The organism is Streptomyces sp. NPDC048211, from assembly GCF_043202315.1.
Taxonomy (GTDB): domain Bacteria; phylum Actinomycetota; class Actinomycetes; order Streptomycetales; family Streptomycetaceae; genus Streptomyces.
In genome coordinates this window covers 91,673-147,952 of the sequence record NZ_JBIDAD010000001.1, presented here as the reverse complement: position 1 = coordinate 147,952, position 56,280 = coordinate 91,673, and the positions used below count along the sequence as shown (strand labels likewise).

52 protein-coding genes and 1 pseudogene (2 of these 53 only partly in view) are annotated in these 56,280 nt (G+C 70.9%); 25 read left to right on the top strand and 28 right to left on the bottom strand.

Annotated elements, in window-relative coordinates:
- The 3 genes in view from ACGFZA_RS00680 to ACGFZA_RS00670 are tightly spaced (at most 17 nt apart) and all read right to left on the bottom strand, a layout consistent with a single transcriptional unit that may run on beyond the window.
- A protein-coding gene (locus ACGFZA_RS00680) for an NADH-quinone oxidoreductase subunit C (protein WP_385274955.1) crosses the window boundary here: on the bottom strand, positions 1-631 show its 5' portion. The gene continues 86 nt to the left of window position 1, outside the view; 631 of the gene's 717 nt are visible here — the first part of the coding sequence; it begins with the start codon at positions 629-631; the stop codon falls past the left edge of the window.
- On the bottom strand, positions 628-1,182 hold the full coding sequence (locus ACGFZA_RS00675; protein ID WP_030926341.1) for an NADH-quinone oxidoreductase subunit B family protein: 555 nt from the start codon (positions 1,180-1,182) through the stop codon (positions 628-630). Before ACGFZA_RS00675 ends, ACGFZA_RS00680 begins: the two co-directional genes overlap by 4 nt.
- Positions 1,183-1,199: 17 nt before the next feature.
- Positions 1,200-1,559: an NADH-quinone oxidoreductase subunit A gene (locus ACGFZA_RS00670; protein ID WP_123460983.1), complete on the bottom strand. Its 360-nt coding sequence runs from the start codon at positions 1,557-1,559 to the stop codon at positions 1,200-1,202.
- 781 nt (positions 1,560-2,340) lie between these two features.
- Between ACGFZA_RS00670 and ACGFZA_RS00665 the strand changes: the two genes are divergently transcribed.
- Complete coding sequence (locus ACGFZA_RS00665; RefSeq protein WP_385274959.1) at positions 2,341-3,189, top strand: C40 family peptidase; 849 nt, start codon at positions 2,341-2,343, stop codon at positions 3,187-3,189.
- Positions 3,190-3,396: 207 nt separating this feature from the next.
- Positions 3,397-4,644: an MFS transporter gene (locus tag ACGFZA_RS00660; RefSeq protein ID WP_393676248.1), complete on the top strand. Its 1,248-nt coding sequence runs from the start codon at positions 3,397-3,399 to the stop codon at positions 4,642-4,644.
- Here the strand turns inward: ACGFZA_RS00660 and ACGFZA_RS00655 are convergent.
- Positions 4,593-4,943 (bottom strand): MerR family transcriptional regulator, encoded by a 351-nt coding sequence (locus ACGFZA_RS00655; RefSeq protein WP_393676246.1) that lies wholly within the window; start codon positions 4,941-4,943, stop codon positions 4,593-4,595. The genes ACGFZA_RS00660 and ACGFZA_RS00655 overlap by 52 nt on opposite strands.
- A gap of 622 nt (positions 4,944-5,565) precedes the next feature.
- Between ACGFZA_RS00655 and ACGFZA_RS00650 the strand changes: the two genes are divergently transcribed.
- Positions 5,566-6,096: an ATP-binding protein gene (locus ACGFZA_RS00650; RefSeq protein WP_393676244.1), complete on the top strand. Its 531-nt coding sequence runs from the start codon at positions 5,566-5,568 to the stop codon at positions 6,094-6,096.
- A gap of 238 nt (positions 6,097-6,334) precedes the next feature.
- Here ACGFZA_RS00650 and ACGFZA_RS00645 read toward each other — a convergent pair whose 3' ends face one another.
- Positions 6,335-7,618 (bottom strand): geranylgeranyl reductase family protein, encoded by a 1,284-nt coding sequence (locus tag ACGFZA_RS00645; protein ID WP_385274967.1) that lies wholly within the window; start codon positions 7,616-7,618, stop codon positions 6,335-6,337.
- 96 nt (positions 7,619-7,714) lie between these two features.
- Between ACGFZA_RS00645 and ACGFZA_RS00640 the strand changes: the two genes are divergently transcribed.
- Positions 7,715-8,239 (top strand): GNAT family N-acetyltransferase, encoded by a 525-nt coding sequence (locus ACGFZA_RS00640; protein WP_385274970.1) that lies wholly within the window; start codon positions 7,715-7,717, stop codon positions 8,237-8,239.
- Between the two features lie 159 nt (positions 8,240-8,398).
- Here ACGFZA_RS00640 and ACGFZA_RS00635 read toward each other — a convergent pair whose 3' ends face one another.
- From ACGFZA_RS00635 to ACGFZA_RS00625, 3 genes and pseudogenes are all read right to left on the bottom strand, one after another.
- Positions 8,399-9,817 carry a hypothetical protein gene (locus tag ACGFZA_RS00635; RefSeq protein WP_393677665.1) on the bottom strand — a complete coding sequence of 473 codons (1,419 nt, stop codon included), beginning with the start codon at positions 9,815-9,817 and terminating at the stop codon, positions 8,399-8,401.
- An 84-nt stretch (positions 9,818-9,901) separates the two neighbouring features.
- Positions 9,902-9,970, bottom strand: a pseudogene (locus ACGFZA_RS00630) (zinc-ribbon domain-containing protein); the annotation flags it as partial.
- Positions 9,971-10,145: 175 nt separating this feature from the next.
- A complete protein-coding gene (locus ACGFZA_RS00625) occupies positions 10,146-10,838 on the bottom strand; it encodes a demethylmenaquinone methyltransferase (RefSeq protein WP_385274973.1) in 693 nt (230 codons plus the stop codon).
- Positions 10,839-11,195: 357 nt separating this feature from the next.
- On the opposite strand from ACGFZA_RS00625, the gene ACGFZA_RS00620 reads away from it, so the two are divergent.
- From ACGFZA_RS00620 to ACGFZA_RS00605, 4 genes are all read left to right on the top strand, one after another.
- Positions 11,196-11,705 carry a SigE family RNA polymerase sigma factor gene (locus ACGFZA_RS00620; protein ID WP_385274976.1) on the top strand — a complete coding sequence of 170 codons (510 nt, stop codon included), beginning with the start codon at positions 11,196-11,198 and terminating at the stop codon, positions 11,703-11,705.
- A 16-nt stretch (positions 11,706-11,721) separates the two neighbouring features.
- Complete coding sequence (locus tag ACGFZA_RS00615; RefSeq protein ID WP_385275236.1) at positions 11,722-12,621, top strand: hypothetical protein; 900 nt, start codon at positions 11,722-11,724, stop codon at positions 12,619-12,621.
- 280 nt (positions 12,622-12,901) lie between these two features.
- On the top strand, positions 12,902-13,489 hold the full coding sequence (locus ACGFZA_RS00610) for a DUF3152 domain-containing protein (protein ID WP_393676241.1): 588 nt from the start codon (positions 12,902-12,904) through the stop codon (positions 13,487-13,489).
- 114 nt (positions 13,490-13,603) lie between these two features.
- On the top strand, positions 13,604-14,299 hold the full coding sequence (locus tag ACGFZA_RS00605) for a DUF3152 domain-containing protein (RefSeq protein WP_385274979.1): 696 nt from the start codon (positions 13,604-13,606) through the stop codon (positions 14,297-14,299).
- Positions 14,300-14,308: 9 nt separating this feature from the next.
- On the opposite strand, the gene ACGFZA_RS00600 is transcribed toward ACGFZA_RS00605, so the two are convergent.
- The 12 genes from ACGFZA_RS00600 to ACGFZA_RS00545 form a co-directional block, all read right to left on the bottom strand.
- The gene (locus ACGFZA_RS00600) at positions 14,309-14,956 is read right to left on the bottom strand and encodes a hypothetical protein (RefSeq protein ID WP_385274982.1); all 648 of its coding nucleotides are present in this window, start codon (positions 14,954-14,956) and stop codon (positions 14,309-14,311) included.
- Positions 14,957-14,966: 10 nt separating this feature from the next.
- On the bottom strand, positions 14,967-16,166 hold the full coding sequence (gene mqnC / locus ACGFZA_RS00595; RefSeq protein WP_148020145.1) for a cyclic dehypoxanthinyl futalosine synthase: 1,200 nt from the start codon (positions 16,164-16,166) through the stop codon (positions 14,967-14,969).
- A gap of 238 nt (positions 16,167-16,404) precedes the next feature.
- Positions 16,405-19,317 (bottom strand): BTAD domain-containing putative transcriptional regulator, encoded by a 2,913-nt coding sequence (locus ACGFZA_RS00590; protein WP_393676238.1) that lies wholly within the window; start codon positions 19,315-19,317, stop codon positions 16,405-16,407.
- A gap of 90 nt (positions 19,318-19,407) precedes the next feature.
- A complete protein-coding gene (locus ACGFZA_RS00585; RefSeq protein ID WP_385274988.1) occupies positions 19,408-19,878 on the bottom strand; it encodes a Tad domain-containing protein in 471 nt (156 codons plus the stop codon).
- Positions 19,875-20,354, bottom strand: coding sequence for a TadE/TadG family type IV pilus assembly protein (locus ACGFZA_RS00580; protein ID WP_393676235.1), 480 nt, complete (start codon positions 20,352-20,354; stop codon positions 19,875-19,877). The genes ACGFZA_RS00585 and ACGFZA_RS00580 overlap by 4 nt, the downstream gene beginning before the upstream one ends.
- A 5-nt stretch (positions 20,355-20,359) precedes the next feature.
- The gene (locus ACGFZA_RS00575) at positions 20,360-20,848 is read right to left on the bottom strand and encodes a TadE family protein (RefSeq protein ID WP_385274993.1); all 489 of its coding nucleotides are present in this window, start codon (positions 20,846-20,848) and stop codon (positions 20,360-20,362) included.
- 8 nt (positions 20,849-20,856) lie between these two features.
- Complete coding sequence (locus ACGFZA_RS00570) at positions 20,857-21,102, bottom strand: hypothetical protein (RefSeq protein WP_385274996.1); 246 nt, start codon at positions 21,100-21,102, stop codon at positions 20,857-20,859.
- 43 nt (positions 21,103-21,145) lie between these two features.
- Positions 21,146-22,078 (bottom strand): type II secretion system F family protein, encoded by a 933-nt coding sequence (locus tag ACGFZA_RS00565; protein WP_385274999.1) that lies wholly within the window; start codon positions 22,076-22,078, stop codon positions 21,146-21,148.
- Entirely contained in the window at positions 22,075-23,076 is a 1,002-nt protein-coding gene (locus ACGFZA_RS00560) for a type II secretion system F family protein (protein WP_385275002.1), read from the bottom strand. Before ACGFZA_RS00560 ends, ACGFZA_RS00565 begins: the two co-directional genes overlap by 4 nt.
- Before the next feature lie 10 nt (positions 23,077-23,086).
- Positions 23,087-24,394: a CpaF family protein gene (locus tag ACGFZA_RS00555; protein ID WP_385275005.1), complete on the bottom strand. Its 1,308-nt coding sequence runs from the start codon at positions 24,392-24,394 to the stop codon at positions 23,087-23,089.
- Positions 24,391-25,326 carry a hypothetical protein gene (locus tag ACGFZA_RS00550; RefSeq protein WP_393676231.1) on the bottom strand — a complete coding sequence of 312 codons (936 nt, stop codon included), beginning with the start codon at positions 25,324-25,326 and terminating at the stop codon, positions 24,391-24,393. Before ACGFZA_RS00550 ends, ACGFZA_RS00555 begins: the two co-directional genes overlap by 4 nt.
- A 27-nt stretch (positions 25,327-25,353) precedes the next feature.
- On the bottom strand, positions 25,354-26,049 hold the full coding sequence (locus ACGFZA_RS00545) for a hypothetical protein (RefSeq protein WP_385275011.1): 696 nt from the start codon (positions 26,047-26,049) through the stop codon (positions 25,354-25,356).
- A 527-nt stretch (positions 26,050-26,576) separates the two neighbouring features.
- On the opposite strand from ACGFZA_RS00545, the gene ACGFZA_RS00540 reads away from it, so the two are divergent.
- From ACGFZA_RS00540 to ACGFZA_RS00500, 9 genes are all read left to right on the top strand, one after another.
- A complete protein-coding gene (locus ACGFZA_RS00540; RefSeq protein ID WP_393676229.1) occupies positions 26,577-27,227 on the top strand; it encodes a hypothetical protein in 651 nt (216 codons plus the stop codon).
- Positions 27,215-28,258 carry a hypothetical protein gene (locus ACGFZA_RS00535; protein ID WP_393676227.1) on the top strand — a complete coding sequence of 348 codons (1,044 nt, stop codon included), beginning with the start codon at positions 27,215-27,217 and terminating at the stop codon, positions 28,256-28,258. The genes ACGFZA_RS00540 and ACGFZA_RS00535 overlap by 13 nt, the downstream gene beginning before the upstream one ends.
- A gap of 196 nt (positions 28,259-28,454) precedes the next feature.
- On the top strand, positions 28,455-29,063 hold the full coding sequence (locus tag ACGFZA_RS00530; RefSeq protein ID WP_393676225.1) for a hypothetical protein: 609 nt from the start codon (positions 28,455-28,457) through the stop codon (positions 29,061-29,063).
- Between the two features lie 102 nt (positions 29,064-29,165).
- Positions 29,166-29,705: a hypothetical protein gene (locus tag ACGFZA_RS00525; RefSeq protein ID WP_385275019.1), complete on the top strand. Its 540-nt coding sequence runs from the start codon at positions 29,166-29,168 to the stop codon at positions 29,703-29,705.
- Positions 29,706-29,711: 6 nt separating this feature from the next.
- Positions 29,712-30,557 (top strand): hypothetical protein, encoded by an 846-nt coding sequence (locus tag ACGFZA_RS00520; RefSeq protein WP_393676223.1) that lies wholly within the window; start codon positions 29,712-29,714, stop codon positions 30,555-30,557.
- Positions 30,558-30,725: 168 nt separating this feature from the next.
- Positions 30,726-31,874: a PE-PGRS family protein gene (locus ACGFZA_RS00515; RefSeq protein ID WP_393676221.1), complete on the top strand. Its 1,149-nt coding sequence runs from the start codon at positions 30,726-30,728 to the stop codon at positions 31,872-31,874.
- A 187-nt stretch (positions 31,875-32,061) separates the two neighbouring features.
- Entirely contained in the window at positions 32,062-32,478 is a 417-nt protein-coding gene (locus ACGFZA_RS00510) for a hypothetical protein (protein ID WP_393676219.1), read from the top strand.
- 46 nt (positions 32,479-32,524) lie between these two features.
- Entirely contained in the window at positions 32,525-32,788 is a 264-nt protein-coding gene (locus ACGFZA_RS00505) for a WXG100 family type VII secretion target (protein ID WP_393676217.1), read from the top strand.
- 166 nt (positions 32,789-32,954) lie between these two features.
- Complete coding sequence (locus ACGFZA_RS00500) at positions 32,955-37,421, top strand: FtsK/SpoIIIE domain-containing protein (protein WP_393676215.1); 4,467 nt, start codon at positions 32,955-32,957, stop codon at positions 37,419-37,421.
- 130 nt (positions 37,422-37,551) lie between these two features.
- On the opposite strand, the gene ACGFZA_RS00495 is transcribed toward ACGFZA_RS00500, so the two are convergent.
- Positions 37,552-37,836: a WXG100 family type VII secretion target gene (locus ACGFZA_RS00495; protein ID WP_385275037.1), complete on the bottom strand. Its 285-nt coding sequence runs from the start codon at positions 37,834-37,836 to the stop codon at positions 37,552-37,554.
- A gap of 855 nt (positions 37,837-38,691) precedes the next feature.
- Positions 38,692-39,570, bottom strand: a complete 879-nt coding sequence (locus tag ACGFZA_RS00490) for a menaquinone biosynthetic enzyme MqnA/MqnD family protein (protein ID WP_385275040.1) — start codon at positions 39,568-39,570, stop codon at positions 38,692-38,694.
- Positions 39,571-39,945: 375 nt separating this feature from the next.
- Between ACGFZA_RS00490 and ACGFZA_RS00485 the strand changes: the two genes are divergently transcribed.
- The gene (locus tag ACGFZA_RS00485) at positions 39,946-40,149 is read left to right on the top strand and encodes a cold-shock protein (protein WP_003967102.1); all 204 of its coding nucleotides are present in this window, start codon (positions 39,946-39,948) and stop codon (positions 40,147-40,149) included.
- Positions 40,150-40,255: 106 nt separating this feature from the next.
- Here the strand turns inward: ACGFZA_RS00485 and ACGFZA_RS00480 are convergent, their stop codons facing one another.
- Both ACGFZA_RS00480 and ACGFZA_RS00475 read right to left on the bottom strand, forming a co-directional pair.
- Positions 40,256-41,281, bottom strand: coding sequence for a CU044_5270 family protein (locus ACGFZA_RS00480; RefSeq protein WP_393676212.1), 1,026 nt, complete (start codon positions 41,279-41,281; stop codon positions 40,256-40,258).
- Positions 41,278-41,928 (bottom strand): RNA polymerase sigma factor, encoded by a 651-nt coding sequence (locus ACGFZA_RS00475; protein ID WP_393676210.1) that lies wholly within the window; start codon positions 41,926-41,928, stop codon positions 41,278-41,280. The genes ACGFZA_RS00480 and ACGFZA_RS00475 overlap by 4 nt, the downstream gene beginning before the upstream one ends.
- Before the next feature lie 113 nt (positions 41,929-42,041).
- On the opposite strand from ACGFZA_RS00475, the gene ACGFZA_RS00470 reads away from it, so the two are divergent.
- Positions 42,042-42,869 carry a MerR family transcriptional regulator gene (locus ACGFZA_RS00470; RefSeq protein ID WP_393676208.1) on the top strand — a complete coding sequence of 276 codons (828 nt, stop codon included), beginning with the start codon at positions 42,042-42,044 and terminating at the stop codon, positions 42,867-42,869.
- 60 nt (positions 42,870-42,929) lie between these two features.
- Here ACGFZA_RS00470 and ACGFZA_RS00465 read toward each other — a convergent pair whose 3' ends face one another.
- Positions 42,930-44,162: an amidohydrolase family protein gene (locus ACGFZA_RS00465; protein ID WP_385275052.1), complete on the bottom strand. Its 1,233-nt coding sequence runs from the start codon at positions 44,160-44,162 to the stop codon at positions 42,930-42,932.
- A gap of 233 nt (positions 44,163-44,395) precedes the next feature.
- Between ACGFZA_RS00465 and ACGFZA_RS00460 the strand changes: the two genes are divergently transcribed.
- The gene (locus ACGFZA_RS00460; protein ID WP_385275055.1) at positions 44,396-47,362 is read left to right on the top strand and encodes a BTAD domain-containing putative transcriptional regulator; all 2,967 of its coding nucleotides are present in this window, start codon (positions 44,396-44,398) and stop codon (positions 47,360-47,362) included.
- Between the two features lie 207 nt (positions 47,363-47,569).
- On the top strand, positions 47,570-47,761 hold the full coding sequence (locus tag ACGFZA_RS00455) for a hypothetical protein (RefSeq protein ID WP_385275058.1): 192 nt from the start codon (positions 47,570-47,572) through the stop codon (positions 47,759-47,761).
- Positions 47,762-47,986: 225 nt separating this feature from the next.
- Here the strand turns inward: ACGFZA_RS00455 and ACGFZA_RS00450 are convergent, their stop codons facing one another.
- Positions 47,987-49,546, bottom strand: coding sequence for a FadD3 family acyl-CoA ligase (locus ACGFZA_RS00450; RefSeq protein ID WP_393676205.1), 1,560 nt, complete (start codon positions 49,544-49,546; stop codon positions 47,987-47,989).
- Between the two features lie 115 nt (positions 49,547-49,661).
- Here ACGFZA_RS00450 and ACGFZA_RS00445 point away from each other — a divergent pair, with 115 nt between their 5' ends.
- Genes ACGFZA_RS00445 through ACGFZA_RS00435 form a run of 3 tightly spaced genes read left to right on the top strand, consistent with a single transcriptional unit; the run spans position 49,662 to position 52,047 of the window.
- On the top strand, positions 49,662-50,810 hold the full coding sequence (locus ACGFZA_RS00445; RefSeq protein ID WP_385275062.1) for a lipid-transfer protein: 1,149 nt from the start codon (positions 49,662-49,664) through the stop codon (positions 50,808-50,810).
- Between the two features lie 13 nt (positions 50,811-50,823).
- Positions 50,824-51,264, top strand: a complete 441-nt coding sequence (locus ACGFZA_RS00440; protein WP_385275065.1) for a Zn-ribbon domain-containing OB-fold protein — start codon at positions 50,824-50,826, stop codon at positions 51,262-51,264.
- A gap of 6 nt (positions 51,265-51,270) precedes the next feature.
- Complete coding sequence (locus tag ACGFZA_RS00435) at positions 51,271-52,047, top strand: enoyl-CoA hydratase/isomerase family protein (RefSeq protein ID WP_393676203.1); 777 nt, start codon at positions 51,271-51,273, stop codon at positions 52,045-52,047.
- 27 nt (positions 52,048-52,074) lie between these two features.
- Here the strand turns inward: ACGFZA_RS00435 and ACGFZA_RS00430 are convergent, their stop codons facing one another.
- On the bottom strand, positions 52,075-52,620 hold the full coding sequence (locus ACGFZA_RS00430; RefSeq protein ID WP_385275071.1) for a hypothetical protein: 546 nt from the start codon (positions 52,618-52,620) through the stop codon (positions 52,075-52,077).
- Positions 52,621-52,867: 247 nt separating this feature from the next.
- Between ACGFZA_RS00430 and ACGFZA_RS00425 the strand changes: the two genes are divergently transcribed.
- Complete coding sequence (locus tag ACGFZA_RS00425; protein ID WP_385275074.1) at positions 52,868-53,551, top strand: hypothetical protein; 684 nt, start codon at positions 52,868-52,870, stop codon at positions 53,549-53,551.
- A gap of 348 nt (positions 53,552-53,899) precedes the next feature.
- On the opposite strand, the gene ACGFZA_RS00420 is transcribed toward ACGFZA_RS00425, so the two are convergent.
- Positions 53,900-56,280: the 3' portion of a PQQ-binding-like beta-propeller repeat protein gene (locus tag ACGFZA_RS00420; protein ID WP_393677577.1), read on the bottom strand. 1 nt of this gene lie beyond the right edge of the window; 2,381 of the gene's 2,382 nt are visible here — the last part of the coding sequence; the start codon is cut by the window's right edge — 2 of its three bases fall inside, at positions 56,279-56,280; its stop codon occupies positions 53,900-53,902.

The window sequence follows — 56,280 nt, the reverse complement described above, 5'->3', positions numbered from 1 at the left end:
GCTGCGGGAAGCCCTGCCAGTCGTCCGGCATCATGATCCGGGTGAGGGCGGGGTGCCCGTCGAAGACGAGCCCGAAGAAGTCGTAGGTCTCGCGCTCGTGCCAGTCGTTGGTCGGGTAGACCGCGACGAGGGACGGGATGTGCGGATCGCTGTCCGGCGCGGAGACCTCCAGCCGGATGAGCCGGCCGTGGGTGAGGGACCGCAGGTGGTAGACGGCGTGCAGCTCGCGTCCCTTGTCACCGAGGAAGTGGACGCCGCTCACCCCCGTACAGAGCTCGAAGCGCAGCGCCGGGTCGTCGCGCAGGGTCCTGGCGACGGTGGGCAGGTGCTCGCGGGCGATGTGGAAGGTGAGCTCGTCGCGGTCGACGACCGTCTTCTCGATGGCGTTGCCGGGAAGCAGGCCCTGTTCCTCCAGGGCGCCTTCGAGCTCGTCGGCCACCTCGTCGAACCAGCCGCCGTACGGGCGCGCGGTGGCGCCCGGCAGGACGACGGTACGGACGAGGCCGCCGTAGCCGGAGGTGTCGCCGCCGTTGTCGGCGCCGAACATGCCCTTGCGTACGCCGATGACCTCGCCGTGCTCGTCGCGCGGGGCGGGGACGCCGTTGCCGTCTCGCTGCTCCTGGTCGCTCATCGCAGCAGCCCCTTCATCTCGATCAGGGGCAGTGCCTTGAGCGCCGCGTCCTCCGCCTCGCGGGCGGCCTCCTCCGCGTTGACCCCGAGCTTGGAGCCCTGGATCTTCTGGTGGAGCTTGAGGATCGCGTCCATCAGCATCTCGGGCCGCGGCGGGCAGCCCGGCAAATAGATATCAACCGGGACAATATGATCAACACCCTGAACAATGGCGTAATTGTTGAACATCCCGCCCGATGACGCGCAAACACCCATGGAGATGACCCACTTGGGGTTCGGCATCTGGTCGTAGACCTGCCGCAGGACGGGGGCCATCTTCTGGCTCACCCGCCCTGCCACGATCATCAGGTCCGCCTGGCGCGGCGATCCGCGGAAGACCTCCATGCCGAACCGGGCCAGGTCGTAGCGCCCCGCCCCGGTCGTCATCATCTCGATGGCGCAGCAGGCGAGTCCGAACGTGGCCGGGAAGACGGAGGACTTCCGTACCCAGCCGGCGGCCTGCTCGACAGTGGTCAGCACGAAGCCGCTGGGCAGCTTCTCTTCGAGTCCCATATGTGCCCCTCAGCCCCTCAGTCCCATTCCAGGCCGCCACGACGCCATACATACGCGTAGGCGACGAAGACGGTGAGCACGAAGAGCAGCATCTCGACGAGCCCGAAGATCCCGAGGGCGTCGAAGGTGACCGCCCAGGGATAGAGGAAGACGATCTCGATGTCGAAGACGATGAAGAGCATCGCCGTCAGGTAGTACTTGATGGGAAAACGGCCGCCTCCGGCTGGAGTCGGGGTGGGTTCAATACCGCACTCGTACGCTTCGAGCTTCGCCCGGTTGTACCGCTTGGGGCCGATAAGCGTGGCACTGACCACGGAGAAGATCGCAAACCCCGCCCCGAGGGCACCGAGCACGAGGATGGGCGCGTAGGCATTCACGCTCCTCGCTCCTTCCAGTCGTCCTTGACCGTTGGACCGCATCGGGCGACCTGGCTCGCCACCTCACCAAGATCGTGCACATGTGAGGCAGTTCACAAGCCCGACTGCCCCGCATCCTATGCCTGCCGTCCTGTGATCTGCGACACGGGGTACGACAACGCCTTTGTGATCTCCACCACCTGACGAACGATCATGAAGTCGGATGAGCGGTGATCTTCGTACACGAAGCGGCCGAGTGATCACGAGACGTGACATCTCCTGCTGTTACCGCTGGTCAAACGGGTGTCGCTCTATCAAGCCCCAGCACCTGCCGCCAAATTGGCCATGGACGCGATCGGGTGATAAAGGGATCTGCCCCACTCTGCGATCGGAGCGGAGCCGCTCACACGGAAGGCGCACGGAACGAAGCGGGCGTCTCCCGGCATACACCCCCTATGGGGTGAATGGGTCGACGCCCGCCACCCGTTCCCCGCGCACGGGACGCTCCGCGCGCGAGGCCCTCGTATGCCCATCACACCGAGGGCATGCTGTGACCTGCGTCACTCCACAGGGGCCGCCATACAAGCGGGCTTGGCCAAGCGTGTGAACGGATGGTAAGTGACGGGCAATTCGGGCGTATTGCCGAAAACCCGTGCTCACAGCCGTTTCGAAGCTTGCCCGATTTGCCCGTTACGGCGTCAATAAGGGCTCTCAGGAAGCGGATTCATAGATTCCGGACGTAACTGTGTCGCAACACACGTTTCTTGATGGGACCCCTGAGGCCCTGATAGCGCTAGTACCCATGTCCCACACCGCTCTCATACCCAGCCACCGGAAGCCCCGCCGAAACGCCTCGAAGACGGCGCTGCGGGCCGGAGTTGCCGGTGGCGTCCTCAGCACCATCGCGGTCGCAGGCGCTGCCGGTCCGGCCCAGGCCGCCGAGCCGGTGACCCAGACCATCGAGATGCCCACCATCACGGCCGGGCTCTCCACCGCCGTCGCGGCATCCGCCGAGGCCACGCAGCAGGTCGCCCTGGACCTGGAGACGCAGGCCCACGAGGAGGCCGCGGCCACCACCGCCGCCAAGGCCGCCAAGAAGGCCAAGGCCGAGGCGGTCCGCAAGGCCGAGGCCAAGAAGAAGGCCGAAGCCGCCGCGAAGGCCGAGGCCGAGGCCAAGGCGGAGGCCGCCGAGCGCGCCTCCCGCTCGGCCGCGCGCACGACGCTGAGCGCCTCCACCGGCTCCTCCTCGTCCGCCTCCTCGTCGTCCGCCACGACGTCGTACTCCTCCACCGCCACGGGCTCCGCCGCCTCCGTCGTCGCGTTCGCGCAGGCGCAGGTCGGCGACGCGTACGTGTCCGGCGGCACCGGTCCCAACTCCTGGGACTGCTCCGGCCTCGTCCAGGCCGCGTTCCGCACGGTGGGCGTCGACCTGCCGCGCGTCTCGCAGAGCCAGTCGACCGCGGGCACCCAGGTCTCCCTGAGCAACCTCCAGCCGGGCGACATCCTGTACTGGGGCGGCGCCGGCAGCGCGTACCACGTCGGGATCTACGTGGGCGGCGGCCAGTTCGTCGGGGCACAGAACTCCTCCACCGGTGTGGTGCAGCGCCCCCTGGACTACGACATGCCGACCGGCGCGGTCCGCGTCCTCTGAGTTCACGGATTCACAAGCGCCTCGGCGCACATCGAAGGGCCGTAGCTCCCCCGCTCGGGAGCCGCGGCCCTTCGCCGTTTCCGGCAGGTACGCGACACCACCCCCGGCCGGCACGGGTGACGTCGCGAACCCGCCGGACCCCGTCCGCCGGAGCTTGTGAACTGGGGCGAACAGCCCTCGCGTCACCGAGCACAGGACGGCCCCGCCATGTCCACCACGACCACCCCCCGCACCGACGCCACGTCCCGCACGCCCTTACGCGGCCGCCTGGCCGTCCTCTCCGTGATGCTGGGCATCTTCGCCATCGTCACCACGGAGATCCTGCCGATCGGTCTGCTCACCCCGATCGGGGCCGACTTCGGCGTCGCGGACGGCACGGCGGGCCTGATGATGACGATGCCGGGCCTCCTGGCTGCCGTCGCCGCCCCGGTGGTGACCCTCGCGACGGCCCGCGCCGACCGCCGGCTGATGCTCAGCGCCCTCGTCCTGCTGCTCGCGGTGGCCAACTTCCTCACCGCGGCCGCTACCGCCTACTGGCTGGTGCTGGTCGCCCGGGTCCTCGTCGGCATCACCATCGGCGGCTTCTGGTCGATCGGCGTCGGGCCGGCGGCCCGGCTGGTCCGCCCCGCGTCGGCCGGGCGGGCGACGGCGGTCGTCTTCGCGGCCGTACCCCTCGGTTCAGTCTTCGGCGTCCCCGCCGGCACGTTCATCGGTGGTCTGGCGGGCTGGCGCACGGCGTTCGCGGCGATGGGGCTGCTGAGCACCGGCGTACTGGCCCTGCTGCTCCTGACGCTCCCCGCCCTGCCCCCGGCCGCGGTCACCCGCCCCTCGGTGCTCCGCGCCCTGCTACGCGGCACGGGCACCCGGTACGCGCTGTTGATGACGTTCCTCATCGTCATCGCGCATTTCGCTACGTACACCTACGTAACCCCCTTTCTCCGGCAGATCACCCGTACCGATCCGGCGCGGATCACCGGGTACTTGCTGCTCTACGGCGCCGCCGGGGTGGTCGGCAACTTCATCGGAGGCGCGCTGGTCACGCGCGCGCCCCGCCTCGCCTTCGGGACCGCCGCCGCGACGATCGCCGCCGCGACCGCCCTGCTGCCCGTCCTGGGCCGCACCGACGCGGGCGCCCTCGCCCTGCTCGTCGTCTGGGGACTCGGCTACGGCGCGGTCCCGGTCTGCTCCCAGACCTGGTTCGCCCGAGCGGCTCCACAGGCACCCGAGGCCGCCACGGTCCTGTTCACCGCGTCCTTCCAGGCAACGCTCGCCGCCGGCGCGCTCACCGGCGGCGCGGTCGTCGACCACACCTCGCTCCGGGCGGTCATGTGGTGCGGGGCGGTGACGGCGGGTCTGGTGGTTCTCGCGGCGGGCGTGAGGCGCGCGGAGCCGCGTACGCCGGGTCAGCGGGAGGCCGTTGCCTGCGGGTCCCCCGATTCGGCCGTGCGGCGGTAATCGGCGTTGATGCGCTGGGCCTCTTCGAGCTGGTCCTCGAGGATGACGATGCGGCAGGCGTCCTCGATCTTCGTGCCCTGGTCGACGAGCTCACGGGCACGGGCGGCCACGCGCAACTGGTAGCGGGAGTAACGGCGGTGGCCGCCGTCCGAACGCAATGGGGTGATCAGCCGGTTCTCACCGAGGGTACGGAGGAAGGCGGGACTGGTGCCGAGCATCTCGGCGGCCCGGCCCATGGTGTAGGCGGGGTAGTCGTCATCATCAAGTCTGTCGGCGGGGCGGGGACTGCGAGGGGGCATAGCACCTCTTCTTTCGGGGACACGTCCGAGGGGTCCGAGTGCCTTGCGGCACTCGGACCCCGAGCTTTCAACACCATCTACCGACTGACTGCGCCGGTCTCCTTGTTCCGCTTGTCCGCCCGGGAGGGCAGAGTTGCGGAGATCGCATATGCGTGACCGGGGACCACCTTCCGTTCTGGGGCCTGCGGTACCCGAGCGGCGCTTCTTCTCGCCCGGGTGATCCTGATGGCGTCTGCTCCTTACCTCGTTCGAAACATCGGTCACTCCTGCGGGTCCTGCGGCACTGCACGCGACCCCTGGGGCCGCTCGGCCCGGCTGCCAGTGAGGGAACCCACCGTTTCCGGCTCCGCCACTCCACCGCCGTTCCGCGTCCTGTTCTGGTCCTGCACGCACGGCAGTTCGCGTCTGCCGTGCCGTCTTTTCCGTCCTGGCTACGAGGAAGACATTAATCACGCCGAAAGTCAGATGTCTACTCCCGCCATGACAGTTTTTCTTCGTTGCACGACATGACCATTCCTGCTGCACCCATGTGAGGGAAATTGCTCCACGGTGGGTGTGAAGTCCGAGTGGCCGGGCACGTGCATCTCTCAGGGATGCGACCGATGCAGTGGGGTGATCGCGCATGAACAGCAAGGCGACGACGGTGACGACCAGCGCGGCAGTGCCCGCGTCCTTGGTCGTCGAGGACGGCAGCCCGGCCGGCGTGGCCCGCGCCCGCGACGCCACTCATGCCTTCGCGGACAGCCTCGACCCGGCGCTGGAAGCCGAAGCGGCGGAGACTCTGGCCCTGGTGGTGTCCGAACTCGCCACCAACGCGGTGCGCCACGGGGGTGGCCGTTACACCCTCCGGCTCGGCGCAACCGCCGAATCGGTGCACGTGGCCGTCAGCGACCCCAGCCCCTCGCCCCCGTGTGAACGCACCCCGGACCTGAGCGGAGGCACGGGAGGCTTCGGCTGGCACATGATCCGCCGTCTCACCGACGCTGTGAGCACCGTCCCCGGCCCGGGCCGGGGGAAGACCGTCCATGCCCGCCTGAGCCGGTTCCGCGCCACGGAGGGCAGCGCCGCCACCGCGCGGCTGTCGGCGGTGCCGCGCGGCCTGGTCGTTCCGACGCCCCGGCACAGGGGACGCAATGGACTTCGAGATACATAGGGCCGGAGACCGCAGGGGCGAACGAAGCTGCCCCGTGAGCGGGCCTTCAGCCAGGGCCGCGGAGAGCCCCGCCGCGAGCATGCCACTCCCGTGGCGATACCGGTGGCGTCGTAGGAGTACGAGGTGTCAAGCCTGAGCCGAACCAGCCTGATGACGGCCCGCGGCCCGCAACCTCATCCGACGCCTCTCTCGACGAACGGACAGCCCGGCGGTCACGGAGTCCGCCCGAGGCCACCGCTCAGGCCTTCGGGGCCACCTTGGAGAGCCCGTTGATGATGCGGTCCATCGCGTCGCCGCCCGTCGGGTCGGTGAGGTTGGCGAGCATCTTGAGGGTGAACTTCATCAGCAGCGGGTGCGTGAGGCCGCGCTGGGTGGCGACCTTCATCACCTTCGGGTTGCCGATCAGCTTCACGAAGGCGCGGCCCATCGTGTAGTAGCCGCCGTAGGTCTCCTTGAGCACCTTCGGGTAGTTGTTCAGCGCCAGTTCGCGCTGGGCCGGGGTCGCACGGGCGTGTGCCTGGACGATGACGTCCGCGGCGATCTGCCCCGACTCCATTGCGTACGCGATGCCTTCGCCGTTGAACGGGTTGACCATGCCGCCCGCGTCACCGACGAGCAGCAGGCCCTTGGTGTAGTGCGGCTGGCGGTTGAAGGCCATCGGCAGGGCGGCGCCCCGGATCGGCATCGTCATGTTCTCGGGGGTGTAGCCCCAGTCCTCCGGCATCGAGGCGCACCACGCCTTGAGGACCTCGCGCCAGTCCAGCTCCTTGAAGGCGGCGGAGGAGTTGAGGATGCCGAGGCCGACGTTGGAGGTGCCGTCGCCCATGCCGAAGATCCAGCCGTAACCGGGCAGCAGCCGGTCCTCGGCGCCGCGGCGGTCCCAGAGTTCCAGCCAGGACTCCAGGTAGTCGTCGTCGTGGCGGGGCGAGGTGAAGTACGTACGGACCGCGACACCCATCGGGCGGTCCTCGCGGCGGTGCAGGCCCATCGCGACGGAGAGGCGGGTGGAGTTGCCGTCGGCGGCGACGACGAGAGGGGCGTGGAAGGTGACCGGGGTCTTCTCCTCGCCGAGCTTCGCGTGGACGCCGGTGATCCGGCCGGTGCGCTCGTCCTTGACGGGGGCGCCGACGTTGCAGCGCTCGTACAGCCGCGCACCGGCCTTCTGCGCCTGGCGGGCCAGCTGCTCGTCGAAGTCGTCGCGCTTGCGGACCAGCCCGTAGTCCGGGTACGAGGCAAGGTCCGGCCAGTCGAGCTGGAGGCGGACACCGCCGCCGATGATGCGCAGGCCCTTGTTGCGCAGCCAGCCGGCCTCTTCGGAGATGTCGATGCCCATGGAGACGAGCTGCTTGGTGGCACGCGGCGTGAGCCCGTCACCGCAGACCTTCTCGCGGGGGAAGGCGGTCTTCTCCAGGAGCAGGACGTCGAGTCCGGCCTTGGCGAGGTAGTAGGCGGTCGTGGAGCCGGCTGGGCCCGCCCCGACGACGATCACATCCGCGCTGTGTTCGGACAGGGGCTCGGTCACGGTCGGTTCTCCCGAAGACTCGAATTCGCGTGCCGCGCGGCACATGGCCAAGGCAGTCTATGGGGGCCTGCTGATCAACCTCCGAAGGGCTCCCCGATGTCGTTCGCGCCTCCCGCACTCCCTGTCGTACAGCTGCGTGTCCCGACCGACGAGGACGCGGTGGCCTGGCACCGCGCCTTCGACGACCCGGAGGTGATGGAGTTCTTCGGCGGTACGTCCGACGAGCTGTCCATGTACGAGGAGTGGACCGCCCGTCAGCGCAGACACGACGCGGAGCTCGGCTTCTGCCTGTGGACCGTGCTGGACGGGGACGGCGAGGTGCTCGGCTTCACGGGCGCGCAGCCGTGGCCGCAGAGTGCGTACGGGCCGGTGGGCGAGATCGAGATCGGCTGGCGGCTGACCCGGTCCGCCTGGGGCCGCGGTTACGCGACCGCGGCCGCGCGCCTCACGCTGGAGCGGCTGCGCGCGGCCGGGGTGGAGCGGGTGGTGGCGACGATCGACGTGCGGAACGAGCGGTCGATCGCCCTGGCCCGGCGCCTGGGTCTGGAGGAGGCGGAGACCTTCACGACGCCCCTGCCGGGCCAGGAGGTGCGCTGCTTCCGGCCGGCGCCGCCCCGGTGACGCCCGGGGTCGGCCGGCGTAGGTGAGCCCGGCCCCCGAGAACCCGCCGGGGCGCGTGGGGACGTCCGCGCCGGGCTTCCGGGCCCGGCGGCCCCGACCTGGGGACACCTGCGCCGGGCTCCGGGCCCGCAGGCCCCGTCCTGAGGATGACGCCGGGTCCTACGGGCCCGGAGGACCCGGGTACGTCGGCGGTACCGCCTCCGTGCGCCCCGTCAGCCGGAGCAGGTACGGCGCGACGAGCACCGCGCAGCCCACCCACAGGAGGCCGAACAGCAGCACCTCCGGCAGGTTCAGGGCGAATGCGGCGGTGCCCCGGTCGTCCCGGTCGGAGAGACCGCTGGAGACTCCGCCCAGCCCGGCCAGCACCAGGAACAACAGCAGGAACAGCCCGCCCGCGGTGACCTGTTCGCCCCGGCCCGCCGAGCGTCGCGCGGCCAGCAGCCCGACCAGGAGCGCACAGACGACACCGGTGGCCAGCGCCCCGGTCAGGGCCCAGCCGCCGAATTCGTCCGCCAGGCCGGACAGCCCGAAGCTTCTGTTCCGCAGATCGGAGCCGGAGAAGTCCAGCCAGCCCTGGATGTCGTACTCGAGATGGGCGCCCCAGCTCAGGCCGAGCACGTGCAGTCCGATGTTGGGCAGCACCGGCAGGGCGATCAGCAGGGCCTGGCCGTCGACGTCGTCCGCGGTGGCGTAGAGGACGAAGCCGATCAGCGAGCAGAGCAGCAGCACGGCGCCCATCGCCCGGACCGCCGAACCGGCGGCCCGCACCAGGGTCAGCGTCCCGGGCCGTCCCGCCATCCACTGGGCCGCCGCGTCGCGTTGCAGGACGCCGCCGGTGACCAGCAGCGCCATGACGAACGCGCCGAGCGCGGCGAGGACCGGGGAGGACGAGACCGAGACGTCCGCGACCTCGGGCTGCGCGAAGAGCCCGAGGAGCAGGACGGCCGCGGTGGCCACGAGGCTGATCCGGACCGCCGCCTCCAGACCGCCGCCCTGTCTGCGGACCGCACGGGCGCCGAGGATCAGCGCGCCGATCCAGAGCACGGTGACGGTGAGGGGGACGAGGTCGAGCGTGTAACTGCCCTGGGTGCCCGGGTCCAGGCTCCCGAAGCCGGAGCCCGAGCCGAAGTCCGATCCGCCGGAGCCGTAGTCGGAGCCGTAGTCGTAGTCGGAGCCGTAGCCGGATCCGTTCGGACCGCCGGACCCGGCCGGGCGCACCTCGAAGCCGCCGCCGAACGCCTGGAGCAGCATCGCGAGCGCGAGCCGCAGCCGGTCGCTCCAGCCGACCACGATGTCGTCGCCCTGCCCGTACGTCGGGATGGAGAGCGCCACCGCGAGGGCCACGATCAGTCCGCTCGGCCAGGCGGCGGCCTTCGCCGACCCCGCCCAGTCGCCCCGGAACACCCGGCCGAAGAAGGCGCCGAGCGGTGTCGGCCCCGCCGGGGCCGCCGGCATCGGCGCGTACCCGGGCGGTGCGGGCGGACCCGCCGCCGGAGCGAACGGGGCCGCGGCGGGCGGCGGCACGACGGGTGGCGGGGGTGTCTGCGGGGGCGCTGCGGGCGGGGGCCCCGCCGCCATGGGTCTCCCCGGGGGCGCGGCGGGCGCCTGGGCCGGTGGCGGGGGTGCCTGCGGCGGCACCGCGGGTGCCTGCGGGCGTTCGCGCCCGCACGTCATGCAGAAACGCGCCTCGTCCGGCGCCTGGGTTCCGCAGAAGGGGCAGTACGACGGCATGAGGGCTCCGCAGGAGGAGACGGGGACGGCCTGGGCGGGTGACACACAGGAACGGGAAAGACGCGTGCCGTATCAACGGACACATCTTCCCCGTTACCCGGTTCCCGTCAACTCCGATGGCCGGCCCCGGACTTCACCGGGCGGGCGGCCCCGTCGGGGCGCCTGCGCCCGAGCGTCAGGCGCGCACACCCCGGTGCAGCGCGACCACACCGCCCGTGAGGTCGCGCCAGGCGACCTTCGACCAGCCGGCCCGCTGGAGCTTGGCCGCGAGACCGGCCTGGTCGGGCCAGGCGCGGATGGACTCGGCGAGATAGACGTACGCGTCGGGGTTGGACGACACCGCGCGCGCGACCGGCGGCAGCGCCCGCATCAGGTACTCGGTGTAGACGGTCCGGAACGGCGCCCAGACCGGCTGGGAGAACTCGCAGATGACCACCCGGCCGCCCGGCTTGGTCACCCGGTACAGCTCGCGCAGCGCCGCGTCCGTGTCCTGGACGTTGCGCAGCCCGAACGAGATGGTCACCGCGTCGAAGGTCTCGTCGCGGAACGGCAGCTTCGTGGCGTCGCCTGCGGTGAAGGGCAGCCAGGAGTTGCGCTTCTTGCCCTCGCGCAGCATGCCGATGGAGAAGTCGCACGGCACGACGTACGCACCCGTCGCGGCGAATGGCAGCGAGGACGTCGCGGTGCCGGCGGCCAGGTCGAGGACCTTCTCCGCGGGCCGGGCGTGCACCGCCTTCGCGACCTCCTTGCGCCACAGCCGCGCCTGGCCGAGCGAGAGCACGTCGTTGGTGAGGTCGTAGTTCGCCGCCACGTCGTCGAACATCGAGGCGACTTCGTGCGGCTGCTTGTCCAGGGAGGCTCGGGTCACCCACCCATTCAAGCAGCCCGGCCGGACCGCGGCGGGGCGGGCCCGCTGTCGGACGGCGGCGCGACGGCGCTCACCGGTGCGGCGGCTTCGCGGCGGGGAAACCGCAGGGCGCCGCGCCCGGCCCGCCCCGGCCCTCGCCTCCTCGCCCGCCCCGGCCATGGCGCCTCGCCCCGCCCCGCTCCGTCCTGCTCTCGCCGGCCTGGCCCGGCCTGCCCGGCCCAGCCCCGTCCGCCGTACGCCGTCCGCCGTCCGCCCCGGGATTCGGTCACGTATTCCGATCCGGCTTCAACCTTTCCGGCCCGTCGGTGCTCAGTACCAGGCGTAGTGACCATCGACAGAACGCAGAGAGGAGGCCGGATGACCGCCGGACGCAGCGCGGACGCCGCCGGCTTCGAGGAGTTCGCCCGCGCGAGTCAGCGCAGGCTGTACCGCACCGCGTATCTGCTGTGCGGAGACGCCGAAGCCGCCCGTGATCTGACCCAGACGACGCTGGCGAAGCTGTTCCAGCACTGGGGCCGCGCGAGCGCGGCCGACCACCCGGACGCCTACGCCCGCACCGTGCTGACCCGCACCTACATCGCCGAACGCAGGCGCCGGCTGCGCGACTTCCGCGCCCATACGCCGATCGCCGCGCACGCTCCCGTGGCCGGTCCCGAGCTGACGGTCACCCTGCTGGCCGCGCTCGCCGAACTGCCCGCCCGCGCACGGGCGATGGTCGTCCTGCGGTACTGGGAGGACCTGAGCGTGGAGACCGTCGCCGGGCTGCTGCGCTGCAGCCCGTCCACCGTGAAGAGCCAGTGTTCACGCTCGCTGGCCACGCTGCGTACCCGCCTGGGCGACGCGCATCTCTACACCACCCGAAGCTGAGGAGACCGTCGTGGACATGTTTACCGACCGCTCCTCCGGGCCCGGCGCGGGCCCGGAGGCCGAGGACCGGCTGATCAGGGCGGCCATGGAACAGGCGGCCGAAGGCGCACCGCCACCGCCCGATCTGGTGCCTGTCGCCCTGGTCCGGGGCCGTCGGCGCCGCACCCGTGCCCGTGTGGCCCTCGGGGCAGGAGTGACGGGTGTGGTGGCCCTGGGCGTCCTCGGCGTGTCACTGCCGATGTGGGGGGCGGGAGGGGGGACGCAGCCGGCGCGGACCGGGTCCGTCGCCACGCAGCCCACGACCGCCGCCCCCTCTCCGGCCGCTTCCGACCGGCCCGTCCCCAAGCCCCTGCACATCGAACCGACCGACGGCGAGACGCCCATGGCCGACCTGCCGGCGGCCGAGCGGGCCCGGCAGGAGGAGTTCCAGCTGAAGGCCGCGGAGGTGCTCGACTCCTTCCTTCACGAGCAGCTCGGCGCCGTCCGCCCGGTCGACCTGGCGGTGAACCGGTTCCAGGGCGGATCGGGCGGAAACACCTTCCCGGTCCTCTTCTCGGTGAAGCCCAAGGCCGATTCGGGGGATCCCGGCGGCGGCCCGACTCCGCGCTGCCGCAGCTCCGTGAAGGGCCTCCAGTGCAGGATGGTGACGCTGCCGGGCGGCATCGAGGCCCGCGCCATCAGCGCGGAGGGGAACAGCGACGGCTCGCGGACCATCACCGGCGTCGATCTCACGTTCCGCTACGGCGACAGCACGGTCAGGCTCTCGGTCGACGGCGACGACTCCTCGATGGTGTCGTCACCGGTCACGGTGGACCAACTGATCGATGTCGCACGTGACTCCGAGTTCCTGAAGCTCGTGAAGTACGCGGACGGACAGCCGATGGAAGAGAAGGAGCACTACATCCTTGGCGGCTGAGACAGGCACGCGCCGAGGACGGGGCCGGGGCCGGGGAGACCGCCGCAGTGCCGGCCGGGCACGTCGGCGTCGCGGCCGGATACGGGTCCTGGCCGCGGTGCTCGTCCCGGCGGCGCTGATCGGCGTCGCCGTGACCGCCGGTCCCCGGTGGGCGGGCGGGGACGGCCCGTCGGCCGCGGCGGCCGCTCCGCAGTCCCCGGGCGCACGCCCGGCCCCGGGCCCCGCCCGCACCACGTCCTCCCCCTCCCCCACCGCGAAGCCCCGAGCGGAGGCGACCCCCGTGTCCCCTTCCCCCACCACGCCTCCCCGTGTCCCGGCATCCGGCCCGGGCACGTTCACGGTGGCCCGGGCCGGCGCCTCCTCCGGTGGCGGGAACGCCTACCGGGTCGAGGTCGAGGACGGTTCGGGCGTCGACCCGGACGCGGCGGCGGCCCTGATCGCCGACGTCCTGGCCGCGCCGCGCGGCTGGGCGCACGCGGGCGCACGCTCCTTCCACCAGGTGGCCGGGGGCCCCGCGGGGCTGGTCATCCGGATCGCCACGCCCGCGACCACCGACCGCGTCTGCGCGACGGGCGCCATGGACACCCACGGCGAGGTCAACTGCCGGCTGGACGAGGTGGTGATGGTGAACCTCAAGCGCTGGCAGACCGGTTCGCCGGAGTTCCACGGCCCGCTCGCCGACTACCGCGCCCTCATCGTCAACCACGAGGTCGGGCACTGGCTCGGCCACGGCCACGAGACCTGCCCCGGCAAGGGACGCCCAGCCCCCGCGATGATGCAGCAGATCTACGGCCTCAAGGGATGCGTATCCAACGCCTGGCCCTACGACACCCACGGGACCTACCTCGGCGGCCCCTCCGCGAGGTGACGTTCCGCCGGACCCGTGCCCGCAATCGATATGTGTGTGGACTGAACCAATCGGCCCCTGCGCCGGTCCTTATAGCGGGGAGCGGAAACCACCGAGGACTGGGGAGGGGCGCGGATGTCCGCAGGGAATGTGCGCGGGGGCGGACGGCGGGGACCCGGCCGGAGCCGGCTGGCGGCCAAGGCGGTGGTGCCGGTCGTCCTGGTCGCGGCGGCCGTCGTGGGCATCCGGTGGAACAGTGCGCACGGTCCTCGTACGTCCTCCGCCTCCGCCACCTTCACGGTCGCCCGTGCGGGTGTCTCGGAGACCGGCAAGGGCGACGCCTACCGGGTCGAGGTGGAGAAGGGCTCCGGTCTGGACGCGGACGAGGCCGCCGCCGAGGTCGCCCGCATCCTGGCGGCGCCACGGGGCTGGGCGCACCACGGGGAGCACTCCTTCCGCCAGGTCGCCGAGGGCCCGGCGGGGCTGGTCATCCGGATCGCCACCCCCGCGACGACCGACCGCATCTGCGGAAAGGGCGGCCTCGACACCCATGGCGAGGTCAACTGCCGCGTCGGCACGGACGTCATGGTGAACCTGAAGCGCTGGGAGCAGGGTTCGCCGGAGTTCCACGGCCCGCTCGCCGACTACCGCGCCCTCATCGTCAACCACGAGGTCGGGCACTGGCTCGGCCACGGCCACGAGACCTGCCCCGGCAAGGGACGCCCCGCCCCCGCGATGATGCAGCAGATCTACGGCCTCAAGGGATGCGTATCCAACGCCTGGCCCTACGACACCCACGGGACCTACCTCGGCGGCCCCTCCGTGCCGTGACACGGGGCGTTATCTGCCCCGGTACACCAGCCGCCCCGCCGCCACCGTCGCCACGCAGCTCGCCGCGCCCGCCGCGAGCAGGGCGTCCTCGTCCGGCGCGTCGAAGGCCGCGAGATCGGCCCGCCCCCCGGCCGTGAGCGGCGCCGCCATGGCGTCGGCCACCGCCCCGGCCCCGGCCAGCGGATCGAGCCGCGGCGCGTCGCCGCCGGGGTGCGCCGGAGCTCCGACGACCAGCAGCCCGGACCGGCGCATGGCCGTGACCAGGGCGGGCGGTGCCGCGGGGGTGACCGTCGCCGCGGTCGTCCCGTGCCGCAGCATCCGGTGCAGCCCGCGGCGTACGCTGCCGGCCCGCCAGGTGTCGTCCGGCCCGAGCGCGCCGAGTGCCTCGCCGGTCAGCGGGGCGGTGCCCAGGGTGTCCGCCTCCCGCGGATCGGGGAAGTACGACTCCTCCAGCAGCCTGACCGCGTCGCGCTGGACGAGTCCCGGGGTCAGGACGCCCGGCCATTGCCGGACCCGGGCGGCGGGGTGGAGCGCGGCCAGCTCCTCGTACGGTCCGAAGGACGCGACCACCGCGTCCTGCACGGCGACCGCCCCTCCGGGCACGGGAGCACGGCCTCCGCCCGGCAGGAGCAGGGCGGCGGCGTGGATGGTCAGCAAGCGACAGACCTCAGTTGGCGTTGAGGAGCTTGAGCTCCGGGTGGGCCGTGCCGCCCTCGATCGCGGTGGACGAGATGTGCGAGACGACGCGCTCGTCGACCGGGTCGTTCGCCGGGTCGTCGTGCACGACGAGGTGCTCGTACGTGGTGGCGCGCTGGGCCGGGACCCGGTCCGCCTTGCGGATCAGGTCGATGATCTCCAGGCGGTTGGAGCGGTGCTTGGCACCGGCGGAGGAGACGACGTTCTCCTCCAGCATGATCGAGCCGAGGTCGTCCGCGCCGTAGTGCAGCGACAGCTGGCCGACCTCCTTGCCGGTGGTGAGCCAGGAGCCCTGGATGTGGGCGACGTTGTCCAGGAAGATCCGGGCGATGGCGATCATCCGCAGGTACTCGAAGAGCGTGGCCTGCGTCTGGCCCTTCAGCTTGTTGTTCTCCGGCTGGTACGTGTACGGGATGAAGGCACGGAAGCCTCCGGTGCGGTCCTGCACGTCACGGATCATGCTCAGGTGCTCAATGCGCTCGGCGTTCGTCTCGCCGGTGCCCATCAGCATGGTGGAGGTCGACTCGACACCCAGGCCGTGGGCGATCTCCATGATCTCCAGCCAGCGCTCGCCGGACTCCTTGAGCGGGGCGATCGCGGTGCGCGGCCGGGCCGGCAGCAGCTCGGCTCCGGCGCCCGCGAAGGAGTCGAGGCCGGCGGCGTGGATGCGGCTGATGGCCTCCTCGGCGGAGACCTTGGAGATCCGGGCCATGTGCTCGATCTCGGAGGCGCCCAGCGAGTGGATGACCAGCTGCGGGAACGCCTTCTTGATCGCGGAGAAGTGCTCCTCGTAGTACTCCACGCCGTAGTCCGGGTGGTGCCCGCCCTGGAACATGATCTGCGTGCCGCCCAGCTCGACGGTCTCCGCGCAGCGGCGCAGGATGTCGTCGAGGTCGCGGGACCAGCCCTTGGCGGTGTCCTTGGGAGCGGCGTAGAAGGCACAGAACTTGCACGCCGTGACGCACACGTTCGTGTAGTTGATGTTGCGCTCGATGATGTACGTCGCGATGTGCTCCGTACCCGCGTAGCGGCGCCGGCGCACGGCGTCCGCGGCCGCGCCCAACGCGTGCAGGGGCGCCGACCGGTAGAGGTCGAGGGCCTCCGCCGGAGTGATCCGGCCGCCTTCGGCGGCTCGGTCGAGGATGGGCTGGAGGTCGGCCTTCTCGGTCACCGGGCTGTCACCTTTCGGCGGTTTTTCAACGGATCTACGGACCGGATCAGCGTACGCCAGCGCTCGCGCGCCTCTCTCGCCGCACCCTCGCCGCGGAGTGGCGGCCCGGAGCCGTGCCGCCCGAGCCGTCCCGCCGCGCAGCGCACCGGCCGTGGCCCCGGGGCCACGGCGTGGACGGCCGGGACCGTGGTGTTCCGGCTCGCCCCGGGCGGTGGGACGGCCCTGAGCGCCCTCCGGGTCAGCCGGCCGCCGCGTCGGCGTTGCGCCAGGCCGGCAGCAGCTCGTCCAGCAGCGCCTCCGTACGCGGCGGGAGCCCGCGGCCGCCGGCGCCCGGCCGGTCCGCGCGGGCGACGAGGTACCCGGCGAGCTCCGCCAGGCGCGCCATGTCGCCCGTGGCGTGGGTCGCACGCAGCAGCTCGTTCCACAGCCGCTCGTCGCCCGGCGACGGGGACAGCGCGACGGTGAGCGCGGCAACGGCCGGTTCGGGCCTGCCCTGTTCGAGGTGGTGTTCCGACAGGGCGAGGGCCACGTCCGCGACGAGCAGGGGCAGCTGGGCATCGACGATCTCGTGGGCCAGCCAGCCGTACCGCCCCTCGGGCCGGTCCGCGAGCAGCGGGCCGCGGACGAGGTCCAGGGCGTCGCTGAGCAGCCGCTCGCGCACGGCCGCGTTCCCGGCGCCCCTGCCCCGGGTCGCTTCGTGGTGGAGGGAGCGCAGCACGTCCAGGTCGGAGACGACGGAGACGGCGAGCGTGAGACGGCCCGCCGCGTCCAGCCGCAGCCGGGGCGTGCCGTCCGGGTCGGTTCCGAGCCACTCCCGCATCCGCTCGACGAGCGCGTCCCTGACGTCCGCCGTCACCCCGCGCGGCCACAACGAGGCGGCGAGGACCTGCGGGTGCACACCCTCGCGGTGCAGCAGGAGCAGGGCCAGCGCCTCGTGCAGGAGCACGCTGCGCTCGCTGTCCGGGGTGGCGAGCCCGATGAGCTCGTACGCCCCGACAAGCCGGGCGTAGACGGCGGGCCGGCCGCGCTCGGTGATGTCGACGAGGAAGGGGGAGGCCGACGGGTCGGGGCTCGGATCGTGGTCGGGTTCGGCGTGCTTGAAGAGCTGGACCACCGCGTCGTGCTGGGCCCGGGGCAGCATCTGCGCCTTGAGGTCGAGACCCAGCAGCGGGGCGAGCAGCCGGCCCTCGGGGGTGACGTCGAGCTGCCAGACCGCTCCGGTCACATGGTCCGATCCCGCGCCGACGAGATAGCCGATCCCCAGCCGGCCCGCGTCGGAGGCGAGTTCGGTGAGCCGTGCGGCCTGGGTCCCGGTGGGCTCGGCGGTGAGCAGGACGAGATGCGGGGCCCAGCGGTTGTTCTGTACGTGACCGGTGCGGCCGGTGAGGACGGAGTCGTGGCCGGCCGCACCCAGGGCGCCGCGGCGCTGCCGGGTCTCGGCCTCCATGACCTCCAGCAGGTCCTCCACCCCTTCGAGATGACGCAGCCGGGTGGGGGCCAGGGCGCGGAGCTCCTCGCCGAAGCCCACCAGCGTGATGGTCATCCGGTCCGACCAGCCGCTGGTGGCCAGTTCCGCGGCGACCGAGGCCAGCACGGCGGCGCGGTCCTGCGGGGCTCCGGTCAGTGAGACGAGACCGGGCACGGACTCCAGGTTCAGCAGCAGCCGGGAGCCCTCGTGGGTGCCCAGGCTGACCAGGCCGGGGTACGGGGAGGCCGTGTCGCCGTTCTCGTACGTTCCGGTGGCGGACCGCTCCACGTGCCAGACGCCGGGGTCCTTGCCCTCCTGCCACGGGGCGGGCGGGCGGGCCTCCGGGCGGCCGAGCTGAAGGTGCAGTTCCCCTTCGGACAGCCAGGCCGCGTGCACGACCGGCAGCGGACGGGACTCCGCGGCGAGCGAAGCGGACAGGCCGCGCAGGGACCGGTCCAGGAAACGCACGGCCTCGGGGTCGGCGCCGACCAGCAGCGAGTCCTGGGCGTCGGCGGCAGCGCCGGTGGGCACGGACGGCTCCCTGCCGCCCCGGCCCGCGACGGTGCCCATCGCCGACTGCCACAGCGCGGTGCGGCGGCGGTGGCCCAGGGCCGCGAGCAGACCCGCGGCGAGGAGCGGGGAGGCGATGAGGGCCTCGGAGAGGCCGAAGGAGGAAGAGGAGGAGGAGTCGGTGACGGGAGTGGCGACCTCGTGGCCGGTGTCCGGGACCGCCGGCCGCTGCGTGGGCACGGAGATCTGCGCGGTGTCGGTGTCGCCGCCCTGCTGCGCGCCGCCGCCCTGCTGCGCGCCGCCCGCCTTGCCCCCGGCGTCGTCGTAGTCCTGGATCTGCTGCCGGACCTCCTGGGAGACCTGAGGCGCGTCGTCCGGCATCTCGACGACGTCACCGCCGTGGGCGTCCGCGGGCATCTCCATGATCCAGCCCGGCCGGATGAGGCTCGCCTGCGAAAGCCTCGACCCGTCCGGCTGCACCCGGTCCTTGTTGAGCTGGTAGATCTCGTTGTACCGGCGCCCGTCCCCCAGGTGCCGTTGGGCGACCTCCCAGAGCGAGTCGTGGTGCCTGCCCTCCGGTGGCTGGATCCGGTAGAACTTGGTCCCCTGCTCCTTGGCGGACTCGGCGGTCCGCTTCGCGCTCTCCGCGTGCCCGGCCGTCTGGTCGCGCGCCGAATCCCGCACCTGCTGGCCGGGGGTCTGCTGCGCGGACGACGCCACCGCCGGGCGGCTCGGCTCCTCCGGGCCCGAGCCCATCTGGGCGAGGCCGGGGGCGAAGCTCGCCGCTCCCGCCATCACCAGCAGGAGGGCAGCCACGAGTTGCCGCGCGAGCGCCTGGCTCATCCCGGAAGCCGGAACCCGCACCGGCATGCCGACCCCGGAGACGGCGGCCTTCACCTCGACCAGGACGCAGGCGGTGAACTGCGCCCAGGCCAGCCAGACCACCACCGTCAGCACGCTGATGAACGTGTTGACGGTGATCTGCTGCTGGAGCATCTCCATCGAGGGCATCTCGTCGGCCAGCGGCCAGCCCACGAAGTACGCCAGTGAACCGGGCACGCCGACGACGAGTGCGGCCAGCGCGAGGAACGCGAGGAAGGCCTTGACGAAGTCGGCCAAGGTCCGCCGGGGCCGTCTCGGGTTGCTGCTCGTACGGGAGGTGGAGCGTGCCATAACAGGGTTCCTCTGGAGAAGGACGGTCGGGCAAGGCGGTGGGCGATCGCTCTCCGGCCCCGGGACTACCCGGAGCCGGACTGCCCGGATCTACCCGGCGACGGACTCTGCGGCCGATCTGCCGTGCACGGTCAGCGGCCCGCCGAACAGTATTCCGCTCAGCACGGGCCGGTAGGTGAGCCGGATCTCGACCTCGACCCGTTGGGCGTTCGCCGCCACACAGCGCGAGGCGGCGACGTCCGGACCGGACATCCCCTCCTCCCGGGCGAAGGCGCGTACCCGGGCGCCGCAGTTGCCGAAGTTGATGGGGGCCGAACCGCCGGAGCCGTCGTACAGGGCGTCCCGGTCGATGTCCTGCGCCGCGTACCGGGCGGCCTGTTCGGCGATGTCCGCGGCCCGTTCGCGCTGGGAGATCGCCAGGCCGCCGTCGACCACGAAGGCGGCCAGGGCCATGAAGAGCAACGCGAAGATGATGACGGCGCCGGCGCCCGAGCCCCTGTCGTCCAGGTGCTCGCACCGTGCCGCCCACCGGGAGCGCACCGTCTCCCGCAGCGCCGTCATGCGGCCCTCCTGAAGGGATCGAGCGGCGAGGTGGACCGGCCGGTGAGGGTGGTCGGGATGTCGAGGCCGAGCATCCCCAGGCCGCGGACCTTGCAGCTCACCTCGACGGTGAAGAACCCGCCGGGCTCGAAGCCGTTGCTGGTCTTGGCCACCGTCACCGGTCCCGCGCACACGTCGGCGAGATCGGCCTCGGCCGCTTTCCGTGCCTCGGACATCGCGAGGCCGCGGTCCTTCTGGATCGAACCGGCGCGGGCCGCGTCCCGTGCGGCGCCGGCGACCGCTCCCCGGCCGTCGACGAGTTGCCCGAAGCCGACGAGGACCAGGATGAAGAGGATCATGATGGGCGCGAGGATGACCACCTCGATCGTGGACACGCCGCCGTCACCGGCGACGCACCCGGGCCGGCCCCGGTCGCCCGCGGCCCGGTCCCGTATCCGCTCGCGCACCCGGCCGAGCACATCGGTCACACAGGTCATCCCCGTCACCCCCCATCCGGTACGAATCGCTCCACCGGCCCCTGCGACTGTGCGTGAATCGTGAGGTCGAGCCCCGGGAAGACGCTCGGCACCCTCGCGGTGATCTCCACGCCCACAGTCGTCGCGTCGGGCTGGTACGCCCGCACCCGGGGCGAGAGGACCAACTGCGGGCCCAACTGCTGGATGTAGCTGTCGGCCACCGTCCGCCCCTTGGCCCGCCACCCGCCCGGATTCTCGTCCGCCTGGGCCCGTGCCTCGCGCGCGCCGGCCTGGGCGGCGGCCTGTGCCACATGGTCCGCGAAGGAGTACAGCGCGAACTGCACGGTCGCGAAGATCATGAAGAACAGGATGGGGGTCAGGAAGACGAACTCGATCGCGGTCGCGCCGGAGTCACCGCGCGCGGATGCGGCGTCGACCCGGCGGCGCACAGCAGTGCGCAGCCGGCGGGCGACGCGGCTCGCGGCATCGGGACGGGGTGGCTCGGCCGTCGGCATCCCTCGAGTCAGCAGGTCGAATCGGAGTCGGCGCCGGCGATGCAGTTGCCGACCTTGGTGGCGCCGTCCTTCAGCGCGAGGTTGAGGATCGCGGCGACCACACCGACGATCGCGACGACCACCGCGGAGATGATCACCCACTCGACGGCGGACGCACCGCGGTCGAGCTCACCCGAGCGGGCACGCTCCACCCTGCCCCGCAGGAAGGTCAGCAGGAAATCGATGGCCGGATGACTGATACGGGGCCCGTTCATGGTTTCGGATCCTCTCGGAGAAGGGGCAGTCGGATGACGGAGGTCAGCTGACCTGGAAGACGCGCACGGCGGCAGGAAAGATGAGGAAGACGAGGAAGCCGGCGCAGAGCAGCAACTGGGCGACGAGCATCGACTGCGACTTCTCGCCCGCGCTGCCCTCGATCTGGGCCATCTCCCGGTGCCGCATCGTCTCGGCCCGGGAGGCCAGGGACTCGCGTACCTTCGCTCCGTCGTCGGCGACGAGCGCGAGGGACGCCGAGAGGTCCTTCAGTTCCTCGATGCCCAGTTGTTCACCCAGACGCCCGAGGGCCTGCCACTGGCTGGTCCCGGTGATCCGGGCGTCCGCCAGGGTGTTGCGGATCCGCCGCAGCGCCGATCCGTCGCTCACCTCGGCGGCGGCCATCAGCGCTTCGGGAAGGCCGCGGCCGCCGGCCAGGTTCATGGCGACCAGGTCGAGATAGGCGCCGATGACGCGCCGCAGGTCACGGCGCTTCTCGGCTGCGTCCCGGCGTACTTCGAGGTCCGGCAGGAAGAAGAACCCGGCCGCGAAGACCAGAGCCAGCCAGAGCGGTACGACCGGGCTGCTGCCGAAACCGAGCGTCCAGACGATCACGAAGACGAGCGGGCCGAAGAAGAGACCGGCGGCGCCCAGCAGGATCTTGGTCGCCAGGAACTGCTCCCAGCCGCGTTCGATGACCGAGAGGTCGGCCCGCAGCGAGCGCTGTTCCCAGCCCTGCTGCACATAGAAGTCCGCGACCCGGGCGCCGACCCGGGCACGCAGCGAGTCCAGCCGTCCGGTGGGCGCGTCCGCGCCCCCGTACGGGTCCGTCTCGTACGCCGCGCCACGCGCCCGCATGGCGTCGATACGGGCCACGGTCGCGACCGCGCCCCGCTTGGACGGCATCAGCGCCCGTACGAGTGCGTAGATCCCGAGACCGAGTACGGCCCCGACCACCACGGGCAGGGTGAGGTTCATCGCGGGAAGACCTCCTCGTGCCCGGTCTCCGAAGACCGGAACGGCTGGGACGACGGGTGCGGCTGCGACGACTGGGAGTGCGACGGCTGGGGGCGCACGAAGCGCATCGCCACGTCGTCCCGGACCAGGAAGCGCTCGGGCGTCTCGATGGTGGAGAGCTTGCGCAGCCACCAGAAGCCCAGGGCGAACAGACCGCACACGCACAGGAGGACGAGCTGTCCCAGCGGCGTGCCGTACGGGGCGACGAAGTCCCGGTTGAAGACCGCGAGTCCGAGCACGAAGGCGATGCTGACGCCGACGACGATCTGCACACTGCGCCGGGTACTGGACCGCTGGGCCATCACGCGCTGCCGCATGTCGACCTCTTCGCGGGCCGACTTGGCCAGGGCGCCGAGGACCTGGCGCAGCCCCGGTCCACGCAGCCGTGCGTTGAGGATCAGGGCCGCGACGATGATGTCCGCGGAGGCGTCGTCGATCTCGTCGGCGAGTATCTGGAGCGCGTCGGGCAGCGGCGTACGCGCCCTCAGCCGGTCCACGAGCGCGTCCAGGTGGGAGCGCAGCGCGGGTGCGGCGGCCCGCGCCGAGGCGGGGATGGCCTGTTCGAGACCGACGGCGCCGGCGATGGTGTCGCGCAGCGACTCGGTCCATGCCGCGAGGGCCTCGACCCGGCGCATCGCCGCCCGCTCCGCCGCCGCGCCGCCGAAGAGGCGGTCCCAGAAGAAGACGAGCACGCCGGCCGCGATACCGGCCACCGTCCAGCGGGTCAGCAGCAGGATGACCAGACCGACACCGATGGAGACCGAGCCCCGGCGTCCGGTGAACCGGGCCAGTTCCGCGAGGCGTTCGCTCGATCTGGCCTTCTCGTGGGCGGCTTTCGCGGGTGTGCCCCGGATGGCGAGGACGAGGAGGGCGAGGCCGCCGCCGACGACCACCCCGCACACCAGGGTGTACAGCACGGGCAGCGAGAAGACGCCGCTCAGGGAGGAGATGCCGTTCATATTTCTCCGCTCACCCCCAGGATCCGCTGGGGCGGTAGCCGTGCGCGGCCAGCTCCTCGACGCAGGCGAGGGGTGCGTGCGGCACGATCCTGCCGTCGGGCGTCTCGGCGAACACCTCGCTGGACAGCACGCGGCCGTCGACGCCGTTCACTTCGCGTACGGAGGTGACCAGGCGGCGCAGCGTGCCGCCCTTCTGGAAGTCGTTGCGGCGCTCGACGAAGACCACGAAGTTGATGGCTCCCGCCACCAGCATCTGGCTCGCTTCGATGGGCAGCCGCTCGGTGGCCTGCAGCGCGTAGGTGGAGATACGGGTGAAGACCTCGCTGGAGCTGTTGGAGTGGATCGTGGAGAGCGAGCCGTCGTTGCCCTGCGACATCGCGTTGAGCATGGTGACGATCTCGTCACCGAGCACCTCACCGACGATCACCCGGGACGGGTTCATGCGCAGGGACCGGCGCACCAGCTCGGACATCATGATGGCGCCCTGGCCCTCGGAGTTGGGCAGCCGCTCCTCGAACGCCACGACGTTGGGGTGCAGGTCGGGGAACTGGTCGAGGCCGAGCTCCAGGGCCCGCTCGACGGTGACGAGCCGCTCCTGCGGAGGGATCTCGTTGGCGAGCGCGCGCAGCAGGGTGGTCTTCCCCGCGTTCGTCGCGCCCGCGATCATGATGTTCTTACGGGCCCGGACCGCGCAGGCCAGGAAGTGTCCCAACTCCGGCGTGACCGTGCCGTTCCCGACCATGTCGGACATGAAGACCTTGCCCATCCGGGCGCGCCGGATGGACAGCGCGGGCCGGCGGGTCACGTCCATCACGGCCGAGAGCCGGGAGCCGTCGGGCAGCCGCAGGTCGAGCTGGGGGTTGGCGGAGTCGAAGGGCCGCGAGGACAGGCCCGAGTACGCGCCGAGTATCTGGACGAGCTCGATGAGCTCCTCGTCCGTCTCGGCGACCGGCTCCCCGCGCACCTCCCGCCCGTCCGCGTAGCCGACGAAGACCTGGTCGTAGCCGTTGATGTCGATGTTCTCGACCTGGGGGTCGTCGAGCAGCGGCTGCAGCCGTCCCACTCCGAAGAGCGCGGCGTGCACGGCCGCCGCGGACTGTTCCTCGGTCTCGGCGTCGAACGGAGTGCGGCCGGCGTTGATCTCGGCCCGCGCGTAGTCCTCGAGTATCTGGGCGATGACGGCGCGCGCGTACTGGCGCTCGTCCTCGCCGGACATCTGGGGAACACCGGAGGTCTGGTCGATCCGGCGCTGCTCGGCGATCCGGTCACCGGCTTCCTGACGGAACCGCTTGACCAGCTGGTGATCGATGGCGGTCATCGACGCGCACCGGGAATCGGACCCTGCGCCGGCCCGGGCATCTGCCCCGGCATCTGTCCGGGCACCTGTCCGGGCATCTGTCCGGGCATGTTCCCCGCCATCTGCCCGGGTGCCGCCCCTTGAACGGGGAACGTCCAGGCGGCGCCGTACTGCTGGTAGACGTCACGGGCGATCTGCCGGGCGGACCGGATCAGCAGCGACTTGTCGAGCCGGCCGCGCTTGCGCCCCGCCAGCTGCTCGGCCCCGGAAGGGTCGTGGGCCAGCGTGCCCATCACACGAGCGACGGACTGCGCACCGATCAGCATGCTGTTGACCTGGTTGGCGACCTTCGCCGAGTCGCCGGGATCGGCGACCAGCAGGACGCCGATGAGCGGGGTCGCGAGCTGGGCGCCCCCGCGCGACGAACTGTGCAGCCGGGTGGAGAGCGCGAGGGCCCGGTCCCGTACGCGGGCGATGCTCTCCGGCTGCGTACGTGCGACGAGCAGGACCAGGCTGGCGTGCGCGAACAGGTCGAGGGCAGGGGTCTCCCCGCTGATCCGCCCGCAGTCGGCGATGACGTCGGCGGGGGCCTGCGGGGACTCCGCCAGCGACGCGAAGGCACGCCCGAGCAGGGGCCACTGACCGACGAGGCCTGCGGCCTGCTCGGAGGAACCGATGCCGACGAGGACGTCGAGGCCGCCCGACAGAGTCTGGGAGTGGTCCCAGAGCTGGTCGGGGGCGAGCCCGCGGCGTGCGGTCGCGGCGATCGAGAGCATGCCGGCGTTGGGGTTCAGCGGGCCGCCGTGGGCGGCCTGGCTGCGGTAGACGAGATCGCCGCCGGCGGGGTCCGTCTCGGCCAGCAGCACGCGGCGCGGCCAGACGGCGGAGAGCGCGACGGCCGCGGTGGTGACACCCGGCGATCCCTTGTCCGCCGCGAGTGCGATGAGCGCCATTTCTTCTGCTTCCTGTGCGCTCGTGAATCAGCTGGTGGCTGAGGGAACCAGCACCAGAGCGACCTGACCGGTCGCGGCGGCCTGGGTCAGACCCTGGACGTCGGAGCTGCCGACCAGGAGGGTGACGGGCAGACTGCCACTGCCGACCATCGAGTCGTCGCCCCGGACGATGTCACTGACCTTGGCGGACTGGACGATCATCGCGTTGGCGTTGGCGGCACCCTTGTCGGTGTCGGCGCCGACACGGTACGCGGAGACCTCGTCGCCCACCTTGATCCCGGCCGGGTACTGCCCCTCCTTGAGGGCGAGCCCCACGAAGGCCTTGCCGTCCGGCAGCCCCTCGTCGTCCGAGAACATCTCACCGATGGCGATGGTGCCCGCCACCAGCGTGTTCTTGGCCCGGAGCTTCATCAGGGCTTCCCGCTGCTCCCACTTGACGTAGTGGACGCCCGAGTCCTCCGCAACCATCACGGAGGTCATGGAGTCACTGGTCACGGCCTTGCCGGCGGGCACGTCCGCGGAGATCCGCACGACCTCGATCCGGTCGCCCGCCCGCAGCACGAGCACGGTCGCACCGAGTGCGCCGACGAGAATCAGCAGTACGGCGAGCGCGGCAAGCGCGGGCTTGCGTTCACGCGCGGGCGCCGGAAGCCGCTCACCTGCATGCTGGGCAGGCCCGGAACTCCGCTGGTTCCCTGCCCCCGTACGGTCCTGCACCTTCACGCAACCGCTCCCCGTTTACCACCACAGACAATTCGGCCATTTACCAACGCGTCAGGAGTGACGGGTGAGTTGGCCGGGACTCATGAGACACCCAAGGCCCTTGCACCGTAGCAGTCGCACATATGTAGCATCAAGGCGCTCCGGCGATACCTACCAGGCCGCAAGACAGTTCATCTTTCACTCATCCCGTGAACGTCCCCCACTACGGTTGCGACCTGCGCACTAGCGAACCGAACTCTCCCCGCACCCCCCACCATTACCCGGCACCGGCACCCGCCCACACCGTCGAGATCCCCGCCACCTGAACGGTTTCGCGCCGAACGGGCCAAGCGTGGCGGCCGTCCACCGGGCGCGCGGCAGCGAATCCGCCGGGGCGGAGTTCACCGCCCAACCCACTCCCCCATAACGCGCCTATCGGGCAGATACGTGCATGCCGGAAGGATCGCCGAGTTCACGATGGCGAAACCAAGGGCGGCCCGGATAGCGTCATGTTGCTTCTGACATCAGTTGACCCACGGGAGTCGCCAGTGAACCGCCGCACGTTGCCCATTGCTACCGCACTGACCGCAGCAGCCGTCCTGCTCCTGACTGCGTGCGGCAGCGAGGACAAGCCCGAGGCCAACGACAAGATCACGGGAGCCGACAAGGGGGAGACGAAAACCGGAACGCCCACGGCCACCCCGACGAGTGGTGCGAACCGCCCGAAGATCACCCTTCCCAAGGATGTGCAGAACGTCTTCGAAAGCTGGAAGACAGGCGATTCCACGAAGGATGCGGTTCTGTCAGACGTCAGCCAGCGCATCAACGCGACTGATGCCGCTATCGCAAAGGGCGATTCCAACGCCCCGGCCCTCCCCTTCTATTACCAGGGAGACGGGCTGATCGGCGCAGCCGAGTGGATTCAGGGCTACAAGGACGACGGTCTCTCCATCACCGGAACAACCAGATACTTCAACCCCAAGATCGAAATGCTCAGCAAGACGTCTGCCGGCGTTGTCTATTGCTCGGACGAGAGCAAGGCGTACAACAAGGACCGCAAGTCCGGCAAGGTCGACAAGTCCCCTGCCTCGAACGATTCATATGTCTACTACAGCACCAGAGTGGACAAGGACGATCAGGGAATCTGGCAGACCGCAAAGCTGACCTCGAAGAGGGGGCACGAGGCATGCACTCCGTGAACAATCTCGGCAAGTGGCTCCTGGTGGGCACGACGGCAGCCGCCCTCGCATTCGTACCCGGAACCGCGGTCGCGGACAAATCCCGCGGCGACGGCTCTCAGGGCAATGTCAAATCCTCCGGCAAGCGAGACGGGAACACCCTCACCTCACTCATCAGCTACTCCGGTTCCACGAGGGGGACATCCGGAAAGTCCTCCGGAGGCTTCACCCCCACCGGGAACTGGACCCCGCCGGCCTGCTGGTACGAACCGCGGACAGCGGCGGAGTTCAAGAAGTACATCGAGGGCATGTACACGTCGACCGTGAACGCGCCCGGCATGCCCAACTACGCCAAGACATCCGTCGCCCAGTACCGGGACATATACAAGGACGGCAAGTACAAGGACTACAACCTGGACAAGGCCGACGAAGGCGCCTTCTGGGTCTCCGTCCAGGACGAGGACCGCTGGGACGAACCCGGCGCGTGGACCTGCAGCGAACTGCCCTTCTGGGTCAAGACCGGTGACACTCCCCCGGTCCAGAACAGCGTCACGCCCGATGTCCTCGCGCAACTCGCCTACAACCAGGTCGATGTCCCGGAGACCAAGGTGAGCCTGGCCCCGGCCAACAACACCAAGGTCAACCTCCCGACCTGGGCCTGGCTGGACAACGCGACCTTCAAGCCGGTCTCCGTCACGGCATCCCTCAACGCCGGCGGCGTCAACCTCCAGTCCACCGTCACGGCCACGCCGGTCTCCCTCCGCATCCAGCCCGGCACGAAGGACGCGACGCTTCACCCCGGCAGCGGTGAGTGCACCTTCCAGAACGGCCACATCGGCACCCCGTACGCCAAGGGTGACGCCGACAAGACCCCGTCGTGCGGGGTCACTTACCTGCGGTCTTCCGGAAGCGGCTCGTACCAGCTCCGGGCCACTCTCACCTGGAACGTCACGTGGACCGGATCCGGAGGCGCAGGCGGCACCCTCCCCACCGGCACGTTCGGCACCACCCAGGACATCGCCGTCCAGGAGATCCAAGCCATCAACCGTTGAGCGGCTTCGCATCCATGCAAAATTGCGTCGGCGCTGCCTCACCTCCGGGTGAGGCAGCGCCGACGGCCGGACGAGAATGACGAGAAGGCCGGAACAGCCTGGACGAGCGAGAAGACTTCAAGGTCAGCTCAGATCTCAGCGACTGGGAAATGGATCTCACGAAGTCTCTTCGGTAACAGAGAAGGAAGGAAGCGGCATGGGCGACTTCGAATTCGAAATAGAGCCCATGGCCGACGATTGGGCCAGCGGCTATCGCGGCACGGTAGGGCCGTTCGGCTCTGTCACCGTGCGCTCCGAGATCAGCAAGCCCCGCGAGGGGCCGAAACGGCAAGTGATCCTTGAAGGTGCGCGGTTCCCCGACACCCTCTTCAGTGGGGGAGTCGGAGTATCGCCCTCCCTGGACGGAGGCTGGCTGGGGGTGGACGGCGGCCTCGTCGGCATGGATGTGAAGGTCAAGGGAATCCGAAAGGGCTCACGTTGGCTGGAGTTGACATACCGCGAACGCCACTACCTCTACACCTCGACGGGAGCAGCCAGAAAGGCCCGGCTGCACCGGGAAGGCGCCACCGTCACGATGGATCGCGGGCGGTTCGTTCCCATGTCGGCAGATTCCGGTCAGGGAAGGCTGAAGGAGCCGTGGACGCCGACGATCTTGCCATCGCCTGGTGCTGGAAGAGGTGGACAGATCAGCCCTGACCACCTCCGGCGCCCTCTTCGCCATCCCGATGAACGTGTTCTTCGGACGCCACCCGGACGAGCGCCTTCTGCCATGACACGCATGCCCCGCGAGCGAGGGCGTCCATGAGATCGGCGGAGCGGCACATTCCGACCGCGCGTCCGGAGGATGCCGAAGGCGTCGCTGCCGCCCTCCAGGAAGTCCAGACCATCGACCACTGAAAGCTCTCGCATGTACACCGAAAAGCTCCCCAGAACCTGGTCCGCCCTCTGCATCGGCATCTATCTCGCCGGTGTCGCCTACATGGGGTTCGACTCGATCCCCGAGGACACCGGGCCCTGGCTCATCGTCTCCGCGGTCTTTCTTCTCATCCTCGTCCCCTGCCTCTCCGTACCGATCTCGAAGGCCATCTACCACCGCATCCGGATCGACCCGGCGCAGAACCTCCTCCGGGTCGGCCGCGAGCGGTTGGCTCTGACGGATGTGGACCCGGCCTCCGTCCTCCATGAGATCCAGCAGCAGCCCATGAGTCACGCCCAGCGGTACGCCGCTTCCCTGGCCAACGTCGACGTCCCCCTTTCGGGGCTCCGGGCAGCCGACCGTGGCGCACCCCGCCTCGTCGGTGGCGGCTGGGGCGCTCCCATGGGGATGGACAGCGTCGAAATCCGCACACGGCAGGGCGAAAGGCTCTCCATCGCCACGCACGACCGGATGGCATTCCTCACCGCACTGGCCAACGCGACCACCAGCGGAACACTCGAAAACCGATAGGAGAGGATGAGCGACATGCCTTCCTTCGACAGCTCCCGAGGCCGCTTCCGGCTGGCCGACCGTCACATTGCCGTGCTGGCGCACCTCCTGGACAAGGAGACACCGCCGGCCGAACTCTTTCACTCTCTGGGCGAATTGCAGCAAATCGGCCTCGTCGGCCCGGAGGGCGAACTCTCGCCGCTGCTCCGCGACCTCCTGACCGCCCTCGCCAACCCCCTGGTCCTGATCCAGGCCGAGGTGACCGGTCAGCACGGGCCGCTGAACCACGGTGTCGTGGTGGGGCAGGACACCGTGTTCTCCCACGACGGCTGGCCCGGGGACGAGGAGTCCGAGTACGTTCCCATCCAGCCCAGCACTCTGGTGTGGGAGCTCGCCCGCAAGGTCAAGCTGCAGAGCATCGACATCGAGGCGTCGGAGCTGCTCGGCGTCCCCGAGATCAAGACGACGATGGGCGCGCTGGACGCGGCGTTCACGGCTCTGGAACAGGCGACGGACGACATGGACGCGGATGCCACCAGGACGGCTGTCATCGCCTCCGTCTCCGGTGCGAGCGACCTGGCCGAACCCGAACTGTCCGCCCTGGCCGAGCTGACCATGTCCCTCATCTCCACCTGGCGCATCACCACCACCTGGGGCGGGAAGCCGGGTGCGGACTCGGTGCGGAGCATCGCGGTGTGGGACTGCGGGCGCCACGGCAACTGGGAACGCGTGCAACCCCAGGAGCCCGTCCAGGACGGGCAGATCGGTCCCGACACCACGCTCCACGTCGTCCGGACCAGCTCCCGCGACCTCTGGGACAAGATCGCCGATCTGCTCCCCGACAAGGAAGACCTCGTCCCAAGCAACGCGTAACCGCAGAACATCACTCGGGGGACCACCGTGCGAAACGTCAACCCAGACGATCTGGATCAGCTCGCCAAGCTCATAGACGGCAAAGGCGGAATGGGAGACAAGCTCACCGAAGCCCTGTCCCGGGCGTCCACGCTCGGGGTTTCCGACCGGCTTTCCACGATCAGGCCGATGCGCACCTGGGTCACGGACAGCGGCCCTGACATGCGCAAGCGTGCGACCAAGGTCAGGGACGAGACGCTCCTCGAGCGCGGCGACCGGGAGACGTACAGCGACTGGCTCGCGCGGATCGAGGCTCACTACCTGGCGAAGGTGCCAGGTCTCAGCCAGTTCAGCGAGAAGGAGATCGAAGAGGTCCTGAACGACATATCGGACGTCACCACCGGGTTGAAGATCGGTGGCCTCACCCTTACATCGGGCTTCGGTATGGCAAACGTGCTCCTCAGAAACTCCTGGCACAGCGGCTGGCTGCGCGGCCTCATCGATTCCGGACGACTCGGCAGCAGGCTGCAAGGTGCCGCTCCGGGAATTCTCCGCTCTCTGTCTTCCCCCGGGAGCTGGCTTCCCAGCCAGCTGGCGGGTCAGGTCAGCAGTCGCAGCGCGCTCTACCGTGCCCTCAGCCGGATCCCGTTCACCGCGACATACGAGGCGAGCCTGTTCGGCACCGCCTGGGACGCAGCGCGCGGTCTCCCGGTCCTAAACTCCCCCTTCGTGAGCCGGGGCATCAACTTCGTTGTCGGGTCGGATGCCGCAGCCGCGCTGTACGGGGGGGTGACCCACTCCGGCGCACTCGTCCAGCGGGCCGCCAACGCCAACCTGTTCAAGGTCTGGCGCACAGCGTCGTACTTCCAGAAACTCAACAACGCCCGGCCCGCGATCATCGCCGCCGGGAAGACGGCCTCCCCGTTCCTCAGGGGGCTCGGCGCGGCGGGCAAGACCGCCGGCTTCCTGCGCGGGGCCGGTATAGCAAGCTCAGCTCTCGCGACCGGCGTGAGCATCGCCAACGTCGCGGCCCAGGGAAACCCCGTCGATGCCTTCAAGAAGAAGGGGGCCGGGTATGTGGCCGACGTGGCCGAGGTCGGCTTCAATGCCTCGCTGACGGCCGCGATGGTGGCCCCGAACCCCTTCACGATCGGGGCGACCGTCGTGTTCGGCGGAGTGTGGGTCGGGGCGAAGGTCGTGGAGCACTGGGCTGACGTCAAGGAAGGCTACGGCAAGGCGAAGGACTGGGTCGGAGACAAGGCCTCGAAGGTCGGCTCCGGTATCGCGAACGGCGCCAAGAGTGTCGCCAAACATGCGAACCCAATGAACTGGTTCTGACTCAGGCAGAAGAGGAGTTGAAAGGGTGAGTGAAATTAGGTTCGAACTAAAACCATTTACTACAAAGAAAGAGTCCGGCCGCAAAGGGCTCGTGGAGCCTTACGGTGAAGTAAGCCTCGGTTACGCGCGCAAAAAATGGTCGAACTCCACCGCGACTCCGATTGAGCTTCGCCTTCACTGTGCGAATATGCCTGACGCCACGTACACGTCTCTCGGCGCGCATCGCCCCACCTTGAAGAATCCACATCTCCTCCTCGACAACACACCCGTCGAACTGTCCTTCAAGAGTCGCGCTTTCCGAAAGAAGGACCGCGTACTGCGACTGTCTTGGCTGGACCGCACGTACGACTACGCCGTAACGGGCGTCAACAAGGGATCCACCCTCCGGCGCCCAGGGGTGGAAGTCGCCATCGAACGGAAGAAGAACCCGTCCGGAAAGGGACTCAGTAGCTGGGGGACCGCGACCGGGGAGAGCGATGCCATCGATCTGGCACTGGCCATCATCTTCGAGGAGGTCGACACGATGGACCTGACAACATACGCGGCAACACTTGAGGTATTTAACAGAGCGATCACCCCTCGGAGACACGAACCGATGGACTGACTCGCACAGTACGGGCACAACCGAACGAAACGGGGAGACAGAGGAAATGGCAGACCCGGAACTCCAAGAGCTCACCAGGCGCGCAGGCCAGCTCCGCAGCCTCGCCGACCACATCGCGAGCATCGTCGACGCTCCGCACACCTACGCCACCGCCACGATGAAGACGTGGAAGGGCCCCCACGCCGAGCGTACGCGCGGGGAGTTGAAGTCCTGGCGGACCAAGTGCGACACCGTGGCGGAGGCCCTGCGCGAAGAGGCCCGCACCTGCGACCAGTCGGTCAAGGACGCCCGGCAGAAGCAGAAGTCCTGAACCGTCCTTGAGCCGTGCGTGACGTCCGTACGGCACATGCGGCGGATGCGGCATCCGTAACGTGCACCCCTGCGTGTGCGTCCCTGAACGTGCACCTCTGAACGTGCATCCCTGAACGTGCATCCATGAAGTGGTGGTCCGACAGCGGGCCGGGAGGAAGTAGTCCATGCGAGTCCTGGTGACGGTCGTGCGGGAGGGGGTTGCTCCCCAGGACCTCCTGGTCACCCTGGAGGAGGAGGCGACCGCCGCGGACGTGGCGGTCTGCCTGGCCGGTGGCGGCGGGCCCGCGTCAGGTGCCGGGTACGCGCAGGCGCCACCCCAGGTGGTCGTCCCCCTCCGGGCCGAGTGGAGCAACCGGATACCGGGGCCCCGCGACGCCGGGATTCCGCCCGCGCTCTGGGTCGACGGCCATCGGTGCGCCCCGGATCTGCCCGCGGGATCCGTGCTCCGCGACGGCGTCCGGGTCACCACGGACGACGCCATCGGTCCGTTCATGCGCGCGGGAGAGCCCACCGGGCGGTACGAACTCCATGTCAGCGGCGGCCCCGGTTCCGGGCATGTCGCCCGCGTCCAGGTCGGCAGGTCGACCGTCGGTTCCGGTTCCGCGTGCACCCTTCCCCTAGCCGACCGCTCGCTTCCCGCGCTCGCTCTCGACGTCTCGGTCGGCCTGGACGGGGCGGTCACCCTCCATCCCCGCGAAGGCGTCTCCCTCACCCTCGGGGACGACGTGGTCACCGAGGACTGCGACTGGCCCGTGGGCGCGGTCGTCCGCGTCGGTGACTCCGTCATCGGGCTGCGCGAACCGCAGGAGCCGGACGCCCACCTGGCCGCCACCGAGGACGGCGGCTACGCCTACAACCGGCCCCCTCGGCTGTCGCCACTGCGCCGGCGCCCCCGCCTCGTCGTCCCCGTCGAACCCGTGAAGGGCGAGGGGCCACGTCTCCAGCTGCTCGCCTCGATGATCCCGGCCTTCTTCGGCGTGGGCATGTACTTCATGACCAAGCAGCTCTACACGCTGCTCTTCTGCGCCATGAGCCCGCTCATGATGATCGGCTACTGGGCCGGCGAGGCCCGCCACGAACGCAAGCGGCACAAGCGGGCGGTCAAGCAGTACAAGACGGACCGTGCCGAGTACGCGGTCAAGCTGACCGAGCTCGGCAAGCAGGAGCAGCGCGAGCGCCGGGAGGCCCATCCGGACCCGGCCGAGTTGCTCCTGTGGGCCACCGGCCCGCGTCGCCGGCTCTGGGAACGCCGGATCGTGGATCCCGACGTGCTGCAGCTCCGGGCCGGGCTCGCCGCTCTTCCCTCGGACGTCGAGCTGCGCGCGGCCAACGGTGGCGCTCTCGACGAGTCGGTGCAACCGCCGGTCCTCGCGGACGTCCCTGCCGTGCTGCCGCTGGCCGAGCTGGGCGTCGTCGGTGTCGCGGGGGACCGCGGCTCCGCCCTCGGGGTCGCGAACTGGCTGGTCGCGCAGGCCGCGATCCTGCACAGCCCCCGGGACCTCGCGCTCGTCGTGCTCTCCTCGTCGCCGGACGCCCAGAACGTCTGGACCTGGGTGCACTGGCTGCCCCACACCACCCCCCAGGCGGGCCAGAACTGCCTTTCGCTGGTCGGCTCCGACCCCGAGGCCATGGGACGCCGGGTCCAGGAGCTGCTCGCCGAACTGGAGCGCAGGAAGGCGGCGTCCCAGGGGTTCGGCACGTCCGCGCGGCTGAGCCCGGATCCGTACACGCTGATCGTGCTGGACGGGGCGCGGCTGTTGCGACGCATCCCCGGAATGCCCCAACTCCTCAAGGAGGGGCCGCTCTTCGGCATGTTCGCCCTCTGCATCGAGGAGGACGAGCGCCTGCTGCCCGAGGAGTGCAAGGCGGCCGTCAGCGGGCGGCCCGACGCCCCGCACCACGTCGACATCAGCGGCGGCGGGCTGGAGGCGCTGGGCAACGTACTGGCGGATCAGGTGTCGACGGCCTGGTGCGAGCTCGTCGCCCGTTCGCTGGCACCGGTACGCGATGTGAGCCAGGACGACGCCAACGCGGCGCTGCCCACCGCGGCGCGCCTGCTGTCGCTGCTCGGGATGCCCGACCCGACGGGAGCGGATGTCGCCGGAGTCTGGAAGCGGGGCGGGTCGACGACCGAGGTGCCGATCGGCGTCGCGGCGGACGGCGCCTTCATGCTCGACATCAGGCGCGACGGTCCGCACGCGCTGGTGGCGGGTACGACCGGCGCCGGTAAGTCCGAGCTGCTCCAGACGATCATCGCGTCGCTGGCCGTCGCCAACCGGCCCGATGCGCTGAACTTCGTCCTGATCGACTACAAGGGCGGCAGTGCGTTCATGGACTGCGCCCGGCTGCCGCACACCGTGGGCATGGTGAGCGACCTCGACGCGCACCTGACCGAGCGGGCCCTCGCCTCCCTGGCCGCCGAGCTCAAGCGGCGCGAGGAGATTCTCTTCGACACGGGCACCAAGGACATCGAGGACTACAACGACACCCGAAGGCTCCGCCCCGAGCTGGAGCCGATGGCCCGACTGGTCCTGATCATCGACGAGTTCGCCTCGCTCGTCGCCGAGCTGCCCGACTTCATCGCGGGCCTCGTGGACATCGCCAGGCGAGGCCGCTCCCTCGGAGTGCACCTCATCCTGGCGACCCAGCGTCCGGCGGGTGTCGTCAGCCAGGACATCCGGGCCAACACCAACCTGCGCATCGCGCTCCGGGTGACGGACAGCACCGAGTCCACGGACGTCATCGAGGCGCCCGACGCCGGGGCCATCGCGAAGTCCACACCGGGCCGGGCGTACGTCCGCTCCGGCGCGCAGTCCCTCGTGGCCGTCCAGTCGGCCCGTATCGGCGGCCGGCGTCCGAGCATCGGCTCGGACCGGCCCAAGGCCGTCGCGGCCCCCGTGGACTGGAGGACGTTCGGCCGTCCGGCGCCCCGCGCCGCCGAGGGCGAGGACGACGGGACGATGGTCACCGACCTCAGCCTGCTGGTCGACGCGGTGCGCGACAGCGCGGAGCTGATGGGCTTCGGCCCCCAGCCGAGCCCCTGGCTTCCGCCGCTGCCCGAGCTGCTGTCGGTCGGTGACCTGCCGGCGGCCGCCACCGCACCGGAGCCCGGCGGCGAGGTCGCCCCCATCCGGATGGGACTCACGGACCTTCCCGCCCAGCAGGACCGCGCCCCGCTGGCGCTGGACCTCGTCCACGGCGAGCACATGATGCTGATCGGCGGTGCTCGGTCGGGCCGTTCCACCGCGCTGCGCACCCTCGCCGGCTCGCTGGTGGCCGCCACGTCGCCGAGGGACGTGCACCTCTACGGCATCGACTGCGGAGCCAACGCGCTGCTGCCGCTGACGAGGCTGCCGCACTGCGGGGCCGTGGTCACCCGCGACCAGCCCGACCGGGTGCGGCGGCTGCTCGGCCGGCTGACCGACGAGATCTCCCGCCGTCAGCAACTCCTGGCCATGGAGGGGCTTTCGAGCGCCGCGGAGCAGCGGGCGGGGGCGGCCCCCGAGGACCGGCTGCCCTGGATGGTGCTCCTCCTGGACGGCTGGGAGGGGTACACCTCGGCCCTGGAGGGCATCGACTACGGCCGGCTCATCGAGATGATCATCAAGATCTTCCGGGAGGGGGCGGCCGTGGGGGTGAAGGTCGTCATGACCGCGGACCGGAGCGGGTTCAGCGGCCAGGTCTCCCCGTCGTTCGGCGACAAGCTCATCCTGCGGATGACCGACAGCAGCGACTACACGCTGGCCGGCCTCTCCACCCGGGAGACGCCCAAGAGCATGCCGTCCGGCCGGGCGCTGCGCATGACCGACCACGGGGTCCAGGAGAGCCAGATCGCGCTCCTGACCCCGGATCCGGCCGGACAGGCCCAGGTCGCGGCCCTGCGGGACATCGGGGAGGAGGCGCTGCGGGTCCACGGCGTTCCGCCCCGGGGTCTGCGGCCGCTCCGGGTGGACGAACTGCCCATGCGGTTCACCGCCGCCGAGGCCAGGGCGCTCGACCCCACGTTCACTCCCCCGTCACCGCTCTGGGCGCTCTTCTGCGTGGGCGGCGACGAACTGGAGCCGATCGGGATCGACTTGGAGGAGTCCGGCCCCGGCTTCCTCGTCGCGGGTCCCCCCAAGTCGGGCCGTTCAACCACCCTGTTGCTGGCGGCGCGCACCCTGCTGGACCAGCACGTGCCCCTGATCCTCGTGACTCCCCGGCGCTCACCGCTGCGCACACTGGAGACCGAGCCGGGTGTCCTCGGCGTCCTCGACTCGGAGAGCTCGGCGAAGGATCTCGCCGAGCTGACCGGCCGCACGAACGGTACGTACGCGGTCGTGGTCGACGATGCCGAGATGCTCTACGACTCCGAACTCGACACGGCCCTCGAAGAGGTCGCGCAGAGCGGGCGGGACGGCGGGATCGGCATCATCGCCGCCGGCGCCACGGACACGCTCGGTTCGCAGTACCGGGGGTTCGGTGTGGAGGTCCGGCGCTCGCGCCAGGGCCTGATCCTCTCCCCCCAGAGCGCTTCGGACGGCGAGCTGTTCAACATGCGGCTGCCCAGCCCGGGCAGCGGCCCCACGGGCCGCGGCCTGCTCATCCGCAACGGGCAGGCCATGCCGGTCCAGGCGCTGCTCAACGCCTAAGGGCTGTCCCGCAATTCCTGGTGGATCAGCGCGCGGCGAGGAAGGCAGCCCCGGCATCTTCCCGTCCACGACAGCAAGATGCCGGGGCGGCCCGATCGGGCCGCCCCGGCATCACACCGTCCGGAGGCTGCTACCTGGTTGCCTCGTCGATCCGGTCGTGACTGCTCTTTGCAGACTTGTGGGCGTCGCCAAGGGAGTTGGCGAGCTTTTCCATGTGCGGCTTGAAGCCGGTCCAGTCGTCACGGAACCGGTCGGCGCCAGGGCCCTTCCAGTAGTCGTGACTGTTCTTGGACTTGCCGTCCAGGAGGGTGATGAGGTCGCGGACCTCGCCCTCCTTCTTCTGAAACGCTTCGTACAGAGCCTTGAGCTCTGTGAGACTTGCACCGCGGTCGATACCGCCGGGTCCACCAGCCATGTGAGACCTCCCCGTGTCGCATTCGCAAACAACTTCAGCTGTTCCAGGGGACGCTACCGCATCACACGCAACACCCGGAAGAAGATCGGACAGTCGGAGGAGCCGAGCGGCAGACCGCGCCCGGAGCCACCCGAAATGCCCCTTCCGGCCGGGGGTCCCCATCGAATGGGCGGCGCTGTCCGCCGTAGAAGACCGTGCCGGACGTCGGCGGGAGAAGCCCTGCGCCGATCCCGGCACCGGTCCTCGCGTCGGCCCTCGCGTCGATGCGGTCCGGGCCGTCCGGCCATCCGGTTTTGCCACCAAGGGGCCGGTTTGGAGCGAGAGGCGCCCTTTTCGGCCCGCCGCTGCCGGCCGCGCCATTCGGACCCCTTGCGCGCCCTGCCGCATTCGGCGGACCGGCGGATAGCCGAATGGGTACGCGCACGGGCCGCGAACTCGGGTCAGGAACTCCGGGAGGGCTTCGGCTCGCGACCGCGGAGAAAAAGCGGAAGGAAAGCCGCGCGTTCCTCCCGATACCGGTTCCCATTCCGGACGACAGGCGCCATTGCGAAGGAAGTGACATTCCGGGGCAATCGAGAATGCCTGCCGCCCGGCGGTGAACCCGCGGTTTCAGGTCCGGGCACGGCGACGAGCCAATTCCGCGCTTTCTCTCCCCGGGAACAGCACCGCGGAGCAGCCGAGCCCGGGGGGCGGTCCCGATCCGGTCGATCGGGCCCGCCTCCCGTACGCGTCCGGCCCGGACGTCCCGAGCCGGGCCTTCCGGAGCGAGCGCCGCACCGCCCGTGCCGCGCGCCCGCCGGCCCGTGGGTGCGAGCCGGCGGGCGTCGTACGTCAGCCGCCGGCCCGTGCCGTACCTCAGCTACCGAGAAGCTCGACGTTCACATCGGCCGGGAAGCCCGTCGTCGGACCGGTCCGGCGCGCGAACTCCTTGACGCCCGCCAGCTGCGCGGGCCCGAAGCGGAAGTCCAGCGTCGTGAAGTAGCGCTCCAGGACCTCCGCGTCGAAGGCCTCCCACCGCGCGGCCTGCTCCGCGACCTTGGTGACCTCCTCCAGGGACACGTCCCGCGAGGCCAGGAACGCCTCGTGCACCTTCTCCACGGCAGTGGGTTCGGCCGCGAGGTAGTCCTTGCGCGCGGCCCAGACGGCGAAGACGAAGGGCAGCCCCGTCCACTCCTTCCACATGGCGCCCAGGTCGTGGACCTGGAGCCCGAGCCGGGGGGCGTCGTGCAGGTTGGCCCGCAGCGCGGCGTCACCGATGAGGACGGCGGCATCCGCCTCCTGCATCATCAGGCCGAGGTCGGGCGGGCAGGTGTAGTAGTCGGGCGTGACGCCGAACCGCTCGGCGAGCAGCAGCTGCGCCAGCCGTACGGAGGTGCGGGAGGTCGAGCCGAGCGCCACCCGGGCCCGGTCGAGGTCCTCCAGGGGGCGCTGCGACACGATCACGCACGACATGACGGGCCCGTCGCAGCCGACCGCGATGTCGGGGAAGGCGACCAGGTCGTCGGCGTTGCGCAGGAACTCCACGAGAGTGATGGGGCCGATGTCCAGATCGCCCCTGACCAGCTGCTCGCTGAGCTTCTCCGGGGTGTCCTTCGAGAGCTCCAGGTCGAGCAGGGTTCCGGTCCGTGCGAGCCCCCAGTAGAGGGGAAGGCAGTTCAGGAACTGGATGTGGCCGACGCGCGGCCGGCTGCGACGGTCGTCGCCTGCGACGGTTGAGACGGTTGAATTGTCCACATCGCGAGGCTAGACCCGTGACCCGCCGACGGCCTCACCGGGGGGACGCGGCGTCGCGGCGCCCCCTCTTCCGGGGGCAGCGGAATGGATACCGAAGGGCTCCCGGGAAGCACCCGGAAGCCGCCCGGAAGCCATCCGGAAGCCACTCGGAAGGCCCTCTCGGGGCGCTCATCCGCACGGCAATCAAACATCCGGGTGAAGTGATCTTTCCCTCTACCCTTCCGCACATGCTGCGTGCTAGGCTCAACGCCAAGTTGCAGTTTGGTTTCCCTTGCAGTACAGAGCCTGCGGAGCATGTAACCCGCAGGCTTTTGTAGTTTTCAGACTTCTTTGCAGGTTCTGGAGCAGGGCAACCCTTTGGCCCAAGGAGGGCTTATGGCTACCGGAACCGTCAAGTGGTTCAACGCTGAAAAGGGCTTCGGCTTCATCGCCCAGGACGGCGGCGGCCCGGATGTCTTCGTCCACTATTCCGCGATCAACGCGTCCGGGTTCCGCTCCCTCGAGGAGAACCAGGTCGTGAACTTCGACGTCACTCAGGGACCCAAGGGTCCGCAGGCTGAGAACGTCACCCCGGCCTAGTTGCCCGGGTCGGCCGATCGCGGCCGGTAACGCAGTACCCAAGGAGCCCCGCTCCTCCGCCTCGGCGGAGGAGCGGGGCTCCTGCCTGTGTCGGGCGGGCGCTCCGCTACGTACCGGGCGTCTCGTCGCGGCTGTCCACGACGCCGCGGTCGAGCACGGCCTGGAGCTCGGTGACGGTGCCCTTCCTGCCCAGCTCGGTGTCCTGGACCAGGTAGGCGCGCAGCCCCAGGCAGTCGTAGCTGTTGGCGTCGAAGACCAGCTCCCTGCGCTCGTGCGTCCGCTCGTCCGTGCGGGCCAGCGCCACACCGGGACGGCCGTCGCCGTCCTGCGCGTTCTCCACCACGACGACGCCGGGGATCCTGGCGGCGGCACGGTAGATCGCGGCGCCCGTCTCCGGCGGCAGGATGTTCTCCCGGATCAGGCCGCCCACGTACTCGAAGAGCCACTGGTCGGACGTGCCGGAGTACGCGGCGTCCGCACGGAGCTTCTTCAGCAGGGCGTCGGGGTCGGTGGGCAGCGCCTGGAGCGCGGCGTAGGTCTGGTTCCGCTGGTCCCGCAGGTATCCCTCGTCGCCGTCGCGCGGAGCCGACCAGATGATGTCGTCGCCCGGCTGCTTGAGCCGGCTCCGGACCTTCGCCGGGTCCTGGGACGTCCACGACTCGCGGTAGTACGTCTTCAGCTTGAGGGGGTTGCCCGCCTCGGCCTGCATGTTGGAGTAGTGCGAGCGCACGTAGACGAACTGGTTCTTGCCGACACGGGTCGCGGGGCCCGCCTCGGCGTGCCGGGCGGCGTTCTCCATCAGCGCCCCGACGCCGTCCGCCGAGGCGACCTCGACCTTGACCACGGGGGCCGCGCTGAAGTGGTACCCGGTGTCACCGCCGCCCTGCCCGGGACCGGCCAGGAAGGTGAAGGCCAGCGCTCCGGCGGCGACCATGCCGACGGGCACGGCGTACCGGGCGCGGATGCGGCGCGGCCGCACGGACTTCGGCGACTCCGCCGCGCGGACCTGGTGAATCTCGTTCATCACGTGCTCCCTGAGCAGCCGTTGGCGGTCGTCCGGCAGGACCGGTCCGTGCGGCTCGGGCAGTTGCGCCCGCAGTTCCCTCGCAACCTTCTTCGCGTCGGCACTCATCGGTTTCCCTCCCTCTCGTTCGACCGGACCGCAGTGGCGCGGTCACTCCGGTACTGTCCGGCTGATCCGGGTAGTTCCATGTTTGCGGCGGTTTTTTCTATCTTCTTGATTTCGTCCTCGGTGAGGTCCCTCAGCCGTTTGCGGGCCCGGGAGAGCCGCGAGCGGACGGTGCCGACCGGGACGCCGAGCGCCCGTGCGGCGTCCCGGTAGTCCAGGCCGTCCCAGACGCAGAGCAGGAAGACCTCCCGCTCCTTCGGCCTCAGCCGCCCCAGCGCGGCCTGCGCGGCAGCGAGCTGTTCCGCGTCGTGGATGCGGCCCACCAGCTCGTCGGCGAAGTCCGGCACGGCGGGCCTGGCGGGCATCCGGGTCAGTGCCGCGTCGTGTCTCCGGGCGGCACGGCGGGTGTTGCGCAGGACGTTGGTCGCGATGCCGAGCAGCCAGGGCTTCAGCTCCTCGTCCGACTCCCGCACGGTCCCGCGCAGCCGCCACGCCTCCAGGAAGGCGAGCGACACGACGTCCTCCGCGCCCGCCCAGTCGCCGGTCGAGCGGACCGCGTACCGGAAGACCGTCTGGGCGTAGTCGTCGAAGAGGCCGCCGAACGCGTCCGGGTCACCTGCCCGTATCCGGGCTCTCAGGGAATGTTCCACATCAGGTCCTGTCCGCAGCGGACCGGGCGTTCCCGTGACCTGGATCACACCCGAGTCCGGTCCCTGCGATGCTTGACCTTGACGCCGTGTGAGGCCTTGCACTGGGAGACATCATGTTCACCATCGGAGACTTCGCCCGGTACGGACGGGTGTCGGCCCGGATGCTGCGTCACTACGACGCCGTGGGGCTGCTGCATCCCGACCGTACCGACCCGGCCACCGGCTACCGCTACTACGGGGCCGCCCAGCTCGCCCGGCTCAACCGGATCATCGCCCTCAAGGACCTCGGCTTCACGCTCCAGCAGGTGCGGGCCGTCCTCGACGAGGAGGTGGGTCCCGAGGAGCTGCGCGGGATGCTGCGGCTGCGGCGCGCGGAGCTGGAGGCGGCGATGGCGGCGGCGGCCGCCCGGCTGGCCCAGGTCGAGGCGAGGCTCCGGTCGATCGAGAGCGAGGGACACATGTCCGTGGAAGATGTCGTGATCAAGAACGTTCCGGCGGTACGGGTCGCGGAACTGACCGGCGTGGCCGGCAGCTACGAGCCGGAGGACATCACTCCGGTGATCCGCCCGCTGTACGAGCGGCTGTTCCCGCTGCTGGGCGAGGCCGGGGTCGCCCCGACGGGCCCCGGGATCGCCCGTTACGAGGACGCCCCGGAAGGGGGCGGCGCGATCGTCGTCCACGCCGGGGTGACGGTCTCGGCCCCGGTGGGGCCCCTGGGTGACACCGGGGTCACGGTGGTCGAGCTGCCGCCGTTCGAGGCGGCGACCATCGTCCACCGGGGCCCGATGGCCGGGATCCTGCCGACGGCGCAGGACCTGGCCCGGGGGATCGAGTCGGGCGGCTACCGCTCGACCGGGTACGCGCGCGAGATCAATCTGGAGTGCCCCGCGGACGAGGACAAGTGGGTGACGGAGCTCCAGGAGCCGGTGGCCCGGTCCTGACGTCCGGGGAGGGGGCCGGGGGCGATCCGTGTGCGGAACCGCCCCCGGCCCCTCCCCCGTTCACACCCCCGTACCGGGTCCCGCCCACAGCCCGTCCGCGGTCAGCCCGAGCAGGTCGATCGCGTTGCGGCGCACGATGCGGTCCACGACATCGGCGTCCAGGTGCCCCATCTGCGCCTCACCGACCTCGCGGGACTTGGGCCAGGTGGAGTCGGAGTGCGGGTAGTCCGTCTCGTACAGGACGTTCCCCACCCCGATCGAGTCCAGGTTCTTCAGCCCGAAGGCGTCGTCGAAGAAGCAGCCGTAGACGTGCTCGGTGAACAGCTCCGACGGCGGCCGGTGGACCTTGTCGGCCACCCCGCCCCAGGCGCGGTTCTCCTCCCAGACCACGTCGGCGCGTTCCAGGATGTACGGGATCCAGCCGATCTGGCCCTCCGCGTACATGATCCGCAGGTTCGGGAAGCGTTCGAACTTGCCGCTCATCAGCCAGTCGACCATCGAGAAGCAGCAGTTGGCGAAGGTGATGGTGGAGCCGACGGCCGGAGGGGCGTCGGCCGAGGTGGACGGCATCTTCGAGGACGAGCCGATGTGCATGGCGATCACCGTCCCCGTCTCGTCGCAGGCCCGGAGGAACGGATCCCACTCGTCCGTATGAATGGACGGCAGTCCGAGATGGGGAGGTATTTCGGAGAACGCCACGGCGCGCACCCCGCGCGCGGCATTGCGCCGGACCTCGTCGGCGGCCAGTCGCGCGTCCCAGAGCGGGACCAGGGTGAGCGGGATGAGCCGGCCGTGCGCGTCGGGCCCGCACCATTCCTCGACCATCCAGTCGTTGTACGCACGCACCCCCAGCAGTCCGAGTTCGCGGTCCTTCGCCTCGGTGAAGGTCTGACCGCAGAAGCGGGGGAAGGTGGGGAAGCAGAGGGCGGACTGGACGTGGTTGACGTCCATGTCGGCGAGGCGCTCGGGCACCGAGAACGAACCGGGACGCATCTGCTCGTAGGTGATGACTTCGAGCTTGATCTCGTCCCGGTCGTAGCCGACGGCGGTGTCGAGCCGGGTGAGCGGGCGGTGCAGATCCTCGTACACCCACCAGTCGCCGATCGGCCCGTCATCCCCCTTCGCACCCATCACAGGCGCGAACTTGCCGCCCATGAACGTCATTTCCTTGAGCGGCGCCCGGACGATCCGCGGCCCTGAGTCCGCGTACTTGGACGGGAGCCGGTCCCGCCAGACATGAGCGGGCTCCACCGTGTGGTCGTCCACCGAGATGATCTTCGGGAAGGTCTCCATGCGTACCACGGTAGCGTTGATCTGACGAACCGTCAGCTATCCGGACGGGGCCTCGTTCCATAATCGTTGTCGAGGGCTTGTGCAGAGAGTCACCCAGTGCTGACGCGCCCCCCTTTCACAAGGCAGACTGTTGACGGCGATACCAACGGTATGGAGCAATCCGGATAGCCCCCTAGGAATCCGGACATGTGCGAACGTGCCGGGCAGCGCACAGAGCAGGACAGGAGGCGGCAATGGGCCGTGACGACGGGCCACGGGTACGCGTTCCGGAGCAACGCGCCCCGGAGCAGCGGCCGGCGGGAGAAACGGGGCTGTACTTCTCCCTGCTCGGTCCGGTACGGGCCCGGCGGGGCGACGAGACGCTGCCGTCCGGATCACCGCAGCAGCGCGCCCTGCTGACGGCTCTGCTGCTCAGGGGCGGGCGCACCGCCACGGCTGCCGAGCTCATCGACGCGATCTGGGGCGAGGACCCGCCCTCCCAGGCCCTGGCCGCCGTACGCACCTACGCCTCCCGGCTCCGCAAGACCCTCGGCCCGCTCACCCTGGCGAGCGACTCCGGCGGGTACGCGATGCGGATAGGGTCCCAGGCGCTCGATCTCACCGTGGCGCAGGAGCGGGCGGCCGACGCGGAGAAGGCCCGGGCGTCGGGCGACCGCGGGCGGGCCCGGACCCTGCTGAACGAAGCCCTCTCCCTCTGGGACGGCGAGGCCCTCGCCTCCGTGCCCGGACCGTACGCGGAGTACCAGCGCACCCGCCTGGAGGAGTGGCACCTCCAGCTCACCGAGACCCGTCTCGATCTGGACCTGGAGGTCGGCTGCCACGCGGAGGCGGTCTCCGAACTGACCGCGCTCACCGCCGCGCATCCCCTGCGCGAACGGCTGCGCGAACTGCTGATGGTGGCCCTGTACCGCAGCGGCCGCCAGGCGGAGGCGCTCGCCGTCTACGCCGACACCCGGCGGCTGCTCGCCGAGGAGCTGGGCGTCGACCCGCGCCCCGAACTCGCCGCGCTCCAGCAGCGGATCCTCCAGGCGGACGAGGACCTGGCCCGCCCGGCCGACGAACCCGTACCGGTCGCCGCGCCGGTCCGCCCGGCGCAACTCCCGGCCACGGTGCCGGACTTCACGGGCCGCGCCTCGTTCGTCCGCGAGCTGGGCGACCGCCTGGCCACCGCGGAGGGGTCCGTCATGGCCGTCTCCGCACTCGCCGGCATCGGCGGCGTCGGCAAGACGACCCTCGCCGTGCACGTGGCCCACCAGGCCCGCCGGCACTTCCCGGACGGCCAGCTGTACGTCGACCTCCAGGGCGCGGGCGCCCGTGTCGCCGAGCCGGAGACGGTCCTCGGCGCGTTCCTGCGGGCGCTGGGCACGGCGGACTCGGCGATCCCCGACTCGCTGGACGAGCGCGCCGCGCTCTACCGCTCCACGCTCGACGGCCGCCGCATCCTGATCCTCCTGGACAACGCCCACGACGCCGCCCAGATCCGCCCCCTGCTGCCCGGCACGGCGGGCTGCGCGGCCCTGGTCACCAGCCGGGTCCGGATGGTCGACCTGGCGGGCGCGCACCTGGTCGACCTGGACGTGATGTCGCCCGAGGAGGCGCTCCAGCTCTTCACCCGGATCGTGGGTGAGGAGCGCATCAACTCCGAGCGCGAGGCCGCCCTCGACGTGGTCGCCGCCTGCGGTTTCCTGCCCCTGGCCATCCGTATCGCCGCCTCCCGGCTGGCGGCCCGGCGCACCTGGACGGTCTCGGTCCTGGCCGCGAAGCTCGCGGACGAGCGCCGCCGGCTGGACGAGCTCCAGGCGGGCGACCTCGCGGTGAAGGCCACCTTCGAACTCGGCTACGGCCAGCTGGAACCGGCCCAGGCCCGCGCCTTCCGCCTGCTGGGCCTCGCGGACGGCCCGGACATCTCCCTGGCGGCCGCGGCGGCCCTGCTGAACCTGGAGGCGCACGCGGCGGAGGACCTCCTGGAGGCCCTGGTCGACACGTCCCTCCTGGAGTCGGCGGCCCCGGGGCGCTACCGGTATCACGACCTGGTGCGCCTCTACGCGCGGTCGTGCGCGGAACGGGACGAGAAGTCACCGCAGGAGCGGGAGTCGGCCCTGTCGCGGCTGCTGGACTTCTACCTGGCCACGGCGGCGGGGGTGTACGCGCTGGAGCGGCCGGGGGACCGGCTGGTGGATCACCTGGAGGCGACGGAGCGCGCCGGTCTGTCCTTCACCGACCGGCACGATGCCCAGGACTGGCTCTACTCGGAGGCCGGAGCGGTGCTGGCCTGCGTGAGCCAGTCCACGAGACCTGAGGCCCTCCTCCGGGCGGTCGACCTCCTGTGGGCCGCACTGGATCTCGCCGAATCCGGTGCGAACTCCAAGCAGTACGAGACCACCGCCTCCTTCATGCTGGAGGCCGCGCGCGCGTGCGGCAACCCCAGGGCCGAGCGACGCGCCCTGGTTGCCCTGAGCAACGCCCACCTGGTCGCCGGCCGGTTCGCCCTGGCCGATCAAGAGGCCCACCAGGTGGTGGAGTTGTCCGACGACGAGGACGACCCGCTGCCCAGTTGCTGGGCGCTGAACCACCGTGGTGTGATCGCCATCTACCAGAGCCGGCACGAGGCCGGGGAGAAGTACCTGACACGAGCGATCGAGGACTTCCGCGCCGGTGACAACCTTCCGGGGGAAGCGTCCGCGCTGTGCAACCTCTCCCGGGTCCACCTCGCCATGGGCCGGACCACGAGTGCCGTCGCGCTGGCCCGCAAGGGAATCAGCATCTACGACAGCATGGGCCACTCGCTGCGGGGCGCCAACGCGCGCTACGCGCTCGGGATCGCGCTGACGCGAAGCGGGGAACTCACCGAAGCGACCAGCAGTTTCCTGGAGGCGCTGAGGGTCTTCCGAGACAGCCGCCAGCGGCTGTGGGAGGGAATGACCCTGTTCCGCCTCGCAGAGGCGGACCTGGCGGGTGACAACCCCGCGCAGGCCGCCTCCGGGGCGGAGATGGCGCTGACCGTCCTGCGCGGCATTGGCGGGGAATGGCGTCGGGGCAACGTACTCACCGTCCTCGGATACGCCCTCGACAGAGTCGGCCAGTCGGGGCGGGCCGCGGTGTGCTGGCGTGAAGCCCTCGCGATCTATGACAGCCTCGGTTCCGACGAGGCGACCGGGATTCGCGACCTTCTCGCCCGTGTCTCCTCCGCACCGGCATGACGAACGGCCGGCGGAGCGTTCATCGTTCGTTTATCTCCGACCGGCAAGCTCGTGTCTGTCGATCCGTCGTGTCGGGGGGCAGACGGGGCGACGAGCGGCCGAACCACTAGGGTGAACGGCCCGCACAGAGCCCGTCCGGCGGTCCACGGGGGAACAGCCGGACGGGCTCCTCAGACGCAGCATGTCAGCCACAACGGAGATGACCTCATGGGTGAAAAGAAGAAGACCGACCCGATCGTCAAGCCGCAGGACACCCACGCCACCGGCGCGGAGACCGAGGTCGTGACGACGCAGGACACGCACGCCACGGGTGGCGACCTGAAGCTCTCGGACACCCATGCCACCGGCGGCGACATAAAGCCGCAGGACACTCACGCCACGAGCGAGCCGGCCAGCTAAGAGCTGCAGTCCCACGGGGAACGGCCGCGGCGGCGCGGAGGGGGAGCCGTCGCGGCCGCGGCATGTCCGCGACCTGATGCAGGTGGTCGCGCCACCGTTGTTCGGCTTCCCGCCCGGACCTCACGGGTGCGCCCCCTGCCGGCGGCGCCACTTCCCGTCCGGAAGCTCCCTCCGCGTCCAGGAGCCGGAACGCCCCGAGCCACCCGGCTCGGGCCCCCGCACCCGCTACACGCTCCGCCCCCGCAGTTCCCCCTTCACCACCTTGCCGCTCGCGTTGCGCGGGAGCTCGCTGACGAACTCCACCGCCCTCGGCACCTTGTAGTTCGCCATCTCCCGCCGCGACCAGGCGATCAGGTCGTCCGCCGTCACCGTCGCGCCCGGCCGGCGCACCGCGTACGCCTTGCCGACCTCGCCCAGTCGGGGGTCGGGGACGCCGATCACCGCGACGTCGGCGACGTCGGGGTGCAGGCCCAGGAGCTGTTCGATCTCCGCGGGATAGGCGTTGAAGCCGCCGACGATGAACATGTCCTTGATCCGGTCCGTGATGCGGAGGTTGCCGTCCGCGTCCAGGACCCCCACGTCACCGGTGTGCAGCCAGCCGTCCGAGGTGATCGCGGCGGCCGTGGTCTCCGGGTCCTCGAAGTAGCCGCTCATCACGTGGAAGCCGCGGACCATGATCTCGCCCGGCGTGCCGGGGGCGGCCAGGACGCGGAGTTCCGTACCGGGGATCGCCCGGCCCGAGGTGGAGGCGATCACCTCCGACGGGTCACCGCGGCGGCACATCGTGACGATGCCGCTCGCCTCGGAGAGGCCGTAGGCGGTCAGGACCGTGGCGATGTTCAGCTCCGTGCGGAGCCGTTCGACCAGTTGGAGCGGGACCACGGCGGCTCCCGTCACGACCAGGCGGAGCGCCGAGAGGTCGTGGGACGCGCGGGCCGGGTGGTCCAGGAGGGACTGGTGGAGCGTGGGCGGGCCGGGCAGGACCGAGATGCGTTCGGCGGCGATGTTCGCCAGGACCGTGTCCACGTTGAAGACCGGCTGCGGGATCATCGTCGCGCCGCGCATCAGGCACGCGATGATGCCCGCCTTGTAGCCGAAGGTGTGGAAGAACGGGTTCACGATCAGATAGCGGTCGCCCTCGCGCAGACCGGCCAGCTCGCTCCAGATCGCGTAGCAGCGCAGGGTCTGGGTGTGGCTGATGACCGCACCCTTGGGGCGGCCCGTGGTGCCCGAGGTGTAGATGATGTCGGAGGGGGCACAGGGGACGACGGCGTCGGCCCGTGTCCGTACCTGCGCGGCGGATATCCGCTCTCCGGCGGCCAGGAAGTCCTTCCAGGTCACGTAGTCGTCGGGCGCCGAGTCGGCGAGCACCACCACCTTCTCCAGGTGCGGGAGTTCGACCTCGGAGCGCCGCAGGGACGCCACGTACGACGTGCCGAGGAAGGTGCCCGTGACGAAGAGCAGCTTCGCGCGGCTCTGTTCCAGGACGTAGGCCGCCTCCGTGCCCTTGAAGCGGGTGTTGAGCGGGACGAGGACCGCGCCGGCCGTCACCGCTCCCAGTGCGGAGACGATCCAGTCCAGGGTGTTGGGCGCCCAGACCGCGACCCGGTCCCCCGGCTCCACGCCCGAGGCCATGCACGCGGCGGCGGCCCGCTCCACGCGTTCGCCGAGTTCCGTGTACGTGATCCTGGTGCGGCCCTCGACCACCGCCTCCCGCTCCCCGTACCGTTCCGCCGCCGCCCGTACCAGGTTCGGGACGGTGGACCATTCCTCGTCGCCGCGCATCTCGTGCCCTCCCGTCGAACCGGAAACCGCAGTAGCCGCCTCATAGCTGACTATCCGTCAGATTAGCTGTAGCCTCCTCCGCTGTCAGCAGTCATGACGGCCTCGGAGGTGGCGGGTGGCGACGCTCAAGGACAAGGCAGCGATAGCCGGTATCGGGCAGACGGAGTTCGCGAAACACCTGCCCGAGTCCGAGAAGACCCTGGCGTGCCGGGCGATCACCGCGGCGCTCGACGACGCGGGCATCGCCGCGTCGGAGGTGGACGCGTTCGCCTCGTACACGATGGAGGAGACCGACGAGGTCGAGGTCGCCAAGGCGATCGGGGCCGGTGACGTCACCTTCTTCAGCAAGGTGGGGTACGGAGGTGGCGGTTCCTGCGCGACCCTCGCGCATCTGGCGGCTGCCATCGCCACGGGACAGGCGAGCGTGGGGGTCGCCTGGCGGTCGCGGAAGCGGGGATCGGGGCCGCGGCCCTGGAAGAACACCGCCGTGCAGCTGCCCACGCCCGCCCAGTGGACCCGTCCGTACGGACTGCTGCGGCCCGCCGACGAGATCGGCATGCTCGCCCGGCGGTACATGCACGAGTACGGGGCGACCCGCGACCACCTCTTCAACGTCGCCCTCGCCTGCCGCAACCGGGCCAACCAGAACCCCGCCGCGGTGATGTACGAACGCCCGCTGACCCGCGACATGTATATGACCTCGCGCTGGATCAGCGAACCGCTCTGCCTCTTCGACAACTGCCTGGAGACGGACGGGGCGCTGGCCTGCGTCATCGTCTCCGCCGAACGGGCCCGCGACTGCCGGCAGAAGCCCGTCTACCTCCACTCCGTCGCCCAGGGACTGCCCGCACAGCACCACGGGATGGTCAACTACTGGAACGACGACCCGCTCACCGGCCCCGCCTGGACGGCGGCCCGACAGCTGTGGAAACAGGCGGACTTCGGGCCCGGTGACGTCGATGTCGCGCAGATCTACGACGCGTTCACCCCGCTCATCCCGCTCTCCCTGGAGGGATACGGATTCTGCGGGCGCGGCGAGGGTGCCGCGTTCACCGAGGGCGGGGCGCTGGAGAGCGGCGGGCGGCTGCCGATCAACACCGGTGGCGGCGGGCTCAGCGAGGGCTACGTACACGGCTTCAACCTCATCAACGAGGGCGTGAAGCAGCTGCGCGGCATCTCCACCGCCCAGGTCCCCGACGCCTCGACCTGCCTGGTCACTGCCGGGGAGGGCGTCCCCACGTCCGCCGTACTGCTGAGGAACTGAGGAGCTGACCGAGATGGACGGACTGCTGCTGCCCGTCGCCGACGAGGACGGCGCCCCCTTCTGGGAGTACGCGGCCCGGGGCGAACTGCGCGTCCAGGCGTGCGCCGCCCCGGACTGCGGACGGCTCCGCTTCCCGCCCCGGCCGTGCTGCCCGCACTGCCAGTCGTTCGAGAGCGAGTGGCGGGTGATGAACGGCCGCGGCCGCATCTGGTCGTACGTGCTGCCGCATCCGCCGCTGCTGCCCGCGTACGCCGCCCAGGCCCCGTACAACGCCGTGATCGTCGAGCTGGCCGACGCCCCGGAGATCCGGCTGGTCGGAAACGTGGTCAGCGGCCCCGACGCCCCCCTGAACTCCGTCGATCCGGCACGGCTGCGGATCGGGGCGGCGGTGAAGGCGGTCTTCTGCCCCGCCTCCCCCGACGCGACCCTGGTCCGCTGGCTGCTGGAGCGGTGAGCGGGGATGGCGCTGCGCACGGAGACGGACAAGGAGACCGGGGTGGCGCTGCTCACCCTGGACCGGCCGGAGAAGCACAATGCCATCGACCTCGCGACGGCCGCCGAACTCACCGCCGCCTGGCGGGCGTTCCGGTTCGACGACGAGGTGCGGGCCGTCGTGATCACGGGGGCCGGCGGGCGCGCGTTCTGCACCGGGATCGACCGGGGCGTGGACGTCCCGCAGCCCTCGTCCCCGTACACGATCGACGATCCGCTGCTCGCGATCGGGCCGAAGGCCAACGACCTGTGGAAGCCGGTGATCGCGGCCGTGGAGGGGATGGCCTGCGGCGGGGCGTTCTATCTGCTGGGCGAGGCGGAGTTCGTCATCGCGTCCGAGGAGGCGACGTTCTTCGATCCGCACACCACGTACGGCATGGTCAGCGCGTACGAGGCGATCGCCATGGCGCAGCGGATGCCGTTCGGCGAGGTGGCCCGGATGTCCCTGATGGGGACGGCTGAACGGGTCACGGCCCGTCGTGCGTACGAGACCGGGCTGGTCAGCGAGGTGACTCCGCCCGGCGAGGCCGTGCCGGCGGCGCTGCGGGCCGCGGCGGTCGTCGCCTCGTACCCGTCCGGTGGGGTCCAGGGGACGGTACGGGCGCTCTGGTCCGCGAAGGAGGCGGCCCGGGCACAGGCCTTCGCCCATGCCCCGCACCTGATCGCGCTCGGGAACCTGGCGCCGGAGCAGCAGGCGGAGCTGTTCGGGGGGCGGGGCGGGGGCGGCGGTTTCCGGCTGCGGTGAGCGGACGGGCCCTCTGCGGACGGGCCCTCAGTAGTCGAGCTCGGCGGTGACCGAGCACTTCTTCACCCGGGAGATCCTGCTCGGGTGGTCCATCCGGACGGAGACGTTCTTCGTCTCGCCGCCGTCCGCCTCCACGGTCGCCTCACCCGTGTCGACGGTGCCGCCGACCGCGTCGAGGAGTTTCACGTCTATCTCGTAGGTGTGGGTTCCCGTCGCGTTCGCCGTGATGCGCACGATGGAGGTGGTGACGGCCTTGAACTTGCCCTTGCGGGGGGTCGCGCAGCGGAAGACGTACGCCTGCGGGGCGTCCGTCGCCGTGGCGGTGGGGGTCGGAGTGCTGTACGTGGAGCCGGAGGAACTGCTCGACGAGCTGTAGTCGTCATCGTCGTCGTAGTCGGTGTCGTGGTAGGTGCCGTTGCTCTTCTTGGAGTTGGAGCACCCGCCGCCGCTGCTGCTGCTCGACTTGCTCTTGCCGCTCCGGCTCTTGCCGCCCTTGCTGCCGCTGCTGAATCCGGTGAGCGCGAGTACCACTGCCACCAGGACCACTGTGAGCTTCACGTGTTGCCGCACCATCGGTACGTCCCCCTTGTGTTGTCCCTCTTGCGTGCTGCGGGCCGGCCGGGCTGCCGGTCGGCCGCGCGACACCGTAGCGCACAGCGTGACGGGCCCGGCCCGGCAGTCCGGTCATGGCCCTGTCACGGTCTCGTCATCATCGTCTGGTGGCGAGGGCCTTGGCCCCGGCGTAGCGTCGAGTCGAGAGCGGTGAGGATCCGCGTTGCCGCCCGGCGGCGCCTCTCACGCCCCGCGGGAGGTACCGGACATGATCCGCAACGTCCTCGGCTCGTTCGTCGCTCTCCTAGGAGCGGCGGCCGCCGTGCTGAGCCCCTTCCGTGACTGGTACGACGGCCGCCTCGGGCGGTACTACGGAGTCGACGACCTGTTCACCGGCGTCACCGCGGCCCACCCCGGCGTCCTCGGATCGATCCTGCTGCCCTTCCTCTTCGCCGCGGTCCTGGCCGTCGTGGGCGTGGTGCTCCGCTTCCGGCCGATGGTCGCCCTCGCGGGCGTGCTGGTGCTGGGGTTCACGGTGCTGTGGATGGTGCGCCAGGGGCAGGCGGAGGGAAGCCTGACGGTCGCGGGCGACGGTTCCGGACTGCAACAAGGGGTGGCGAGCGCGGCGGGCGGCGGTGTGCTGCTTCTGCTGGGCGCGGCGCTGATGTCGGGGCGGGGGCGGCGGCGTCCCCGGCGCGAGCAGCCGTACGCGGCGCCGGGCTCGGCGGATCCGGACACGTGGCCGCCCACGCGGGAGCCGGGGCCTTCGGTGCAGACGAGTCCGTGGCCGGAGCCGGAGGCGGACCCGTACGTGGGACCGCCGTCGGGTTCGTCGGGGCCGCCGTCCGGGCCGCCCCCGGGCCCGCCGTCCGGGCCGCCGCGTGACCCCGACACGGAGCCGACCGCGACGTACCCGGTCCAGGACCCGCCGGACCACCCGCCGCCCCGGTAACCGGTGAGCGCAGCCGCGTCGAACCCGTCCGGCTACGTGGGGACGAGGCGGCCGGCACACTTCAAGCCGCCCGGCGACCGAGGACGAGGCCCCCACCCCTTCAAGCCCGTCCGGCGTTTGAGGACGAAGCGGCCACCGGGCGCCCCCGGATCCTCGCTCGTGCCCCGCCCACCACCTCACCGGTTCCGTCCTCAGACGCCGGACAGGCTGGAGTGGCACGGCCGAACCCCGAAGCGCAGGGACCGCCGACCGGGCTCGTCCGGCGACCGAGGACGAGGCCGCCACCCCTTCAAGCCCGTCCGGCGTTTGAGGACGAAGCGGCCACCGGGCGCCCCCGGCCGGGGAGGCCTACGCGCGGGCCCTGTTGCCCGTGCCCGTGCCCTTCAGCGCGTCCAGCGCGTACACGCAGCGGTCCTTGCTGCAGGCGTAGACCACGCCGCCCTGCGCCACCGGCGAGCCCGTGATCTCGCCGCCCGTGGCGAGCTTCCAGCGGAGCTGGCCGCCCACCGCGTCGAGCGTGTACAGGACGTGGTCGGCCGAGCCGAAGTGGACGCGGCCGTCGGCGACGACCGGGGCGCCCACGACCTCGCCGCCCGCGGCGAACCGCCACTTCGGGGTGCCCGTGACCGCGTCCAGCGTGTACAGCGCGTTGCCGCTGCCGACGTGCACGTTGCCGGCCACCACCAGCACCGGTTCGATCGACTGGCGGGACTCCGTGGCGATACGCCAGCGGTCCTTGCCGGTCGACGCGTCCAGGGCGTACACCGTGCCCAGGTAGTCCGCGAGGTACACCCCGCCCCCGGTGACGGCCGGGCCGGGAGCGAAGGCGGGCGGCGAGAGGAAGACCGCCGGGGACTCGAAGTGCCAGCGCACATGGCCGGTGCCGATGTCCACGGCGAGGACCCGCGTCCCCGCGGAGACGTACACGTAGCCGTCCGGCGCCGGGGTCACCCGGACCGGCACCCCGCCGCAGGAGGCCGCGTCGCCGACCGGGTAGGACCAGCGCTCCGTGCCCGTACGCGCGTCGACGGCCCGCAGCCGGGCGTCCTGCCAGAGGTAGACCGTGCCGTCGTGGAGGGCCGGTCCCGCCTCCGCCGTCTCGAAGTCCGTCTGCGCGCCGGTCGTCTCCCAGAGCTTCTCGCCCGTGGACGCCTCCCACGCCTGGACGCCGCCGCCCCGGGTGCCGGTGACGACCGTGCCGCGCTCGGCCTTCAGGGAGTACACCCACGCATCGGTCTGCAGGCGCCACCGCTCGCTGCCGCTCGTCGCGTCCAGGGCGTAGAGCGAGGGCCCGTCCGAGGCGAGGATGCTGCCGCCGTCCACGGCCATCGCCCAGGCCACGTCACGGGTCTTGAACTGGCGTCGCCCGTTGCCGGTGTCCAGCGCGTGCACCTCGAAGGAGGTGACGTACAGCAGGTCGCCGACGACGACGGGGGTCCCCCACACGTCGTTCGACATCCGGAACCGCCAGGGCCGCCAGCGGCCCGGTCCGGCCGGTGCGCCGTCGGGCGCGTGCGCCGGGGCGGGCACGGGGGCGGTCGGGGCGGTGACCGCCCCGTTCACCCCGGCGGGCGGGCGCACCCAGCCGGTCGCCGGACCGGCCTCCGCGCCGGACACCGAGGCGCGTACCTCCTGGGCGCGCGGGCCCGGACCGATCGGCACGTGCACACCGGACAGTCGCACCGGACCGCCCGTGTCGGGTGCCTGCGCCGGAGGGGCGGCCGACGGGCGGCCTTCGGGGCCACCGCGCCAGGCGTTGTCCCAGTCGGCGGCCGGCGGCCGCGCGGGCGGCGCCACGGGCGCGGGCGGAACGGGCGGCGCGACGGCGACCGCGCGTCCACCGCCGCGGCGCTGTTCGATCATCTCGGTGGCGGGCGCCGGCAGCCAGGCCGACGCCGTGCCGCTGTCGTCGCTGCCGGAGGCGAAGAGGTGCGGGGAGAGCTGGGCCTGCAGCTCGGCGGGCGTGGGCCGCAGCGACGCGTCCATCTGCATGCATGACTCGATCAGGGGCCGCAGATCGTCCGGCAGCCCGCTGACGTCGGGGCCTTCGCGCAGCAGCATGAAGACCGTCTCGACCGGGTTGGCCCCGTGGAACGGGGCGTGCCCGGTCGCGGCGAAGACGAGCGTCGAACCGAGCGAGAAGATGTCGCTGGCGCCGGTGACGCTGCGCGAGTCCCGTGCCTGCTCGGGCGACATGTAGGCGGGCGTGCCCACGGCGACGTTCGTCATGGTGAGCCGGGTGTTGGAGACACCGGACGCGATCCCGAAGTCGATCACCCGGGGGCCGTCCTCGACGACGAGCACGTTCGACGGCTTCATGTCGCGGTGCACGAGCTTCGCCCCGTGGATGGACTGCAGGGCCTCCGCGATGCCCGCCGCCAGCCAGCGCACGGCCTGGGTGGGCATCGGCCCGCACTCGTTCACTATCTCTTCGAGGGAGGGCGCGGGCACGTAGGCGGTGGCCAGCCAGGGCACGGCGGCCCGAGGATCGGCGTCGACCACGGCGGCCGTGTAGAAGCCGCTGACGGCGCGGGCGGCCTCCACCTCACGCGTGAAGCGGACCCGGAACAGCTGGTCCTCGGCCAGTTCCGTACGGACCGTCTTGATCGCCACCCGCCGGCCGGACGCCGAACGGGCGAGATAGACCAGCCCCATGCCGCCGGCCCCGAGCCGTCCCAGCACCTCGAACGGGCCGATCCGCCTCGGGTCGTGCTGCGTCAGCTGCTCCA

Coding starts and splice junctions, on each gene's coding strand:
- ACGFZA_RS00575 (WP_385274993.1), bottom strand. CDS start 20,848: ATGCCGACGGCCGAGCCACCCCGTCCCGATGCCGCGAGCCGCGTCGCC.
- ACGFZA_RS00665 (WP_385274959.1), top strand. CDS start 2,341: ATGTCCCACACCGCTCTCATACCCAGCCACCGGAAGCCCCGCCGAAAC.
- ACGFZA_RS00430 (WP_385275071.1), bottom strand. CDS start 52,620: ATGGTGCGGCAACACGTGAAGCTCACAGTGGTCCTGGTGGCAGTGGTA.
- ACGFZA_RS00450 (WP_393676205.1), bottom strand. CDS start 49,546: ATGCGCGGCGACGAGGAATGGTCCACCGTCCCGAACCTGGTACGGGCG.
- ACGFZA_RS00425 (WP_385275074.1), top strand. CDS start 52,868: ATGATCCGCAACGTCCTCGGCTCGTTCGTCGCTCTCCTAGGAGCGGCG.
- ACGFZA_RS00460 (WP_385275055.1), top strand. CDS start 44,396: ATGGGCCGTGACGACGGGCCACGGGTACGCGTTCCGGAGCAACGCGCC.
- ACGFZA_RS00435 (WP_393676203.1), top strand. CDS start 51,271: ATGGCGCTGCGCACGGAGACGGACAAGGAGACCGGGGTGGCGCTGCTC.
- ACGFZA_RS00510 (WP_393676219.1), top strand. CDS start 32,062: ATGCCTGACGCCACGTACACGTCTCTCGGCGCGCATCGCCCCACCTTG.
- ACGFZA_RS00555 (WP_385275005.1), bottom strand. CDS start 24,394: ATGACCGCCATCGATCACCAGCTGGTCAAGCGGTTCCGTCAGGAAGCC.
- ACGFZA_RS00550 (WP_393676231.1), bottom strand. CDS start 25,326: ATGGCGCTCATCGCACTCGCGGCGGACAAGGGATCGCCGGGTGTCACC.
- ACGFZA_RS00505 (WP_393676217.1), top strand. CDS start 32,525: ATGGCAGACCCGGAACTCCAAGAGCTCACCAGGCGCGCAGGCCAGCTC.
- ACGFZA_RS00500 (WP_393676215.1), top strand. CDS start 32,955: ATGCGAGTCCTGGTGACGGTCGTGCGGGAGGGGGTTGCTCCCCAGGAC.
- ACGFZA_RS00440 (WP_385275065.1), top strand. CDS start 50,824: ATGGACGGACTGCTGCTGCCCGTCGCCGACGAGGACGGCGCCCCCTTC.
- ACGFZA_RS00535 (WP_393676227.1), top strand. CDS start 27,215: ATGCACTCCGTGAACAATCTCGGCAAGTGGCTCCTGGTGGGCACGACG.
- ACGFZA_RS00655 (WP_393676246.1), bottom strand. CDS start 4,943: ATGCCCCCTCGCAGTCCCCGCCCCGCCGACAGACTTGATGATGACGAC.
- ACGFZA_RS00560 (WP_385275002.1), bottom strand. CDS start 23,076: ATGAACGGCATCTCCTCCCTGAGCGGCGTCTTCTCGCTGCCCGTGCTG.
- ACGFZA_RS00525 (WP_385275019.1), top strand. CDS start 29,166: ATGTACACCGAAAAGCTCCCCAGAACCTGGTCCGCCCTCTGCATCGGC.
- ACGFZA_RS00530 (WP_393676225.1), top strand. CDS start 28,455: ATGGGCGACTTCGAATTCGAAATAGAGCCCATGGCCGACGATTGGGCC.
- ACGFZA_RS00590 (WP_393676238.1), bottom strand. CDS start 19,317: ATGGCACGCTCCACCTCCCGTACGAGCAGCAACCCGAGACGGCCCCGG.
- ACGFZA_RS00495 (WP_385275037.1), bottom strand. CDS start 37,836: ATGGCTGGTGGACCCGGCGGTATCGACCGCGGTGCAAGTCTCACAGAG.
- ACGFZA_RS00465 (WP_385275052.1), bottom strand. CDS start 44,162: ATGGAGACCTTCCCGAAGATCATCTCGGTGGACGACCACACGGTGGAG.
- ACGFZA_RS00585 (WP_385274988.1), bottom strand. CDS start 19,878: ATGACGGCGCTGCGGGAGACGGTGCGCTCCCGGTGGGCGGCACGGTGC.
- ACGFZA_RS00580 (WP_393676235.1), bottom strand. CDS start 20,354: ATGACCTGTGTGACCGATGTGCTCGGCCGGGTGCGCGAGCGGATACGG.
- ACGFZA_RS00570 (WP_385274996.1), bottom strand. CDS start 21,102: ATGAACGGGCCCCGTATCAGTCATCCGGCCATCGATTTCCTGCTGACC.
- ACGFZA_RS00455 (WP_385275058.1), top strand. CDS start 47,570: ATGGGTGAAAAGAAGAAGACCGACCCGATCGTCAAGCCGCAGGACACC.
- ACGFZA_RS00520 (WP_393676223.1), top strand. CDS start 29,712: ATGAGCGACATGCCTTCCTTCGACAGCTCCCGAGGCCGCTTCCGGCTG.
- ACGFZA_RS00480 (WP_393676212.1), bottom strand. CDS start 41,281: ATGAGTGCCGACGCGAAGAAGGTTGCGAGGGAACTGCGGGCGCAACTG.
- ACGFZA_RS00635 (WP_393677665.1), bottom strand. CDS start 9,817: ATGGCGGCGGGGCCCCCGCCCGCAGCGCCCCCGCAGACACCCCCGCCA.
- ACGFZA_RS00640 (WP_385274970.1), top strand. CDS start 7,715: ATGTCGTTCGCGCCTCCCGCACTCCCTGTCGTACAGCTGCGTGTCCCG.
- ACGFZA_RS00515 (WP_393676221.1), top strand. CDS start 30,726: ATGCGCACCTGGGTCACGGACAGCGGCCCTGACATGCGCAAGCGTGCG.
- ACGFZA_RS00485 (WP_003967102.1), top strand. CDS start 39,946: ATGGCTACCGGAACCGTCAAGTGGTTCAACGCTGAAAAGGGCTTCGGC.
- ACGFZA_RS00650 (WP_393676244.1), top strand. CDS start 5,566: ATGAACAGCAAGGCGACGACGGTGACGACCAGCGCGGCAGTGCCCGCG.
- ACGFZA_RS00565 (WP_385274999.1), bottom strand. CDS start 22,078: ATGAACCTCACCCTGCCCGTGGTGGTCGGGGCCGTACTCGGTCTCGGG.
- ACGFZA_RS00660 (WP_393676248.1), top strand. CDS start 3,397: ATGTCCACCACGACCACCCCCCGCACCGACGCCACGTCCCGCACGCCC.
- ACGFZA_RS00615 (WP_385275236.1), top strand. CDS start 11,722: ATGTTTACCGACCGCTCCTCCGGGCCCGGCGCGGGCCCGGAGGCCGAG.
- ACGFZA_RS00620 (WP_385274976.1), top strand. CDS start 11,196: ATGACCGCCGGACGCAGCGCGGACGCCGCCGGCTTCGAGGAGTTCGCC.
- ACGFZA_RS00605 (WP_385274979.1), top strand. CDS start 13,604: ATGTCCGCAGGGAATGTGCGCGGGGGCGGACGGCGGGGACCCGGCCGG.
- ACGFZA_RS00470 (WP_393676208.1), top strand. CDS start 42,042: ATGTTCACCATCGGAGACTTCGCCCGGTACGGACGGGTGTCGGCCCGG.
- ACGFZA_RS00675 (WP_030926341.1), bottom strand. CDS start 1,182: ATGGGACTCGAAGAGAAGCTGCCCAGCGGCTTCGTGCTGACCACTGTC.